The following is a 57,671-nucleotide window of genomic DNA, read 5'->3' as shown; positions in this document are numbered from 1 at the left end:
CCAATAAGCCCTACCACAACCACTTGCGCTGTTGTGCCACGAGTCATCATGCCAAGTGTCACCGATTTACCTACACCAGAGCCGGCAAATAGACCTATACGCTGCCCTTTGCCCACGGTGAGTAACCCATTGATCGCTTTAATGCCCACATCGAGGGGTTCGCTAATAGGTTTTCGTTGTAATGGATTAATCGGTATCGCATCGAGACTGGCTCGCTGCTGTGTATACAATTCGCCAAGGCCATCAAGTGGATTACCCACTCCATCTATTACTCGACCTAGCAGTTCCATCCCAACAGGTAAACCCGCATCGCGTACTACTGGCGTCACTCGCGCTCCTGGCAAGACACCAGCAATGGATTCACTAGGCATAAGCAGCAAACGATCGCCTTCAAAGCCAACCACTTCAGCTTCCATTTCTCCGCTGAGCGTTTCGACCATACATAAGCTACCAATCGGTGCTTTACAACCTGTTGCTTCTAAGGTGAGCCCTACCACTCGCACCAGTTTTCCTGACGCGATTGCGCGACTGGTGAGGTTGTCGGTTTGATAGTGAGCAAGACGCTGCGATAAATCGAGCATTACACTTGCCTTTGATGGCGATTGGCAGAGCAAAATCGTTGCAAGGTCGCTTTAATGCGGTCTTCCAACATAAAGTCCACGCGAGAATCGCCTGCATCTATTTGCAGATCGCCGCGGTTAAGGGCCGGTTCAGCAATGAGTGTCCAACGTCGCTCAGTCAATGACTCTTTGCCATAGGCTTGCTCGATAAGGTCGATATCTTCGGGGTGAAGTTTAAAGTTTATGTCAATAAAGGTCATCGGTAGTGACTCTACCGACTCTTTAACAGTATCGAGAATCACCTGAGGGTTAATGCTCACTTCAACATGCGTCACTTCTTTGGTGAGATGCAATACCATATCCACCAACTGTTTCTCGACTTGCGAGTTCATCAGTTCTAGCGGTTGAGTAAGTTGGTCTGCAAGCGCCACAAACTGGCCAGCTTGCTCGGCAACTTGCTCTTTCGCGGCTTCTAAACCTTGCTCAAGTCCCTGGGCATGGCCCTCTTTTTGACCTTCAGCAATACCTTGCTCTTTGCCTTTTTCGTAGCCTTGGTTAAAGCCGGCTTCTTTACCCGACATTAAGCCTTCTTGATAGGCGTCTTGGCGTATTTGTTCGACTTCTTCTAAGGTTAATGGCTTTGGCGCTTCTTCGCTGGTCTCTTCGAGATCGGGCATCCAACCTGGATCATAGTTGAGGGCCGTTTCGCGCACATCGCCACGAGCTTGCGAGGTGTAGTCCGGCAATCCCCAATCTTGTGGCTGCAGATTCGCCTCGTCATCGGGGCGCAAAAATCCACGTTTTCTAGGTTGGTTCATGTGTACACCTTAATTATAAGAACTCATCTGCGCCGCCGGACAGCATAATCTCGCCTGAATCAGCAAGGCGTCTAGCAACAGTGAGTACTTCTTTTTGAGCAGATTCTACGTCTGCCACGCGAACTGGAGGCATCGCCTCGATGTCGTCACGCATCAATTCTGCGGCGCGCTTGGACATGTTCTTAAAGACTTTCTCACGCAGGTCTTCATCGGCACCTTTAAGCGCACGCTGCAATACATCTTGAGGGACATCACGCAGCAATTTCTGAATACCTTGATCGTCCACTTCGATGAGGTTTTCGAACACAAACATCAAATCTTGGATCATGGTGGCCATATCTTCGTCTTGATCGCGAATTTGGTCCATCAAAATACCTTCGACGCTGTTGTCGAGGTAGTTCATGATTTCTGCCGCGGCTTTCAGGCCACCAATCTTCGCAGCTTGCGTGCCGGCTTGACCTGCAAATTGTTTTTCCATGATTTCGTTTAGCTCTGCCAATGCTGAAGGTTGAACTTCTTCTAGATTGGCAATACGCATCATCAAATCTAGGCGCACACGTTCTGGGAACTGAGCAATAATCTCTGCGGATTGATCAGACTCTAAGTAGGAAAGTACCAAGGTTTGAATCTGTGGGTGCTCATTTACAATGATTGCTGCAACTTGACGTGGATCCATCCATTTCAATGAATCCAACCCTTTCGAACCAGTGCCCAGTAAGATTTGTTCCACCAAGTTATTGGCTTTGTCTTCACCCAGCGCCGCGACCAACGTTTTGCGCATGAAATCTTCACTTCCCATGCCTATGTTGGTGTATTTCTGAATATCTTCTAAGAATGCGCGGTGAACAGCCGTAACCTTATCATTATTGAGGTCGGCAACCTTGGCCATCGCACCACCAACTCTTTGAACCTGCTTAGGCTCTAAGTGTCGAATAATGCCAGCGGCGTCATCTTCGTTGAGGCTCAGTAATAGAATGGCTGCGCGCTCTTCACCCGTCAGCTCAGTGACATCAAAATCTATTTTTGCTACTTCGCCATTAATTGGCACTAACTCATCAGCCATCGGTTACCCAACTCTTCACTACTTGTGCTGCCAACTCTGGCTCATTCGCTACCAAGGCTCGTACAGCTTTTAATACATCTTCATCTTTGTGCAGGTTCGGCAGTTCAATGCCGTTGCCAAACTCAAACGCGTCGGCGCCGTCTAAATCAGTACCAATCAATGTGGTCTCGTCGGTGCTTAGTGGCAGGCCATCTTCACCCAATATAGAATCTTCTTCCGCCGCTGGGTTAAGCAAGCGGTTCATCGCAGGACGGATTAGCGCAAATACCACCACGATAATCACCAGTGCACTAGCAAACCAACGAACCCAGTCGTTAAATCTTGGATGATCCCAAATGGCGACATCAGCCAACTCGGCAACTTGAGGCTCTGCAAACTTCACGCTCAATACATTAATAAGATCGCCACGAGCCTCACTAAAGCCCACAGTACCAATCAGTACTTGGCGAATAGCGTTCAGTTCACTGTCTGAAATCGGCTCATAGGTCACATCCCCTGTATCAGGGTTGGTCACAGGACGCTGCTTAACAGCAACCGAAACCGTTTGCCGATCAACGACGCCAGTTTGACGACGTTCGTGAGATATCGTGGTATCAAGCTCAAAGTTGCGAGTCGCTTCTTTATGCACTGAGCCTTGTCCAAGCAAGCTACCGTCTTTCATTTGCGCAACATCTTGTGGGATAGATGCGTCTGCTGGTGGCTGATTGCTAAGGGCACCTGGTACGCCTGCAACCACATTGCCATTATTGTAATCTTCGAGAGTGTATTCACTGCGGGTGGCTGGTGTGTTTGGATCGTATTGCTTACGGGTTTGCTCAACAGCGCTAAAGTCCAACTCGACCGCAACCTGAGCGGTATAGTTCCCTAGTCCAAGAATAGGAATAAGTACCGAGTCAATTTTTTCTCTTAAGTCTTGTTCGCGTTTAAGCTCGAGTTCTTGTTCTTTACGACGTGCGGTTGCTGCTGCATTTTGCGAACCCGAATTTAATAGACGACCCATTTGGTCTGTGACGGTAATTCGGTTGGGAGTCATCCCCGGGACCGCGCTAGACACCATATCAACCACCGAGTCGACTTCAGTTTGTTTAAGGGTGTTACCGGTAGCCAAGGTTAAAAATACCGAGGCAGACGCTTCTTGATTATGGCGAACAAACACACTTTGCTGAGGCAGTGCCAGTAGCACGCGCGCCTTGCGCACTTGACGCATCTGTTCGATAGCTTTGGCTAATTGGCGTTCCCGACTGAGCTTTAAGCGTTCTGTTTCTAGGCGCTGTGACACCCCAAAGCCCATGTCTTGCAATAAAATATCATCGCCTTCCCGACGAGCGCTATTCATACCAGCACGAACTAGCTCAAGTTTTAATGAGTCGTAATTATCGACTGGGACATGTACGACGTTTCCATCAAGGGTATAGGTATGTTTTTGCTGATCAAGGTAGTCGAGGACTGGAATCAGTTCTTCGGTTTCGTAACTACCTAATGGGCGCATTTCTGGCTCTTTAACCCAGAAGAAAACCATAACGATCAATGCAACACAAATGGAAATAGATAGCACCAACACGACCTGACGAAGCAGATCTAAGTCACCCAGCATATCTAGCTTACTGCTGACTTTTTCTCCAGAATCCAAGTCTTGTGAAAGCGATGTAGATGAATCGGACAGAGCAAGTTCGCTGCTATCCATTGTTGCCCCATCGGCCACTGCTATTTCGGTTGAGGGGTTTTGCACTGCCAAGTTGACGTCCCTTTAATCTTATAATAATGCTCAAAACTGTCGGTTTTACACCGGCATGTTCATTAGTTCTTTGTATGCGTCAACAAGCTTATTACGAACTTGGACTGTTGCCTCAAAAGCGACGCTAGACTTGTTTCTAGCAATCATAACGTCGGAAAGTGACACATTAGGATCGCCCAAATCAAAGCGAGTTTGAAGGTCGCTAGAGCTCTTTTGCAACTGATTGACATTATTCATGGCGTTATTGAGCAACTCTCCAAACTCCGAGCCTACTTGAGCACCAGTAGCGGGTACATTAGAGTTAGTTGCTTCCATTTTCATGGTTTGCATCTCGGTCATCACTGGATCGATTTTCATAGTCCCTCATTGGTCAATAGTTTGACTATCCTTTTACGCGTACCTTAAATAAAGCAAAGAGTATGCCAAGCGGAAAAGAATTGCCTATCTATCTACTAAAGGGCGCTTAGAACGCGATATAGCACAGGTTCAAACAAAAAAAGGGCGGCAATAATTGCCGCCCGAAGACTCATTTCACTGAGTTAGCAGGGAATATCTATACCAGCATCACGCATCTTGGCCAGTTTGTAGCGAAGAGTACGTGGGCTGATGCCGAGCTTCTCGGCGATTTCTTTACGTCGACCGTTGCACGCGACCAATGTCTCTAAAATAATCGCGTACTCTTGATCTCGCAGTTCGTGACCTAAGCTTTCAGCACCGGCAACAGCTTGGTGAATATTAGTGGGCGATTCTATAACAGGCACGCTTGGCTGCTCTATCGCTTGAGGTTTTACTGTGGGAGCTACGCCACTTTCGACCGCATTTTGCAGCGACGACGCGTCGCTCCAATCTACGCCCTCAAGCAACAAGCTGCTTGAATCTATCTGACCGTTTTCACTTAGGATCAGTGCACGCTGAACCACGTTATCCAACTCTCTCACGTTACCTGGCCATTGGTAGTGCGTCAGTTTATTAAGTGCATCTTGGGTAAACTCCGGCACAGCCTGGCCCATTTTTTGACAGTGTCGCGAAGTAAGATGTTTGGCAAGGGGAATAATGTCACCCTGACGCTCACACAATGGCGGCCAGCTGATTGGGAAAACGTTGAGGCGGTAATAGAGATCTTCTCTAAAGTTGCCTTCTGACACGTATTGCTTTAAGTCACGGTTACTGGTTGCCAAGACTCGCACATCAAGCTTAATGCTCTTACGTCCGCCCAATCGCTCTACTTCACGCTCTTGGAGCACACGCAACAATTTAGCTTGCAGCGATAAGTCCATCTCACTGATCTCATCCAGTAAAATGGTGCCACCTTGCGCCTGTTCAAACTTACCTGGGCACGCTTGTACAGCGCCGGTAAATGCGCCTTTTTCGTAACCAAACAGTGTGGCTTCAAGCATATTGTCTGGGATCGCTGCGCAGTTAATCGCAATGAAAGGGCCATCTTTACGTAATGATGCGTTATGAATATAGCGAGACATCACCTCTTTACCAGAACCACTTGGGCCTAACACCATTACATTAGCATCGGTCTTTGCCACTTTGTCGGCCAGCGACAACAGCTTCAAGCTTTTTTCATCCGCGACCACGGCATCGCCATTGTCATCTGACTTAACCGGTGCATAACGACTGACCAAGTTAAGTAAGACTTCTGGTGCAAAAGGTTTGGCCATATAGTCTATCGCGCCTTCCTTCATTGCCGTTACTGCATCTTCTATATTCGCGTACGCTGTCATGACTAACACCGGCAAGTTTGGCCAATGCTGTTTAATATTACGCAGTAATGCTAAGCCGCCCATTCCATCCATCTGCACGTCGGTGACGACCACATCGACACTATTTGCCTTTAGCTTTACCAGGGCATCTTCCGCACAATCGGCTTCAATCCACTCATAACCGGCCAAGGCTAATGTATCGACTAGAGCTTCACGTAGCCCTTCATCATCTTCTACAATCAATACTTTGCTTTGAGCCATATTAATCTCCTTGCTGCTCTTGGGTTGCCAGTTCTGCAACTGGCAGAGAGAGTGTGAAGCAAGCGCCTTCACCCTCTCTTGATTCGAGTTCTAATCGCCCGTTGTGGGCGCGCGCAACCATTTGTACAACCGCAAGACCGAGTCCGGTACCTTGTGAGCGGGTGGTATAAAATGGTTCCATAATTTTGCTTTGTAGCTCTATCGGAACACCCGGTCCGTTGTCTTGAACCGAGATGCGGATCTCTTCGCCTACTGCTCTTGCATAGACGTCGATTTGCGACTCTTTTCCAGCTATCTGAATGGCGTTTATCACTAAGTTACTTAGACCAGACGCAATCGCATTGATGTTACCCAGCAGCGCGCAATCGCCTTGTTCAACTTCGAGAAAATAATCGATGTGATTGCTCTTGATTGAGGTTTCAATCATGGGATTGAGCTCATCCATCAACGCTTGTAAGGTGAACGGTTTGATCACCTTATTGTCGCCACCTTTTGCGAACAGCAACATATCATTGACTTGCTTTTCAAGATCTTGAAGCCTATCGACTAACTTGCCTTGAAAACGCTCTCGCATTGGTGGCGTCAGATTAGGTGCACCTAAATTAGAGGCGTACAACATAGCACTAGAAAGCGGAGTTCTCACTTGATGGGCCAAAGATGCCACCATTCGACCCAGTGATGACAAACGTTGTAAATCACCGACTCTAGCCTGTAGCAGTCGAGTCTCGGTCAGATCGGTGACTAGAATTAACTGCCCAGCCGCAGACGCTGAAATCGCAAGTCTTACTTTTCGGCCGTTGCGAAGCGAGATTTCATGTCCATCATCATCTTGTGGAGCAAAAGCAACGTGTATGACGTCCCCCCATTTCACACCTTGCAACTCCATTTCAAGAAGTCGTTGAGCTTCAGGGTTGGCTTCTTGGATCACGCCGTGATTATCCAACAATATGACACCCGCAGGCATCACTTCGAGTACTTGTTGATACTGAGCGACCTGAGCATGTAAGTTAGCAAGTTGTGAAGCGTTATCATCGGATGTTGAGTGGTGTGCAAGGTCATCCACGCTGACCGCCTGATTCATGTCGTGTTTCCGTCTTTTAGACTATGAACGACTATAATGCATACAGTGTGCCAACATAATATCGTTAAATATCATATAGTTAAGATAAGGTGAGCGTATTAAAAAAGAGTCAATGAATTGACTCTTATGGAATGAATGACGGTTAACTAGCGTTGTAAGTTATATTTACGCATCTTTTCAACCAAGGTCGTGCGACGCATACCCAGCATATCTGCGGCACGTGCAACAACACCGTTATGCGCTTCTAGAGCCTGATTAATGAGGTTGACTTCTGCATCTGCCAGCAACTCTTTTAGGTTCACCCCTTCTGGAGGTAATGATGATGGCATGTCGAAGTCGTTCGGCTCTTGTTCGAGCATTTCATCTAAAGCTATGTTTCCTGAAAAAATGTCCGATAGCGCATCACGCTCTTGGTCTTCTATGATGGTAATGTCATCATTATATTCAGGTTGAAACTCTGGGATATCACTGTATCGATACTTCGTGGGAAGGTGATTCACATCCACCAGGCTACCAGGATACAAAATGATCATTCTTTCGACCAAGTTTGCTAACTCACGAACGTTGCCAGGCCAATGGTGCTCCATCAACGAATTCACCGCTCTTGGTGTGAAACACACTGGGTGCCCACCTTCGGCTTCCAATCGAGTGATCAACTCTTGAAGCAGCAGAGGAATGTCTTCTTTTCGCTCTTTAAGACTTGGCATTTCTATTGGAAATACATTTAGGCGATAGTAAAGGTCTTCTCTGAAGGTCTCTTTTTGAATCATGCTGTCGAGATCGCGGTGCGTTGCGGCCACGATACGCACATTCACCTTAATGGTTTGGTTGCCGCCGACACGTTCAAAAGAACGCTCTTGGATTACTCGCAGCAGTTTGACTTGCATCGGCATCGGCATGTCACCGATTTCATCCAAAAATAGGGTACCGCCTTCTGCCAGTTCAAAGCGCCCTTTACGAGAAGTGATCGCGCCAGTAAACGCACCTTTTTCGTGCCCAAATAACTCACTTTCTAAGAGATCGGGCGGTATCGCACCGCAGTTTACAGGGACAAATGGGCCCTTCTGGCGAGACGAGTGATAATGAACATTTCGTGCAACAACTTCTTTACCGGTTCCAGACTCACCTAATATTAAAACACTGGCATCACTGCCAGAAACCTGCTCTATAAGATGACGAACACTTTGAATGCCTTGACTCTGGCCGACTAAACTACGGAACAGCGTATTTTTGCGTGTCGCTGATGGGATTTGAATCCCTTTACGACCCAAAAACTCTTTACAATGACGGAGTGCATCACTGAGTTGCGGGTAGTTAAGTGGTAGCTCAAGATCGCCGACGTAGTGGGTCAGTGTGTCGACTTCATATTCCCCCCCCATGACAAGTAGAGGGATGTGGCTTTGTGATTGGATGGTGCCCACAACAGTGGCATAATCTGCAGACGTTGAGCAGTTACCCAATATACATCCGGTCCAAACAGTCGAAAAGTCTACTTGGTTTAGATCCTGCGACGCGACGACTTGGCACTCTTCCCCAACAAAATGGAGAATCGTTTGAATGTCACGTTGTAGCTGTCTATCGTCTTCGATCACTAAGACTTTAGTGGCTGTATGCATAATGGATGTTAAAACCTTACCTAGACCTTAATAGAGTACGTAGCAAAATAGCCACTTACAAAGAAGCGGCTATTTTATTTCATATTTCAATTAAGGCAACTCCCATCGGCATGGAAGTGAACCAAATTCTCAAATCTGAATGGTATTCGGTTAAATTCCGACCTCTGCAGCCGTTATATTATGGTATTCACTAGGGATCTGATCCCAAGCAGACTTGATCTCGCGGATGATATCAATCACATCATCAATCGGCTCTGGCTCGTTATTTTGATTGGCATGAATAATACGCGCAATCATAAAGTCGTAGAGTTGATCTAGGTTTTGAGCGATTTCTCCACCATCGTCCATAGAAAGACAACCACGTAAGCTAACGACAATATCCAACGCTTTACCTAAGCGCTCTCCCTTAACCGCGATGTTACCTTGCAGCATCGCTGCCTTGCCTTGTACTAGACGTTCGATAGCGCCCGCCATCAACATCTGAATGACTTTATGGGGCGACGCTGCCGACAGTTGACTATCAACTGAAACCTTCTTGTACGCCTGTAATGAACCTCGCATGTGTGTCCTCTTTATCTAAATCGTTGATACTGCTTTAGAGATTGATTGCCGTGCTGCACTTTCTGGGTCTGAAGACGCAGTATCGCAGTTTGGCTTTCCATCTTTTCAACAATGCCTTTCGTCCGTGCCAGCGCCTGCTCCCAAGCTGTAGATTGATACAGTTGCGGTAGCTGACGAAGAATCGTTGTAACTTTTTGCAATAACCGTTCCCGCTTGTTAATTAACGGTATAAGATCCGATTGTTGCGTCTCGCTTTCACTTAAAACGTGTTCGATCTTGTGATCCAGATCTTCGAGAATCTCGACTTTGTCGTGCCAGCTGTCTATCAATTGCTGTTGCTCTATCTGAATCATAACCTTATCTCTCCGTGAAGTGATGGGGTGGCAAAGCGTTACCGCTGTATGCGATTTGATGCTCTTTTAGCTCACCTTAGCTTCATAGTTCACTGTGATCGTTTGGCGGCTAAAATAAATTACTGCGCCTTGACCTAATGACTAGCCTGTCGTCTATTGCTTTTATAGCTAACCTTATCTGTTAACTAAGCTTATCTCTTGACTATGCTTATCTCTTGACTAAGCTTATCTCTTAACTAACCTAATGCATTCATCATGCCAGCTAATTGGCCTTGCATCTTAGACGTCGCATCTTGCATAGACGCAAACTTGTTATGAGTACGCTGTTGCAATGCACTCATGCGGCGGTCTAAGTTATCTTGCTGATCTCTTAGTCGATAATTCTGTTCCACCAAGCTCGACTCGCGAGTTCGAATCCCACCAGTGACCCCTGTCATGGTTGCTACCGCGTCTTCCAGCTTTCGTGCAAATCCATTTGAGCCAGTGAAAAACTCATTAAGTTGAGTGAAGTTACCCGCCACCTGCTTTTCTAGCATTTTGTAGTTAATCTCTAACGGGCCTTCGCGGGTACTTGTGATACCGAATTCGGTTAACGATTTTAAGTTTTCAGGTGCGCCTTCAATTGGGCTGCTGATCACCGCTTTTATTTTTGACGTCGCATTTCGTACCACAGAGTCGCCAGCTAACGCTCCTTTTTTGCCACTCACAGGATCAACGTTCGACAGTTCACGAACGGTCGCGTCAAACTGGTTATACGCTTGCACAAACTGCTCTATTCGGCTGACTACGCCCTGGACGTCGTATTCCACATTGATGTCTGACGGCATGGCGCCAGGCTCGCTCACCCCTTTTAGAGTCAACGAAATGCCGTCAACGGCGTCTTCAATGACGTTGGTTTCACTGCTCAGTTGAGCTATACCATCGAGAATGACTTTAGAGTCCTGTGCTTGCGAGACTTGCGCTAAGCCATCATAGTTTTCGACAGATTGCAGCGCATTTAACAGGCTCTCTTGCGTCTCTTTTATACTGTTGAGCTTTTGCTGCTCTTCTTCGGGTAGCGCGTCTACCCCCTCCAATTCGGCTTGCTGCTGGGTTACGATGCCATCATCGATGGCTTTAGCGAGGACGGAACGTTCGAGCTTTGCCAGTTCACCGCTGTCAGCACTGCTTTGCTCCAAAAATTGGTTGATCGCTTCCGCTTTGGCCTTTTGATGTTCAGTCCGCTCGAGGGTTTCTAAACGTTCACGCTCTTTCGCTTTCGCCTGACGTTCTTGCACCGATTCATAAGAGTGAGTCAATGTTCCAGACGCAGAATTGGTCCAGCCAGGCACATCATTTTTCTTTTTTATTGCTGCAGGATCGAGTTCAGGCTTTCGCATCTTATAGGAGTCGTTTAACACCCCTGCGGTCGATGCATTCCAACCAGGAATATCCTCTTTATCCAACCCAGTACCTGGTTTATACGCCGCATATTGCTGTGCTTCTTTACTTCCTGCGGCGTCACCATAGATGGTTGGATCGTTTGGGTTCACAGGGTTCGCTTCGGCGATGGCTTGCATTTTTTGCTGATGCTCAGCATCCATCTGCGCCAGTTGCTGCTTTAACTGGTCTATTTTTTCGAGATTACGCTGATGATAATTGCCGTACGAGGCAATTTCTTGCCCTAGAACGGTTTGATTAAGCGCTTCAACAGACTGAGTTTGAGCTTGCTCGAGCCGTTTCACACGTTGTTCAAGAGATTGAAAGTTAAATTGTTGCAGTGCACTGTCTGGGGACGCGTCCACGGCAACCGAAAGGCTGTTTTTTTCGCCAGACTTATCCGACGAAATAATCAGGCGCTGACCTTGGCTATCATTGATAACCGAGGCCCGCACGCCTGGATTAGTTTTCGCATGGTTGATGCTGCGTACCACATCCACCATTTTCGAGTTGGGTTTGACCTCAATGTCAAAATCTCGGTCTCCCAGTTCGATTTGCAGCTTGCCAGGCCCAAATCGGGTTTTGTCTTCCACCGGATGAGAAGCCAATTTGTGACTCTGTGCCAGCTGCAACACATCGACAGAGTATCTGCCCGCAATCGCTTCTGTACTTGCAGTCGCTGATACCACAGCTTCGTTATTAGATTCGACCGAGCGCAAAGCGAAGGCCTTATCCATACGAAAACTAGACATCATATAGCGCATGCTATCGAGAGATTCTCTGAGCTTGCCGTACGCACTGAGATCCGACTGGATTTCGGTTCGTTCATTGTCGATTCGTTGCTGCTTAGGTATACGCTCCGAATCCACAATTTTGGTGACCATGGAATTAATATCCATACCACCCGACATCCCTAAAGGGCTCAAACTCATTCAAATCACCTCAAAATACTACACACTCTCCGCAATTAAACCCGTAGAGTGCTCGGAGAGACGCTTCAACACTTCCAGCATGTCCTCACTCGGAAATTGTCGCAGGGTATCCCCTGTTTTGGCGTCATAGATCGTGACCACCTCTTTCCCAGTGTCTTCATCGATTCGAAAAGATAATCCAGTATTCATCGAGTCTACGAACTCATTGATTCGCTCAATAAGTGCGTCTCGCTCTTCATCAGAGATGGGCAAAGCAGGCTCTTTATTTAAAGATGCGTTGCTCTTCTCCAGCGCTGTTTCTCTTTCTTTCTCGACTTGCTGTATCGTTTGTAGCGTACTTTCCTTACTTGAAGCAATGTTCGTGCCACCAGATAAGCCGTAAGGCTGGACGTTCGATGTGTAAGATGAAATATCCATCACATTCTCCCTTCCAACTTATCAGTACTTGCGTAAGTATTTTCAACTTACCTTAGGCGTTAGCCCAGTAATGCAAGCGCTGAAGTCGGCGTCTGTTTTGCTTGGGCCAGGATCGAGGTACTAGCGTTCTGAAGAATCTGAGACTTCGCCAATTGCGTCGTTTCCTTCGCAAAGTCGGTGTCTTGGATTCGACTTCTTGATGCATTTACATTCTCGTTAATGCTATCCAAGTTATTGATCGCATGCCCAAATCGATTCTGAAACGCACCCAATTCAGCACGTTGACTGTCCACACTTTGTAGTGCCGCATCGATAACAGCAACCGCTTGTTGCGATCCTGCAATCGTTGTGACGTCAACATCATCCACAGTCACAGCTTGCTGAGCACCGAAATCAAAGGTACTTGCTAGGCTGCCACTTACGGTGACACCACTTTGAACATTACGGTTAGAGGCAAACAGCTGCATTGTGCCGTCTTCACCAACCGATGCTGAAATGTCGTCAACCTGACCATTTATGTACGTGGCTAGGTTCTCAATATCGTCACCTTCTTTGGCATTAACGGTGACGCTTTGTGCGTTACCTTCGGTGTCGGTGTAGTCAAACGTAATGTCTTCACCAGCGCCTACACGCCAATCTTTCGTGACGGAGTTTTGAGCAACATAAGCATTACCACCCATCTCGGATTCGTCAGAACGCATACTACGAATAGTCAGTGCGACCGCTTCACCACTGTTCGAACCGATTTGGAACGACTGAGTGCCATAATTACCGTTCAAAAGGCGTTTTCCGCCAAACGATGTTGTTTCTGCAATGCGATTCAGTTCACTGTTAAGCGCTGTGACTTCTTCATTCAGCGCTCGACGTTCATGGATACTGTTTGAACCATTCGCTGATTGCAGCGAAAGGTCACGCATGCGTTGCAAAATATTGGTGGTTTCTTTCATCCCGCCTTCGGCAGTTTGAGCAATCGAAATACCATCATTTGCGTTACGAACCGCTGTTTCCAAACCGCGACTTTGAGAGTTCAAGCGGTTAGTAATTTGCAGTCCCGCTGCGTCGTCCTTGGCACTGTTTATACGGTAACCAGACGACAAGCGTTCCATAGACTTCGTCGTATCGGCAGCAGCGTTATTTAGATGACGCTGCGCCGTCATTGCAGACACATTCGTGTTTACATTTATTGCCATAGTGATCTCCTTTTGGCTTTGGTCTAAACGCGCTAAACGGCTCTCACCCCGTCATCACACATTTATTTTTCTCTCGTCACTTATAACGGCCAAAAACCAACGAACTTTAGGTAAATCACTAAAATCAAAGAAAATAAACGACGTATTTTTACACAATCAGAATCGTATTCATGAGATTCATAGTGACGTAATGAGCATCCGTTACTGATTTATCTAACGATGTGTTTTGAGCTAAACACCAGCGAGTTGAGAGTCGCTACAGAGCGGCATTTAAGGGGGCAAAAAAGAGACGAAATTGCGGACATAAAAAAATCCGGTGCTTATGGCGGGCACCGGATTTGGGAGACTTTGTTTGCTTACGAGGAGCTTTGAGGACTCTCGATTATAGCAAGCTAAGTGCTTGGTTTGGCGCAGCTTTCGCTTGTGCCAAAATTGAAGTAGACGCTTGTTGCAAAATTTGAGACTTGGTCATAGCCGTAGTTTCTTTTGCAAAATCAGTGTCTTTGATGCGGCTCTTAGACGCATTAACGTTTTCGTTAATGTTATCTAAGTTGTTGATTGCATGGTCAAAACGGTTCTGGAATGCACCAAGTTCTGCACGATGGCTATCCACAGACTTCATCGCATTATCAATCACAGATACAGCTTGTTGCGCACCTGCAACACTGGTCACATCCAAAGATGCTACGCTTGAATCGGTACCCGCACCCATCGCTAAGTCAGTACCAAGCGTGCCGGAAAAAGAAACCGCTTGAGCTGTATCGATGTTGTTGCTACCAGCGAAAACTTGCAGTGTACCGTCCTCTCCAACGGATGCTTGCAAATCTTGCGTCTGACCATTGATGTATGTCGCCAGTTGTTCAATATCATCGCCTGCTTTGGCCGTGATACTGACGGTTTGAGCATTGCCAGCTTTATCGGTGTAGCCGATGTCCAACTGATCGGTACCTGCTTGCACAGACCAATCAGCGTCTTTTGCACTACCCGATACAAACGATTTACCGCTCATTTCTGCTGTATCTGAACGCATATTGTTCAGAGTCAGTTGTACTGCTTCACCGCTATTTGCGCCGATTTGGAACGATTTTGTCCCGTACGTGCCGTTAAGTAGACGATTACCACCAAATGACGTTGTTTCTGCAATTCGGTTTAATTCGTTGTTAAGTGCACCAATTTCTTCTTGAATCGCTACACGCTCAGTTTTTGAGTTTGAGCCGTTCGCAGATTGTAGAGAAAGGTCACGCATACGCTGCAGGATGTTGGTGCTTTCATTCATTGCACCTTCAGCCGTTTGTGCAATCGAGATACCGTCATTAGCATTACGTACTGCTACGTCTAGGCCACGGCTTTGCGAATTCAAGCGATTCGAAATTTGCAGACCTGCAGCGTCATCTTTTGCACTGTTGATGCGGAAGCCAGATGACAATCTCTCCATGGAGTTTTGCGTATCTGCCGAAGCACTGTTCAAATGACGTTGCGCGGTCATCGCGGCGACATTGGTATTTACTGATATAGACATAAGATTGTCTCCAATTGATTTTCCATTTAAATGCGGCTTCCGACGTCTCGGAAAACCAAATCGTTCTCTCAAAGTTATATCTATTAGCGACCCTCTTGAGAGAAGCTTTAAATAGAATTGGACTTTTTTGAGAAGCTCAATTGGGGAGTGCGACAAAGCGCCCAAAACGGACACGCAGATTTTAAAAAGGCTAAAGCTCGGTCATAACATGCCGATATAGAAAGATTTTTCTGTGGAAAAGTGCAGAGATATTGCTCACAACTGGCATTGCGCAATCAGTTGAGGTGTGAAAAAAGCCCCTATCTTTGAGAGAACCGGGGCTGTTTAATGGCTTGCTAACTGTGTTGGAGATCGAGAGAGATTGACCACACAGATAACGCACTAAACGTATTTATCTAATATCAAGCAAGAGTTGAGAGTGAGAGAGCTCTGCTCTCCATAAGATAAATACCGTTACCAAGTCGTTGATTCGCATAGCGCTTCCCGTCGGAAGCACCACTCAAAAGCGAAACAACTACTGCAATAGTGACATTGCAGAGTTTGGCAACTGTTTTGCTTGGGCTAGAATGGAAGTACCAGCCTGCTGCAAAATTTGGTTTTTGGTCATTTCCGTCGTTTCTTTTGCAAAGTCAGTGTCTTTGATACGACTGTTTGACGCTTCAACATTCTCTTGAACATTGGCTAAGTTATTGATGCTATGATCAAGACGGTTTTGTTTCGCACCAAGATCCGCACGCTGTGAGTCGATGTAACGTAGCGCTGAGTCGACAACCGACACAGCGTTTTGCGCGCCAGCTACAGTACGAACATCGATGTCTTGCGCTGTTGTTACAACCCCAGCACCCGAGGTTAAGCCTAGGTCGGTGGCCAAGGTGCCACCAAAGGTAACATTACCATCTAGCTTGTCTTCTGGTAGGAATACTTGCAAAAAACCGTCATCAGAAACAGACGTTTTAAGGTATGGAGCTTGACCATTAATATAGGTCGCTAGCTCTTCAATGTCATCACCCACCGGCGTGTTGAGAGATATATTGACCGTTTCACCGTCTTTGGTTGTAAAATCAATGGTTAAGTCATTTGCGCCTGCTGCAACTTCCCACTGCTTACCGACAACATTTGCACCTTCAAATGTCGACCCGCCCATACGGGTATCGTCGGCGCGGATAGAGGTCAGTTCCATCACCATAGCTTCACCAGCATTGGCACCGATTTGGAACGAAGCTTCGCCGAAGGTACCGTTGAGTAGACGACGTCCACCAAAGGCCGTAGTTTCTGCGATACGGTTCAATTCATCTTGCAAAGAAGACACTTCTTCTTGTATCGCAACACGCTCTTGATCCGAGTTTACACCGTTGGCAGATTGCAGTGACAAGTCACGGATACGTTGCAGTACCTGGGTAGACTCGTTCATCGCGCCTTCTGCTGTTTGCGCAATAGAGATGCCATCGTTAGCATTTCGCATTGCCACATCAAGACCACGTGATTGCGCAGTCAAACGGTTAGAAATTTGTAGGCCTGCCGCGTCATCGCGAGCACTGTTGATACGTTGACCAGAAGACAGACGCTCCATAGACGTATTAAGATCACCAGTGGCCTTGTTTAGATAACGCTGTGCAGTCATTGCAGAGACGTTAGTATTTACTGTTACAGACATGTATTGCTCTCCTTTCGAATTTGCCAGACCTTAACGGTCAGCTAGCAGCTTCCTTTGCGTTTGCTTGGCTAGCGGCAAACTCAGCTCTCATCAAGTTGAATGAAAAACATCGCGTTGTTTTCGCTTCTGATTTAAGTAATTCAACATGCGTGCCAACATTCTAAAAATAATTGTAAAAATTTACCCAATTTCTCTGACCCCTTTGTTTATAAGGGCTTCAGCGATACTGAAATTCTAGAAAAAAGTTAAGAATACGCGGTTACAGCCTATTCTTGAGTTTCACTTAACCGTTTACAAAATCGGCAATGTGAGGGCGGCAATTATTGCCACATGTTTCTGTTCAATCTCAACTGTATTACTGGGCACTTATGGCATAGCACATAAGGCAATCAGTACAGACTAGATATAGTTGAACAGAGTTAAATCTTTTACTTTACCAAATGCGGTTTGCGACGCTTTGAGCGCCATTTGATTTTCATTAAAGTCAATCACCGCTTTGGCATAGTCCAAATCTTCAAATCGACTTTTGGACTTGGCTAAACTGAGTTTAAAATCTTCATGTTGCGCTTCATGCACATCCAAACTGCTTAATCGAGTACCCACCGATGTACGCACTTTAGCTAGGTGGCCAAAGGCCGCCTGAAATTCATCCGTTGCTCGGTGAAGCTCTGCCGTGGCCGAGGCGTCTGAAACCGATTCTTCTGCTAACGCCACCGCATTTTGGAAAGTATCAAACACACTGAAGGTTTTTTGAGGACTTAAGTCGATGCTGTCACCAGCTTTAATAAGCCCTTTGACGCTTACGGAGAGATCGTTAAATTGGATCCCTTGGCTTGGTTCGTAAATATCTTGTTTTACCGCAACGCCGTTTTGCTCTAATTGATACCCAAAGTCACCATTTGGCATTGCCACAAAAGTGACTTTATAACTGGCGGTATCGGCAGCGTCCAAGTTTTGCGCGTAAGATAACTGCACTTCAGAGCCACTTTGCAAAGTATAACTAGGGCGGTAGTCTCCGTATGGGTTAACGACTTCCATAAACAGCTTATTTCCAGGCTCGTTCGTCGCGACCTCAGTGTTGGTTGAAATTTTCATTAGTCGCTGATAACTGTCCCCGGCATAACTTACCTTACCCGCTGCGTCCATAAAGAAAGGCTGGGATTTAGGCTTTGTTCCTGCAAACGTATAATTACCGGTTTCATCTTGGCTGTTGACCAATTGCAACAGATTACGAGACAGCTCTTGCAGATGAGTCGCATGCGCTTGCCTGTCTTCGGGTGACAGCGCACCATTCACCATTTCCATCGTGGTTCGTTTTGCTTGATCGGAATATTGTTCAGCTGAAGAAATAAGGACTTCTTTGTGCTCAAGACGGTTTCGGACCAGTACAATCGCATCGATAAACTGGTTCACTTGCTCGTCTTGTTGCTTCACCTGCTGTACATAGTGCGTCGCAATAGGGTCGTCTCCAGGCGAGATTAACTGTTTACCTGACGCCAACTGTTGTTGGTTGTAATTGACCTTACTTTCCAATCGGCGGTGCTCGTTTTGCACAGATTGATAGTTATGGAAGCTCGCAATTCGATTGATCATACTCTACCTCCCTACCTTAGCTGCAAAATCGTGTTAAAGGTGTCATTTGCCGCTTGCATGACTTTTGACGATGCCATGTATGCTTGCTGAAACTTCATCATGTTGGCCGCTTCTTCATCTAGGTTTACCCCAGATATTGAGGCAATTCTTGATTGCGCGGCTTCGTTTTCGAGCCTTGACACTTGAGTAGCTCGCGACGAAGTTGCATGCTGCAAACCCACATCAGTATTTAAGTTGTGGTAGAGCTGGATCACAGAGCTATTGCCGTCATTCATCAATTTATCTGTTTGCAAGCTTTGGATTTTTCTGAGGTTGCCGTTATCACCTTCTGCATGGTTGAGGTTAAACGCAAACGTGTCATTGGCGTGTGCACCATCGGTCAATGAAAAGCTGGTACCTTGCAGAGATATAGAAGCACCCGGCGGATACGCTTGGGGTGGCAATAGTACGTTGCCATTCATGTCGGTGACGGCAAATTGTGTCCCTGTTGGACTCACCACCACTTGAAATTCTTTTAGTGTACCTACGCTGTTTATCTCAACTTCACCTTTACCTGTGGTAAAGCTGTGAGAGGTGTCATAACTTTGCGCGGCAATGCTAGCGGCATCTCTCATCGCCACTTGAATATCTTGTGCACCACTTCGCGTTGGGCGTATTAGGATCCTTTCACCTACCTGAGGCGGCGCTTGGATATTTACGTTAACGCCATCAAAGCTAATGCTGCCGTCGCTGGCTGGATACAGAATTTGTTGATTGTCGAGGTCATCTGTGACGGTGTACTTAGAGCCATCGTATTGCAGTTTATATTCACCACCCGATAGCTGAGAAAGATCGGTGATTTTAACTGCCATCTGGGCACTGGATTGTGGATTTTGCACAACCCGAGCTTTCATCGAGTCTGGGTGGTTAATGTCGGTAAACATGTGTTGACCCACCTGGCCGTTTAAATCCAGTCCTGATTCTTGCAATGTATTGATGGAGTGTGAAAATGCTAACGCCAATCGACCTAATTCATCGGTTACTTGAGGAATATGTTTATCCCTCATATCCAATAATGCGCCCAGCTCACCATCGATGTCTTTTGGTGAGATCCGCTTAATGCCCTTGCCTTCAACAATGGCCAATTGTCTTTGCTGTGGATCAGGGTCGCCATTCACCAAAGCGAGCTGGCTTGCATCGACACCGGACACTATGCTGTGGCCATTGCCAATATGTACGTTAAAGGCTTCATTACCGGACTTAGGTGTAACCGTGACTTTGGTATACTGAGAAAGCTCTTTTATCAGCTTATCGTGCTGATCTAAAAGATCATTTTTAGGCCCATTGGTTTTCATCATTGCTCGATGCACATCACGAATTTCCAAGGCGATGCCATTGATTCTGTTAACCGTGGCATCTAACCGCTTATTGCTGTTTGCCGCTTCCACTCTGACGGTTTCATGAAAGTTATTGAGGTTTTTGGCGATCACTTTTGCCTGCTCCAGCACCACTTTTCGTGAGCCCATATCGTTTGGAGAATCAGACAAAGATTTCACCGCATCAAAAAAAGCATTCATATTTTCAGGCACTTTCTTTGATGCATTGGAGGCGAGTAAGCCACTGAGAATTTCGTAATTGGTTTCAACCGCTTGATTGCGATGTAGGTCGGTGGTCGATAAATTGAGTTCGTTAACGGCAAACTGATCCCAAGAGCGGCGAACATTTTCCACATGCACACCCATGCCATAGCTTTGCCCACCATATAAGCGAGGCGTATTGGCTTCTTGGATCACAGATTGGCGGTTAAACCCGTCCGTGTTTGCATTGGCAATGTTGTGGCTCGTGGTATTGAGCTGTTTCTGAGCGGTTAAGACACTCTGGGTGCCGACACTCAGAAGATCCGATGCCATAAGGGAAACTCCACCGATTCATACAAAAAATAGTTGTTGAATAGACTAAAGCAATACCTATGCCAATAATGATAACTTGCGGAAAAACAAAGAGGTGTGCAAGACTCGCTGGATTAAAAATGAAACAAGCAACCTTAGGAGGCTGCTTGTTATATGGCTGTTTTTATAGCGATGCTCGCAAGCACATCCGATTACATTCTATCAATGCGATTCTTAATCGATAGTACTTTGTCAGCGTAGGCAGGATCCGTCGCGTAGCCAGCTTTATGAATGCCTTGAATAAACTGTGTAGAGTCTTGTGAATCCGTCAATGCGGTTTTGTAACGAGGATTACGTTTTAAGAAAGAAACGTAATCGCTAAAGCTTTGTTCAAAGCTCTCGTAAGAACGAAATGCAGCGCGCTCAGTAACTGGGATTTGACCGTGATATTCCAGAGTCTGCTTACTGACCTTATCCCCTTTCCAACTGCGATCGGCTTTAATATTGAATAGGTTGTGCGTGCTTCCTTGTGAATTGCCAATGACTTTTTTGCCCCAGCCTGTTTCCAATGCCGCTTGCGCGATAAGCAGTGATGGGTCAACGCCCAATACTTGCGCTGCAGACTCCGCGTATGGGGTCAACTGTGCCACAAATTGTTTGGGTGTATCAAAGGTAGGCGTAGATTGTTTAGGAGCGGCAACGGATGATGCACTTGCCATGCTACTTGGGACAGTAAACGAACCACTGTTACGAGTTTGGTCGTAGATCGTTTTACCTTCTGGTGAAGGTAGAATGTCACGTATATCAGGCATGTCAGCATTTGAAGACGTTGAGCTTGCCGCGGCAACCGTTCCAAATCCACCTGTACGCGCTTGCAGCTCATGGTTTGGAGTATGCTCTTCGACGCTTGGGCTTTGTGCTGCTTGTAGCTGCTTAACTATCATGTCGGCTAACCCAAGCGATCCGTTGGCACTGAGTTCACTCGACATCTGCTCATCCAACATCTGACGATAAAAGGACTGGTTTTGGCTGTTCATTAAGTCGCTTTCAAAGCCTGAGTTTGCATCACGCATCGATTTGAACAACATGTTGGTAAAGATCGCTTCAAACTGCTTTGCGGCAGCGGTCAACGCTTCTTTGCTGTCTTCGTCGCCAGCAACAGCCTTTTGGCGAAGACTGTCTAAGCTTGCCAAGTCATGAATAAAACCAACGTCTTGAGTCGTTACCGTCATACTGCCTCCTGCTTAGATGATGATCAACTGGCCTTCAATCGCACCGGCGTTCTTCAACGCTTGCAATATCGCCATAAGATCCGATGGGGCAGCGCCAACTTCGTTAACCGCACGCACTAGGTCATCTAGCGTTAGCCCAGGTTCAAATTTAAACATTTTGCCATCGGCTTCAGTAACTTGAATATCGCTATCCGGCGTCACTACAGTTTGCCCATCGCCAAATGGCCCTGGTTGGCTTACATTGAGGTTTTCTTTAATCGCGACGGTCATTCCACCGTGAGTGACTGCAGCAGGTTTTAGGCGTACATGCTGGCCCACTACGATGGTGCCTGTACGAGAGTTCACAATGATTTTTGCTGAACCATCAGCGGGTTCAAATTCTAAATTTTCTATTGCCGATAAAAATGCAACGCGTTGGCTTACATCTCGTGGTGCGCGCACACGGACTGAGGTGGCATCAATGGCGTTAGCCATTTGTGGCCCAAGAAAGTCGTTAACGGCATCGGCCATGCGCTGTGCGGTAGTAAAATCAGACTCTGACAGATTAAAGGTAATATAATCACCACGACCAAAGGGGGATGGAATCTCTTGCTCTACCATCGCACCATTTGAAATGGTACCAGCGGTTGGGTTGTTGCCGACAATTTTCGATCCATCAGCGCCTTCAGCACTAAATCCACTGACCAAAAGGTTGCCTTGAGCTACCGCATAGACTTTTCCATCCAAACCTTTCAAAAAAGTTTGCAATAGGGTACCGCCGCGAAGGCTCTTTGCAGAGCCAATCGACGATACCGTCACATCAATTTGTTGCCCTTGTTTGGTAAACGCTGGCATTTCTGCTGTGACAATAACTGCGGCAACGTTTTTTGTCTTTGGTTTTGTGCCTGGCGGCAACTGAATGCCGAATTGGCTCAGCATGGCGTTAAAACTTTGATCGGTAAAAGGGGTTGATTCACCCGTGCCCGGTAGACCTGTCACTAGCCCGTAGCCAACCAATTGGTTACTACGAACGCCGGCAACCTGCGCAATGTCTTTGATGCGCGCCGCGTGGGCGGGTTGTGCCAGCAGCATTAAGCAGCTGCCTAGTACGATTAATAGTTGTTTCATCCGTCAAAGTTCCATCACATTCACTGTCCGTTATAAAGCGACATTAAAGAATCGTGCCAAGAATCCAGGTTCCTGCATATCTTGATTGGTACCCGTGCCCGCATAACGGATTCGAGCGTTAGAAATTCTAGTAGAATCAATGGTATTTTCGTAACTGATGTCATCAGGTCGAATTGTGCCACTGAGGCGAATATATTCGTCACCGGTATTTAGGGTTAACCATTTTTCACCACGGATCACTAAATTGCCGTTTGCCAGGACATCGGTAACTTCGACCGTTATTGAACCACTGATACTGTTACTTTGATTCGCCGAAGCATTGCCTTCAAAGTTGTTGTCGTTGTTAAGCTCATAAGAGAGGTCATAACTGCCGATGTTTATCGGCTGGCCACCCAAGATGATAGGATCCAACGTAGAGTTATTACTTTTCGATAAGTCCGCATCGGCACTTTTTGCCGCTTTGGTATTCTCATCAAGCATCACGGTAACGATATCGCCAATACCATGTGGCTTTGAATCGTTGTAGAGATCTTGAACTAAGGCATCATTAAATAATGACCCTGTTGCGGTCGCGTAATGCTCTGGTTTCTTCGGTGGATGTATAGGTGCCCATGCCGGATCATTCGCCACCGGATCGTTTCTGCCTCTAAGCGTATCCACCAAACCTGTAGACTCTGCAGCAGACTGATCGCCTTCAACTGCATCGACAACAGTTGTACCTGACTCCATATCAGTCTGAGGGCCAGTGTTTTCAAAAATCCAACCTTGCGCACAACCGGCCAAAGAGACAACACATAATCCAACAAAAATATGCTTAAACATGGTTTGCCTCCCCTTACAGCTGCTGATTCACAAAGCTCATCATCTTATCGACGGCCGAGATGACTTTAGAGTTCATTTCGTAAACGCGCTGAGCTTCGATCATGTTAACCAACTCCTCAGTCACGTTAACGTTAGAGGTTTCTAGCATCGACTGCCTTATCGAGCCTAGACCTTCAAAACCTGGAACGCCCTCTTGAGCTTCACCACTTGCCCCGGTAGGCAAGTACAAGTTTTGACCAATAGGCTCAAGACCGCCGGGGTTAATGAAATCGACAGTGGTGATTTGTCCCACAACCTGGTTGTCTTGTTGACCACGTAGGCGCACTGACACTTCGCCGTCGTTACCTACGGTGATCGAAATTGCGTCTTCCGGAATGGTAATCTCTGGCTCTAAGGCGTAACCTGCGCCAGTGGTGACCACAACACCTTCATCGTTTAACGTAAATTGACCATTGCGGCTGTAGCCAATATTGCCGTCCGGCATCATAACTTGGAAAAATCCGTCACCTTCAATCATCATATCCAATGAGTTACTGGTGGTTTGCGCATTACCATTGGTATGGATTTTCTGCGTGGCGACCACTTTCGAGCCCGCCCCCAACATTAACCCACTTGGCAACTCAGTGTTTTGCGACGATTGACCACCCGGCTGATTAATATTCTGATAAAACAGATCTTCAAACACCGCACGACTTTTTTTGTAGCCAATGGTCGAGGCGTTAGCCAAGTTGTTGGAGATCGTGGCAATGTTTGTCTGTTGTGCGTCTAGACCGGTCTTACTGACCCATAGTGCTGGTTGCATATTACCCTTTCCTTATTCCCTGTTGGCGTTAACTGCTACGAAGCAGAGAATCTGACGCCTTGTCCATATCTTCTGCGGTTTTCATCATTTTTACGTGCATTTCAAATTGGCGTTGTAAATCGATAAGATTGGTCATTTCTCCAACCGCATTGACGTTACTGCCTTCAATGGTTCCCGTCGCTAATTTGACTTGTGCATCAGCTTCGTAGAAAGCGTTAGGCTGCTTTGAACGAAATAGGCCATTGTTGTCTTTAAACAATGTCTGATTATCAGGTCGAGTCAGTTTAATGCGATCAATCTCTTCAACGGCATCTGCGGCAGCGCCCATTGGGATAACGGAAATGGTTCCGTCTCGACCTATTTCAACTTTGCTCAATGGAACTGGTAAGGTGATTGGCGCATCGTTGTTGCCCAACACCAAATGACCCGCGCCATTTTTTAGCAAACCGTTCTGATCGATGTGCAAATTGCCGTTTCGAGTTAAACCCTCTTTACCCGTCGCATCCATGACCGATATCCAGCCATCACCCTCAATGGTGACGTCTAAGTCACGACCTGTGGTGATCACGCTACCTTGTTGAAAGCTGTGTCCAGGGCGTTCTGTCATGGAAAATACGCGGGTGGGCAACCCTTGACCGTAAGCTTGCATGGAGCGAGCCTGCTCTAGATCTGCGCGAAAACCCGTAGTGCTTACGTTGGCTAAGTTGTTTGATCTTAGCTGCATCGCTTGCATGTTTTGTTTTGCGCCGCTCATGGCCAAAAAGAGTGCACGATCCATTTTGCCTTCCTCGATTACTGTGTACTAACCGATATATAGCAATTGATGTGCCAAGTTTAATTTATCTTGTTTTTCAATGATCTAAATGAAAATAAAGATCATTTTTAACAGCAGAGAGGAAAGAAAAGACAAGTTTGCCGCATGCCGCGGCAAAGCTTGTCTTATTCAAGGAGTCGCGGTTATCGAATCTGTAGAATGTTTTGTTGCAGTTGGTTATGAACATCGAGCGCACGAGAGTTCGCTTGGAAGTTACGCTGAGCACTGATCAAATCGACCAACTCTTGCGTCATGTCGATGTTTGACTGCTCTAGAACACCGCTGGAAATACTACCAAAAGCACCTTTGTTGGACTCACCCCAAATCTTATCACCGGAGTTTTGAGTGCTCGCCCATTGAGTACCGCCTTTTTTATCTAGCCCTTGCTCGTTGGTGACACGTGCCAAAGCAACACGACCAAGAGTGACACTTTTACCGTTAGAGTAGGTTCCGATCACGCTGCCATACTCGTCAAAGTCAACTTTGCTCAAGAAACCAGTGGTTGCGCCATCTTCATCAAATGCCGTCATTTCAAAGGGTGCCGCAAACTGAGTCGTGCTGCTCACGTTAAAGTTCATCACCTGATTAACATCGGCACCGTTGAGGTCGATTGGCGGAACATTGCTGCCAAGCGCCACGGTATTAACCGCTTGACCTGAGTTGACAGAAGCCAACGTACCGTCGTTGTTAAAGGTCATGGTATGGCCGGCGTGGCCACCTGGAGTGGACGCATCACCACCGTCAATGTTGAGCGCTTTCTCGCCTTCCCCATCTGTCATGGTGTAATACACTTGCCAGTTGTTCGGGGTATTTTGATCTTTAATATAATAGGTGGTGACTTTGTAAGATTGGCCCATAGAGTCATACACTGTCGCTGACGTAGAGCGGTTGAATGTATCTGGATCTTCAAAGTTAAATGCGGCTGGATCTTTAGCCTCACCCGTCGCTGGCAGGTTTACACCCAAAGTGATGTTTTCCGTCATCTTTGGTTTACCAAACTCTGCCGGGATCTTCAGTGGTTTAGGCTCGTATGACGTAACCTGACCGCTGTCAGGGTTAACATTGTAACCTAATAGGTACTCGTCGGCGCTCGACACCATGTAGTTGTCTTTGTTTAAGTGGAACGCACCGTTACGAGTTAACTCGTTCATATTCGGTGTGAGGCGATCTTTTGCCACCGCAAAAAAGCCCGTACCTTGGACACGAAGATCCATCGGGTTATTGGTGTAAACACTTGACCCTTCATGGAACTGCTGCGCCACAGAACTTGCTTGAACGCCCTGCCCTGGGGTGGTCTTGGCGTTGGTAAATAACGAATTTGAATACACATCAGCAAATTCAGCACGAGACTCTTTAAAGCCATAGGTGTTGGCGTTTGCAATGTTATTACTGGTTGTATTGAGGTCTAACTGCGCCGCAGATAAACCACTTAATGATACGTAAGACATACCCTTCTCCTAAGGCAATTAACCTTTGCCAACTTCCTTTACTTCAGCGAGTTTAACTGGGCTGTTATACCCTTCTAGGTTAAGCAGTACGTTGCCGTCCCCTTTACCAAGCAATACGCTGTTTACGTTGGCGTATGTTGATACATCGAACTCAGTGTTTTGACCATCGACTAAGCCGTTGGCTTTTACGTTATATCTTCCGGCCGGCATTGCATTGCCTGTGTCGTCCAAACCATCCCAATCTACGCGAGATTCACCAGCAGGATTTGCCCCTGCGGTAAAGGTGCGGACTAACTCACCAGCGGCATTCTCGATGCGCACCATTAAGTTATCGACTGAGGTTGGCAAGTTAACCATAGCGGCAAGGCCACCCATTTGATCTTTCATTCCCGCAGCACCTGGAACCAGTACGTCGCGCCCTACAAGAGACGACGCCTGCAGCGCTTGATTTGAGGTCATAGACGAATTCAAGCTATCAAACTGTGTATTCATCTTATTGATACCATCAACAGTTGCAAAAGAAGCCATCTGAGCGATCATTTGGTCATTTTCTACCGGCTTAAACGGGTCCTGGTGCGCAAGCTGCTTAGTCAACAATGACAAAAAGTCATCTTGCTTTAGCTCATTTTTGCCGCCCGTTTGTTGGGTTTTTGTCTGCTCTTGTGATTGTTTAAGTTGGTCTATATAAGACAAGCCACTTTGACCGACATTATCAATAGCCATCAGCTGTCCTCCTTACCTTATTGACCCATCTGCAGCGTACGCAGCAGCATTTGTTTGCTTGCATCAGCAACCTGTACATTTGTTTGGTATGAACGGGATGCGGAAATCATATTTGCCATCTCTTCCATGACATTTACGTTAGGCTTGTAAATATAGCCGTCGTCGTTTGCCATTGGATGATCTGGGTTGTACTCCGCATTCAGCGGTTTATCACTCTCTACAATGCCCATCACTTTTACGGGAACACTGTGGTCTCTGTTGTATTTAGCTTTACTCAATTCGGCACCAAAAACCGCATGACGGGCTTTATAGGTCTGCTCAGCGCTGCTGCTAATGCTATCTGCGTTGGCGAGGTTACTTGATGTTGTATTTAGACGGATAGATTCTGCACTCATTGCAGATCCCGTCACGTTAAAAACATTGAATAAACTCATCGATTAGCTCCCTTTGATCGCTTTCGTCATATTTTTAAACTTCGACCCTAAAAAATCGAGTGACGCTTGATGGCGCAGTTGGTTTTCCATGAACAGGTTTCGTTCTAGGTCAACATCAACAGTATTGCCGTCACCGGTATCGGGTTGAGTTGGCAAGCGATATTCAGTCCCAGAGGTAAAATTGGTCGAGGCGGCAATATGTCGCCCATTGGTTCGACTCAATCCCATGCTCTGACCCGACTTCGCCGCGGCCATTGCTTTATCAAAGTCCATACCCTTAGCCTTGTAGCCTGGGGTGTTAGCTTGTGCAATGTTGGTAGAAATCAGCTCTGCATTACTTTCACGCACACCGACCGTGTGCTGATGTACGCCTAATGCATTGTTAAAACTGATGGCCATTGTTTGCCCCTTTTCTACCGTTTTGGTGTGACTACTTAGTACTAAGCGATTATCGTGCCAACAATACTATGTAGAACTAGTTTTATAGTGACAACTCAATTATTCGTCTGAGCTTACCTGCTCGTGTCGAATGGCTCAAGATTTCATCCATTCATGCACGTGCTGTTCTAAGGTATATTGGTTTGATGCTTCACATAATGAATAACTTGCAATAATAAGGCCACTCTTTGAGAGTGGCCTTATTCATTCACAAGTGATTCGCGGCAAATCGCGACATGAGTACTTACAACGCAATACGTTGCCGATTTTTATCGACCGTAGCTGCGCCTATGCCACTGACATTGGTTAATTGATCAGCACTGGTGAATGGGCCATGTACCGTTCGGTATTCAATAATATTCTGTGCTTTTTTCAGACCAATCCCCTGTAAAAGGGTAGCAAGTTCTTCAGCATCCGCCTGATTGATGTTAACGACAATGTTAACGTTTTCGTTTTGAGACTCCGTTTCTTGCGCAGCGAAACAGCCGACACTAAACAGTGCCAGTAGAGTCAGCCAAATAGTCGATAGTGTTTTAGTCATGTTGTTCTCCTTTAAGTTGCAACACAACCCTACCGACAATTCATATAGAACAAACGTTACCGAAGATAAAAATAGAACGGGCTGCATAAAATGCAGCCCGTTATTACTTTAGCTTTCATTGTGCTGTGAAGTTACTCACCGATGAAGTATTCGATCTGTATCGTTTCTGCCAGTTGACTCACTAACCCTTGCTGCTCTTGCCCCTGGAAGGTTTGAAATAGCTGAGCTTCGATTTGCTGGTTAAAGTCGCTGCTGATCACGTCATTCACTTTCGACAACTCGACCACGATCACATTGCCAATGAGGCTTTGCGTCTGTGCAAAATGACTTTGCTCGGTTGGGCGCGGCATAGCAAACACCACATCCGCAAACTCAGAGCCACGATCAACAGTGCTGACTTCGTTAAAGCTCAGATTATTATCGGTAAGAACGGTCTCGTTCCCAACAGACAATGCGTCAATCACTTCAAGCGCTAGCGCATCTGCTTGCTCACGAGCAAGCGATAAAGTTAACTGTGACTCTACGTCTGCCTTAACGTCTTCTAATGGCAACACGGTCTGCTCACGAGCGTCCTCGATGCGAACTACAACGACATGCTCCGATCCGACTTCAATAACTTCTGAGTTAAGGCCGTCAAATTTTACTTCTTCGCTCATCAGCGCACTCGATACGCCTTGACTACGTAGAACGTCTGGCAGCTCGTAGGCCGACACAAAATCGGTCGTGGTTACGTCTGCACCAATTGCCGTCGCTGCATCGTCTAGTGAGTCGGGAAACTCAAATGCTACCGTTTCTAGCTCAGTGAGTAGACGATAAAACTCATCCACCGCTCTCTGACCTGAAAGCTCAGCAGTAAGTTCATCTTTAATCTCTGCGAGTGGCTTAGCCTGAGGCTCTTTGATCGCGTTCAGCTTGATGATGTGGTAACCAAAGTCACTCCTAACTAACCCTGTCATGTCGCCGACAGTAGTCAGTGCAAATGCAGCGTCTTCAAACGCTGGATCCATGACACCTTTTTCAATCCAGCCTAGGTCGCCACCTTCTTCCGCGCTGCCAAGATCTTGAGACTTGTCTTGAGCCAGTAAGCCAAAGTCGCCACCTGCGTTTAGCTCATCTAAAATAGCTTGAGCCGTTGCTTCGTCATCACCTTGAATCAAGATGTGTGCAACTTGGCGCTGCTCTTCAGTTGAAAATGAAGAGAGGTTGTCTTGGTAATAATCTTCAACTTCGTCGTCAGTAGGGGCAAACTCATTTTGCAGTTGCTGAGCCGAAAGCTCGACATAAGAAATACGGTACTGTTCAGGACGAGTAAAACGCTGTGCGTTGTCATCATAATACTGCTGAATTTGCTCGTCGTTGATTTCGATAGTTTCAGCCAGTTGATTCACATTGATTTCTAAAGTGCGAATATCACGCGTTTGGCTGATCAATCCGCTAGCGATAGCAATTTCTGAAGGTAATACAAAATCAGTGTTGGCTAACGCCCCTGCCAATTGTGTACGAATCATGTCACGTCGTAAGTATTCAGCGAAAGAATCTGGAGTAAAGCCAGCGCGACGCAAGAAAGATTGATACACCTCTTGGTCAAAACGACTATTATTCTGGAATTGTGGCATAGTGACAATGAGATCACGAACTTGTTGGTCACTGATGCGCAATCCGAGCTCATCGGCTTGTTGCTCTAGCAGCGCCTGGTTCACCATACGTTGCAACACAGAGCGACGCAGCTGCGCTACATAAGTTGGGTCACCAAGAAGCGCGTTGAAGTAATCACTGTTCTGCGCTTGTAAACGGTTACGCTCATTTTGATACGCTTGTTCAAACTCACCACGCGCGATATCGACGTTACCCACTGTCGCTGCAACATTCGCGTTTCCGCCAACAATGTAGCTACCTACACCAGCAAAAACGAAGGACAAGATAATCAAGCCCAAAATAATCTTTACCGCGATGCTATTCACGCCTTCGCGTAACCTTTCCATCATCTGTTTATATACTCCAAACTAGGCCAACTCGGCCAATTTTCGATTTATCGAATAATATCAGAAAAAGAAATGCGCACCAGTAACGATGCGCATTATTCTGTTGTTTGTGAACGATTACTTGATGTATTGCACTTTCAGAGAACTCTCCCAGGCCGCTAGCATGAGCAATCGTTCAAGCTTAAATCGATTTTTCGCTTAGTTGCACGCGTCTTTTAACGCTTTGCCAGGCTTAAACGCTGGTACTTTTGCTTCAGCGATTTGGATTTCTTCACCCGTTTTAGGGTTACGGCCAGTACGAGCAGCACGAGTACGTACGCTGAATGTACCAAATCCAACCAAGGCTACTTGGTCACCATCTTTTAGAGTATCGGATACAGATTCGATAACCGCTTCCAGTGCACGGCCAGCAGACGCTTTTGAAAGATCAGCGCTTTCTGCGATTTTTTCTACTAATTGAGTTTTGTTCACAGTGTATTCCCCTTGTGTTGCCCTAAAACACCACTGCCGGGCAACGTTGTCCATGTTATTTATTAGAGCTTAAGCAAGATGTAAACAAGCGTTCAAGCTGATGTTAACTTAACGTCACAAAAAAAAGCTGACAAGTTGTTTTAACTTGCCAGCTTATTTCATTTTAGTATTTTTGGTCTAGGTCACTGTTTTAAGAGGCTACAGTGAAACCTTGCGGTGATTTTTCAAGAGCAATCTCAAGCACATCGTCAATCCACTGCACGGGAATAACCTTAAGATCAGCAATCACATTATCTGGAATCTCTTCCAAATCACGCTCGTTGTCTTTTGGTATAACGACCGTCTTGATACCGCCACGGTGAGCAGCAAGCAATTTCTCTTTAAGTCCACCAATAGGTAATACTTCGCCACGAAGCGTAATTTCACCGGTCATAGCCACATCGGCTTTCACTGGGTTGCCAGTCAAGCTTGACACCAATGCTGTGCACATAGCGATACCAGCGCTAGGTCCATCTTTTGGCGTGGCCCCTTCAGGAACGTGAACGTGGATATCGCGTTTTTCATAAAAGTCGTTATTAATACCCAGTTTTTCAGCGCGAGCTCTTACAACCGTCATCGCCGCTTGAATAGACTCTTGCATCACATCACCCAACGAACCGGTCTGCGACAACTTACCCTTACCGATCATAGATTCCGTTTCAATGGTGAGCAGATCACCCCCCACTTCAGTCCACGCCAGTCCAGTCACCTGACCAACGCGGTTGTTGTCATCCGCTTTACCGAAGTCAAAGCGTTGAACGCCCAAGTACTCTTTAAGGTTATCTTGGTTGACTTCAACTTTCTTGAGGTCTGTATCGAGCAGAATGTTCTTCACCGCTTTTCGACAGATTTTTGAAATTTCACGCTCTAAACTACGTACACCGGCTTCACGAGTGTAGTAGCGGATAATGCCAACCAATGCAGAGTCCGCTATGTCAATTTCATGCGGCTTTAGTCCGTTACGCTTAATTTGCTTTGTGAGCAAGTGGCGCTTAGCAATGTTCAATTTCTCGTCTTCGGTATAACCCGAAAGACGGATCACTTCCATACGATCCAGCAGTGGGCCTGGGATGTTCATCGAGTTAGACGTTGCGACAAACATGACATCAGAAAGATCGTAATCGACCTCAAGATAATGGTCGTTAAACGCATTGTTTTGCTCTGGATCCAACACCTCTAACAATGCAGACGCTGGGTCACCGCGCATGTCTGATGACATCTTGTCTATCTCATCAAGTAAGAACAGTGGGTTCTTCACGCCCACTTTAGACATTTTCTGAATAAGCTTACCTGGCAACGAACCAATATAGGTTCTGCGGTGTCCGCGAATTTCTGCCTCATCACGCACGCCACCCAGTGCCATTCTCACGTATTGGCGACCTGTCGCCGCTGCGATAGATTGCCCTAGTGACGTTTTACCCACACCAGGAGGCCCAACCAAACACAAGATAGGCCCTTTCAGTTTATTGATACGGTTTTGCACCGCCAAATACTCGAGGATACGTTCTTTCACACGCTCAAGACCGTAATGGTCTTGGTTAAGCACTTCTTCTGCTTTGCCTAGGTTCTTCTTCACCTTTGAACGCTTTGACCAAGGTACCCCAATCATCCAATCAATATAGCTGCGCACCACGGTGGCTTCAGCAGACATTGGCGACATCATTTTCAGTTTTTGCAGCTCGGCTTCGGTCTTTTGACGCGCCTCAGTGGGCATTTTCGACTCTTCGATTTTTTTCTGTAGAGCTTCAAACTCGTCTGGAGCATTGTCCATGTCACCCAATTCTTTTTGAATCGCCTTCATCTGCTCGTTGAGATAGTACTCACGCTGAGATTTTTCCATCTGCTTTTTGACGCGACCACGGATACGCTTTTCAACTTGCAGCAGATCGATTTCAGATTCCATCATTCCCATCAGAAACTCTAGGCGCTCGTTGACGTCTAAAATCTCAAGTACCTGTTGCTTGTCGACAAGCTTCAGTGGCATATGCGCTGCAATGGTGTCGGCTAAGCGAGCAGCGTCGTCGATGCCGTTGAGTGAGGTCAACACTTCTGGTGGAATCTTCTTATTGAGTTTTACAAAGCCTTCAAATTGATTAATTGCGCTTCTTACAACGACTTCTTGCTCGCGTTCATCAATCTCTGGGGTCGTTAAAAACTCAGCATCAGCAATGAAAAATTCATCATCACGAATACTGTGCACTTTGGCACGCTGTTGTCCTTCAACCAATACCTTCACAGTGCCATCTGGAAGTTTCAATAATTGCAAAATCGTCGCAACGGTACCCAAGTCAAACAAATCGTCTTTGCTTGGTTCATCGTTGTCGGCTTCTTTTTGAGCCACCAGCAAGATCTGTTTGTTGTTCTCCATCGCTGCATCAAGGCAAGTGATCGATTTTTCACGACCAACAAACAGCGGGATCACCATGTGGGGATAAACCACCACATCACGTAACGGCAATACTGGTATCTCTGTGCGTTCAGAACGTTCCAAGTTCATAGTTGGTTCTCTATATTTGGCGGTATTAGTTGTTATATAGGGGTAATTTTAAGGTATTCAACGGCAAAGGGATAAGTTTATGTAGAAAAAGGTAACAATTGGCGAACATTCCTACAAAAATGATGCTTTAGTCCAGTTAATTCACTGAGTTATACAGGGGTTATTGCAAAAAAAAACCAGAGCCTAAACTCTGGTTTTATCTCAATTTGAAAAGCGATTACTCTGCAACTGCAGCGTCTTTTCCGTTGTAAATAAGCAGTGGCTCTGATTCACCGTTAATCACGGTCTCATCAATCACAACTTTACTTACATCAGTTTCAGAAGGTAGATCGTACATTGTGTTTAGCAACACACCTTCCAAAATTGAACGCAGTCCACGTGCACCGGTTTTGCGCTCCATCGCTTTTTTGGCGATGGCTTTAAGTGCATCTTCGCGGAACTCAAGCTCAACCTCTTCAAGGTCGAACAACGCACCATACTGTTTTGTTAGGGCGTTTTTAGGCTCGCTAAGGATCTGAACCAACGCCGTCTCGTCAAGCTCGGTCAGTGTCGTGGTAACTGGAAGACGGCCAATAAATTCAGGGATAAGCCCGTATTTAACCAAATCTTCTGGTTCAACTTTGCCAAATAACTCACCAACGGTACGAGTATCGTCTTTTGAGCGGATTTCAGCACCAAAGCCGATACCAGAGCCCGTCTCAACACGCTGCTCTATCACTTTATCTAGGCCAGCAAATGCACCACCACAAATAAAGAGGATCTTAGAGGTATCAACTTGCAAAAACTCTTGTTGAGGATGCTTACGGCCACCTTGTGGTGGTACAGAAGCGATGGTACCTTCAACCAGTTTTAGCAGAGCTTGCTGTACACCTTCACCAGACACATCACGCGTGATTGATGGGTTTTCTGCTTTGCGAGAAATTTTGTCAATTTCATCGATGTATACAATACCACGCTCTGCTTTCGCTACGTCGTAATCGCATTTTTGCAACAGTTTTTGGATGATGTTTTCAACATCTTCACCCACATAACCGGCTTCGGTTAGGGTCGTTGCATCTGCCATGGTAAATGGCACATCAAGAAAACGAGCCAACGTTTCCGCTAGTAAAGTCTTACCACTACCAGTAGGACCAATAAGCAGAATATTACTCTTGCCTAGCTCAACGCCCTCAGAATTGGTGTCACCGTTGCGCAATCGCTTGTAGTGATTGTAAACTGCAACAGCTAATACCTTTTTCGCGTGCTCTTGTCCGATGACGTAATCATCCAAGTGTTCGCGAATATCTCGTGGTGTCGGCAGTGCCTCTGCCTCTTTCTTAGGCAGTACATCTTTAACCTCTTCACGAATAATATCGTTGCAGAGATCCACACATTCATCACAAATGTATACTGACGGGCCTGCTATAAGCTTACGTACTTCATGCTGGCTTTTACCGCAGAAAGAGCAATAGAGTAATTTTCCACCCTCTTTGCTTTTGTCTGTCATTTGCTACCTCTTTACTTGGAGCATTTTAGTTTGGTGCTTTTCATCTATATCATTATAGATGAAAAGCTAAACCTATATTCTCTATTACGCACGTGCCAATACAGAATCTACAATTCCGTATTCTACTGCTTGATCCGCTGACATGAAATTGTCGCGGTCAGTATCACGCTCGATCACTTCTAGTGGCTGACCTGTATGTTCCGCCAAAAGAGTGTTCAATTTCTTCTTAATCGTAAGAATCTCTTGTGCATGGATCTGAATATCAGATGCCTGACCTTGGAATCCGCCTAATGGCTGATGGATCATTACACGAGAATTTGGCAATGCATAACGCTTACCTGGCGCACCGCCAGCAAGTAGGAAAGACCCCATTGAGCATGCCTGTCCCATACACACTGTACTTACGTCTGGCTTGATGTACTGCATAGTATCATAGATGGACATACCCGCAGTAACACTCCCACCTGGTGAGTTAATGTATAGGAAAATCTCTTTATCTGGGTTTTCTGATTCAAGGAACAACAGTTGAGCAACCACAAGATTTGCCATGTGGTCTTCGACTTGTCCAGTCAGAAAGATGATGCGCTCTTTAAGCAGGCGTGAGTAGATATCGTATGAACGCTCTCCACGGGAAGACTGCTCTACAACCATAGGTACAAGTGCGTCAATTATAGGCGACGCGGCGCTTTTTTCTTGGAAGCTCATAGTTTTAGATCCCTTAAAAATAAATGGCCCTAAGTATAGGGCCATTGTTAGCAGAATAGTAGACTGTAAGTCAACAACTTCCCGTCTTAACCCCTAAGAATTAAGCAGGTTGCTGGTTCATCAAGTCGTTAAAGCCTAGCTCTTTTTCAGACACTTTTGCTTTACCAACAATTGCGTCAATCGCTTGCTCTTCAAGTGCAACGTTGCGCATATTGTTCATCATTTCTTCGTTGCCTTCGTAGTAAGCAACAACTTCAGACGGGTCTTCGTACGCTGTAGCCATCTCTTGGATCAACGCTTTTACTTTTTCATCGTCAGCTTTTAGCTCTTCTGCTTTGATGACTTCACCAAGAAGAAGACCAACCACTACGCGACGCTTAGCTTGTTCTTCGAACATTTCGCGTGGTAGTGACTCTGCAGCTTCAGCGTTGCCGCCAAAACGTTGTGCAGCTTGTTGACGAAGTGCACCGATTTCTTGATCGATAAGTGCAGAAGGTACGTCGATGTCGTTCTCTTTAACAAGACCGTCAATCGCTTGCTCTTTGATGCGGTTTTTGATCGCGCCTTTAAGCTCACGTTCCATGTTCTTGCGAACTTCAGCTTTGAGACCTTCAACACCGCCTTCAGCAACACCAAATTTCTCAACGAACTCGTCGTTTAGCTCAGGAAGCTCTTGAACTTCTACAGAGTTTACTTTGATAGCAAACTTGGCCACTTTACCTTTCAGGTTTTCAGCGTGGTAATCTTCTGGGAAGGTTACGTCGATTTCAAATTCCATGCCTGCTTTCTTACCAGCAATGCCGTCTTCAAAACCTGGGATCATACGACCAGCGCCCATTTCTAGAGGGAAGTTTTCAGCTTTACCGCCTTCAAACTCTTCGCCGTCGATAGAACCGATGAAGTCGATGTTTGCACGAGTGCCTTCACCCGCTTCAACGTCTGACTCAGTCCAAGAAGCTTGTTGCTTACGTAGCGTTTCTAGCATTTCAGCAACGTCTTCGTCTTTCACTTCAACCAATGGCTTTTCGATTTCAACGTTTTCTAGACCTTTAAGCTCCACTTCTGGGAAGATTTCAAAGGTTGCAGTGAACACAAGATCTTTGCCTTCAGCGATTTCAACTGGTGCGAATGTTGGGCCGCCAGCTGGGTTGATCTTTTCTTTAACGATTGACTCGATGTAGTGACGTTGCATCACTTCGCCCATAACATCGTTACGTACAGATTGACCGTACATTTGCGCTACCATTTTCAAAGGCACTTTACCTTTGCGGAAGCCGTCAAAGCGACGGTTCTTAGCGATATTGCGTAGTTCCGCTGTTACTGCATCTTCGATGTTTGCAGCAGGAACAGTAATGGTTAGACGGCGCTCTAGGCCTTCCAAAGTTTCAACAGTAGCTTGCATTGTTTTCATAACCTCAAATCGTACTCTTTAAAAAGAGCGTTTACCTACTTGAGTAGGCTTTCCTAATTTTTGCGTATAGCGTTGACGTATAGCGCGTATTCGTGACTCAATCCAACAGCCCATCACGATCGAGTAGTAAAACCTAAGTTTTACCAGGGCTACTGGAGGACTAATAAGAGATAACTTCACTCAGCGGTTAGGCCTGAAAAGTTGTCTATGATTAGTCTCAGGGTGAAATAGACGCGACATTCTACCCACATGGGTATCGGCTGTCGAGTCACCCCCTAATAACAGGCACGCCGATGTAACAAAATCGGGGCTAGCGCGCACTTTTAGCCACTACACACTAAGCCTGCACTGAGAATGGGGTCTTGTGCCACGATTTCAAGGCTTCTGAACACAAAAAAAGTGCAATTGATTAAAAAGAGATCAATCCACCAGAATGTTCCCTAAAGATGGTCAACAATAGTCGTTAGAGTTTAAGCAGTTAGGTGGTTGAGTGACTAAGGATTCAATACGAACATTTTTTATGATCGGATGCACTTATATCCTCATCACAACCGCGCTGGGGCAGTGGTATTGGTACGAAGCTGCCAATAAGCAAAATCGAGACAATCAATCGACTCTCAGTCAATTTCAGACTCAACTGCAAGCGCAATTGGAGCAGTTTTCTTACTTACCGAGGCTGCTGTCAAAGGATCGTGAGCTTATAGACGCGCTTAATGCCCCCTTTAACAGCGCTCAGCTGGATATTACCAACCGCTACCTAGAAAACGTCAACCGCATCATCGGTGCCGCCGATACCTACCTGCTAGATAATAACGGCACCACAATTGCAAGCAGTAATTGGTTGTCGGAAACCTCGTTCATTGGACGTAATTTTGCTTTTCGTCCCTATTTTCAGCAGGCATTGCAAGGTACGACTGGACAATATTTTGCGCTTGGTTCCACCTCGACAAAGCGCGGCTATTACTATGCTTACCCCATACATTATGGCGCCTCTTTAATTGGGGTCATTGTGATTAAAATGGACCTTTCATTGATTGAGCAAGACTGGATAACCAAAGGTGCAACCTACATTGTGACTGACCGCGACAATATTGTGTTTATGAGCAGTCGTCAGCAGTGGTTGTTTCACTCGCTGCTTCCTCTGTCACCCGATCGCACGCGAGAAATCCAGCAAGAGCGTCGCTACTTGGACCTCACCATTCCCTCGTTAGGGTTTCTCGCTATTCCTAACTCTCAGCAAGGTCGCATAACCCAAAAGCGCACACCAATCAGTGCCGATACGTTTTACTATGCTCACCATCCTTTGCCTAACCACCAACTTAAGGTGTGGGTACTCTCTAAACAGCAGACTTTAGTGTGGGGGCTGCTTAGATTCTTGGTTTTCTTGCACCTGGTGTATGCGTTAATCATTAGCTTTTGGCTGTTCTCTGGGTATCGCAAACGAAAGTTACAACAACTCAATTTGCTGCAAGCGCAATCCCAACAAAAGCTCGAATTTGAAGTTATGGCGCGCACGGCGAAACTGCAGGTGGAGATAAAAGAGAGAACGCTTGCAGAGCAGCGCCTGTTGCAGGCTCAGCAAGACTTGATTCAAGCGGCGAAATTAGCCCTGTTGGGTAAACTCTCTGCCAGCATCAGTCATGAACTCAATAACCCACTGGCGGCGATTCGGAGCTTCTCAGATAACGGCGTGAAGTTTATCGAGCGTGGCGATTATGACCGCGCAAAACAAAACCTTGAAAAGATCGTCTCATTGACCCAAAGAATGGCTAAGATTTCTCAACAATTACGTGCGTTTGCACGTAAGTCGAGTGCCGATGACGCGCAGTGGGTAGAAGTCCTGCCGATATTGGAGCTAGCTTTAGAGCTCACGCGTCCTGAAGCGATGCGATGTGGGATAGTGATCAATCCGCCTACCCCCCCAAAATCACCGCTACCCTTAGTAAAAGTTCATGCGGTTCAGCTTGAACAGGTATTTATCAACCTCATCACCAATGCTATTCAGGCCACTGCCTCCTGCAAACTGAAGCAAATCGATATTGCTCTTACCGTTGATGGAGCGTGGCTAAACATCGCGTTTGACGATTCTGGTACAGGAATCGACCCTGAATTACACAGCATGCTGTTTGAGCCTTTTGTCACCAACAAAACCCAAGGTCTTGGGCTGGGGTTATCCATCTCTAAAGAGCTTATCGACAGCATGAAAGGCACATTGACTGCGGGTAATTCCGAATTGGGTGGTGCATGTTTTACGGTAATGCTGCCCTACTCGTACGACCCAACTGATCCAAGTGAGACGCGATGACACACATATTCTTAATTGATGATGAGGCCGATTTACGTGATGCAATCAGCCAAAGTCTCGAGTTAGCCGATTTGACCGTCACTCAGTTTGACAGTGCTGAGTCTGCGTTGCTAGCGCTTAAGCAAGACCCACATGTAGACGTTGTGGTCAGCGATATCTGTATGCCTGGCTTAAGCGGTCTCTCGCTGCACCGCTCGTTGCTCAAGCAGTCACCGGATATTCCGGTTATTTTAATTACCGGCCATGGCGATATCGCGATGGCGGTCGATGCAATGAGAGAAGGGGTTTATGACTTTATCGAGAAACCCTTTTCCAATGATTTCTTAATTAAGTCGGTCAAGAAAGCGGCCGAAAAGCGGGCTCTGCTGGTCGAAAATCGCCGATTAAAAAGTGCACTGAAGCATAATCAAACACTGGGTCCAAGAATTATTGGCCAATCAAACGGTATCGAACAAGTAAGATTGCTGATCGACAAAATTGCTGACACGCCAACGGAAGTACTGATATTTGGTGAGACTGGGTGCGGAAAAGAGATGGTTGCTCGGTCGTTACACGAACAAAGCTCGCGCAGAGATAATAATTTCGTCGCCATCAATTGCGGTGCACTGGCAGACAACTTAATCGAAAGCGAACTGTTTGGGCATGAGAAAGGTGCATTTACTGGGGCCGAGCAGCAACGCATCGGTAAACTAGAGTACGCCAACGGAGGAACTCTGTTTCTTGACGAGATTGAGTCCATGCCAATGGCGGCTCAAATTAAATTACTGCGCGCCTTACAAGAGCGTGAAATTGAGCGTCTCGGCTCCAATCAACTGATGCCCATCGACATTCGAGTGGTTGCTGCGACAAAAACCGATCTCAAACAGCTTTCGCAGCAAGGATCTTTTAGAGACGATCTCTACTATCGCCTTAACGTGGTACACATCGATATACCACCTCTGCGAGAACGTGCCGATGATGTACTGGCACTTTTCCACCATTTCCAATTAATTAGTGCGGCGCAACTGGCTCGGCCTGCACAAGCACTCTCGGCTGAACAAAAAGCAGCATTGGTCCGCCACGACTGGCCAGGAAACGTACGCGAATTGCGTAACTGTGCCGAACGGTTTGTGCTGCTTGGTTCCATTCCGATGGAAAGTGAGAATCCAGAATCCGCTTCTGCTTCAACCAGTTTGCCTCAACAAGTCAGTGCGTTCGAAAAAGCGCTAATCGAGCAGGCTTTAGCTCAATCTCATGGCAGTATTACCCAAACTCTAAAGCTTCTTGATTTGCCGAGAAAAACCCTCTACGACAAGATGAAAAAGCATCAAATAGACAAGCGCTGTTTCAAAAATGAGTAAACTATCACTACTATTAAGCGATAAACTTATAAACTCAATCACTACCATTGTCGTATAGCTCATTATAAGAGTTAGTGGTTTGGAGATTAGCGATGTCGAAGAGTTGCAAAAAGTTGGTCATAGAGTCCATCTACGAAACGGTGGAAGTGAAAGGCACTTTTATGATGGAGCGTCGCTACAAACACGACCGACGCTGCGCAAAAACAAAGGTAGCCTACGACCGCAGAACTCAGCGTGATAAGCGTATTCCAGAAACCAAAAATATTGATGAACATGTATAAAAAGAGCCAGTGAACACTGGCTCTTTTTTGTATTGCTAAAGCAATGCAGGCTAACAAATAGGATAATGACGCTACTTGGTAATAATTTCCGGCCCCATCAAAGTCGTTGGTAACCAGGTAGAGACCCAAGGTACATATGTCACAATAATTAAGAACAAGAACATCACCGCAACCCAAGGCAGCGCGGCCTTCACCACATGAAGCATCGACATTTTCGCCACCCCAGCGGTGACGAATAAATTGAGCCCTACAGGCGGCGTTATCATCCCTATTTCCATATTCACCACCATCATGATCCCTAAGTGAATTGGGTCTATCCCTAGGGCGATAGCAATTGGAAATACCAGCGGCGCAACAATAATCAACAGCCCCGAAGGTTCCATAAATTGACCACCGATGAGCAGCAGAACGTTCACCACTATCAAGAAGGTTATAGGTCCAAGGCCTGCAGAAAGCATCGACTCAGTGATCATTTGCGGGATGCGTTCTTCGGTCAACACATGCTTAAGAATTAGTGCATTCGCTATGATAAACAACAACATAATAGTCAGCTTACCCGCTTCGTATAACGTATGTTGAGTGTCTTTATGCACGAAAGTTTGTAAGGCTTTTAGCAGGGGGTTCGCTTTATTATTAGGATCAGCGAAAGGCCCCATATCTTTGTAGATAAAGTTTGCGATAAAGAATGCATACACAGCGGCCACCGCTGCAGCTTCTGTTGGAGTAAACACTCCGCCGTATATACCGCCCAAAATGATCACAATGAGCAATAGCCCCCAACTGGCGTCTTTCGCCGCTTGAATGGCTTCTCCCCACCCAACAAAGTCCTGTTTAGGGAGGTTTTTAACTCGGGCGGCAATATAAATGGCAATCATCAACATCAACCCAGCCAATAGGCCTGGAATGACACCGCCAAGGAACATTCGACCAACCGACACATCCGTTGCAGCGGCATAGACCACCATCACGATGGACGGCGGGATCAAAATCCCAAGCGTACCCGCATTACAGATTACCCCTGCAGCAAACTCTTTGGTGTAACCATTTTTCACCATACCAGCAATGACAATACTACCGATAGCAACAACCGTTGCGGGTGAGGAGCCAGAGAGCGCAGCAAACATCATACAGGCGACAACGGATGCCATGGCCAGCCCACCTCTAAACCACCCAACCATCGCGATAGCAAAACGGATTATGCGGCGTGCAACGCCACCAGTGGACATAAAGCTAGACGCTAAAATGAAGAACGGGATCGCAAGTAACGTATAGTGGCCTTCAAAGGCGTTAAATAACGTTTGTGCAACCGATGCGAGCGACCCATCGGAATGCACCATTAAGAACAAAACACTGGCAAGGCCAAGAGAAACGGCAATGGGCACGCCAACGAGCATAAAGCCAATCACCATGAGAAATAGTACGAGAATCGCCATTAGAGTTTCTCCTTATCCATGTTTTCTGGCTCTGCGGACAGCGCTTCAAGATCTTCTTCAGCTTCATGACTTGTGATCATTCGGTCCAACTGGTTGGTTGCGACTTTATAAAGGATTTCACAAAAACGGAGAGTCAGCAGTAATGTGCCAATTGGAAGGGCTGCGTAGGGAATGAAACGAGGAAGTTTTTCATAACGCTCGCCTTCATTAAGCCAGTCAGATAAAAACTGCAAAATTTCAGGCATGGGAATATCGTCGGTCTCGTACCAAGCGCGATCGGTCACAAATGGGTACCAATAGTTCCAAGAGCCAATAAGCAGCAAAACAGAAAACAGCAAACACAGGGAGGCTGCAATTAACGCAAAGATTTTTCGTGTTGCAGGTGAAGCCAAGTTGATCACCACATCGACACCAATGTGAAAATGGTGTTTCACACCGTAGGATGCGCCCACCAGCACCATCCAAGCAAACATAAATACGGTCAATTCCAGTGCCCATAAGATGTTATCGTTAAACACATAACGAAATACAACATTAGTAAATGTCAGCAATGTCATAGCACCGAGGAAAAAAGCGATCAGCGTTTCTTCCACAAAATCAGTCCAGCTACGATTGCTTAGGTTGTTAGAAGTCATAGGTCATCCATATACCAAGGTAACAACAGAGCGGGGCACGCGCACCCGCTCATTAAAGGGGTAATGAAGGGTTAGTTGTTTGATGCGATAGCGGCATCAATCAGATCAGAACCAATATCTTTTTCGAACTTTTTCCATACAGGTTGCAAAGCTTCAACCCACAATTGGCGCTGCTCGGGGGTCAAACTGCGTACTACCCCACCCGCTTCTATGATGTTGTTTTTGTTGGCTTGGTTAACTGCCGTGGATTCTGCATTTCGTAGAGTGGTGACTTCTTCCAATATGGTAGCCAACTGCTGACGTTGATCATCAGGCAATGAATCCCAAAAATCCGTAGAGGTTACGACCAAGTAATCCAAAATTCCGTGGTTTGTTTCGGTGATGCCATCTTGAACTTCAAAGAATTTCTTACCGTATATATTTGACCAAGTATTTTCCTGACCATCGATAACTTTTGTCTGTAGGCCGCCATACACTTCTTTAAACGACATTTTTTGTGGGTTAGCACCCAGCTGCTCAAATTGCGCCACCAGTACATCCGATGCCTGAACACGGAACTTTAATCCTTTTGCGTCTTCAGGAGTCAATAGCGGTTGGCTTGCAGACATTTGCTTCATCCCGTTATGCCAAAACGCCAGCCCTTTCACACCACGACGGTTCATTGCATTTTTTAGCTTTTCACCCGCCTCTGAGTTTTGGAATCGGTCTACTGCATCAACATCTTCAAACAAGAAAGGAAGATCGAAAATACGGTACTTTTTAGTGATTTTTTCAAACTTAGACAAAGAAGGTGCCGCCATGTGCACATCACCATTAAGCAGTGCTTCGAGAACTTTATCGTCATCATAAAGTGTCGAGTTTGGGTACACTTGCATGCACAACTTGCCGTTCATCTCGTCATTTACTCTCTGCTCTAAGAGTGAAGCTGCAATCCCTTTAGGGTGCTTGTCAGTATTAGTTACATGACTAAACTTAACAACGGTTTCGCCGTCATCACAGTTAGCGAAAGCATTGGCGCTTGATAAAGCGATCAGTGAGGTTGCTACAAGGGTAAGTGTGGTTTTCATGGAATCGTCCTTTTCTTATATGCCACATGGCTGTTTCACGTTTTTGTTCGCGGGGTACATCATCTTCCCTGCTGTCCCTTTATCTATATCAAGATACGCGCCATCCAAACTAAAGCTTTAATTATTAATAACTTACAATATTTTGCGAATTATCACGCTGCCATTTGGGTGATAATTCACCCTCACCTCTTATCCATAATGGGTGAATAGTCACCCATTTATTTACGCGGCTCAACTCGCTTGCGGCCTCCTAACTGTTAACAAAAAACAATAAAAAACGGGCGTGTTATAAACACGCCCGTTTTCAATTTTAAAGAGACTATCTATGTTCGTATTAATGCTAGGTGTTATGCACTGGCATAGATAACACTGCCACCTTTAATTAGGTCGATGATCTCTTTGGTCAGCTCTGGCGCAAGTGCCGGACATCCCCAACTGCGACCCAAATAACCGTTTTGCTCTATGAATGATTCCGACACGTAGTCAGCACCGTGCACAACAATATAACGTTCACGAGCAAGGTCGTTTTGACCCTCTGTCAGGCCATCTAAACGAAGTGAATATCCGTTGCTGCCGTAGTACGTATCGTCGGTCAAAAACGTACCAAGCGAGGTTTTTCTCGAACTCATTACATTTGAAAACTGAGTTGCGGTTTCCAACCCACTATTGACACCATGAGAGACGTAAGTGTGGTAAAGCAACTCTTTTTTATTGAGATCGATAACGTAGAAACGCTTTTCAGATGAAGGGCGTTCGTAATCGATGATGGTAAGTAAGGGCTTCTTTTTGCCTTCAGTGGTCGCGTATGCATGATACGCTTCGCTATAGAGTTTAAAATTTACAACGTCAGATAGACCAATATCGTGGTAAGACTGTCGAATATCGTACTCAATTTGATTTTTGGCTTTCACCGCATTGGTATTGATGTTTGCAGAGATGGTTAGCGGAAGGGCTAACATTACACAGGCAATAAAAATAGAATAAAGTTTCACGGTCATTAATACTAATCTTGCTCTAAAAAAATAGACTTATTGATACGTTCGTAATGGCTTAGATTCAGTCTCCTTACCGTTTGAACAATCCTAATTCCTCCAAGCATCACCGGTGTATCGGTAAAAGCTCTGTTAGGCATACCCACATAGGGCCTACTTGAGCGAAAACGGATACTACAAGACTCTCACAAAAGTTAAATCAGGGAAATGTCAATTAATTAACCTTTCAGTGTGTTTTTCGTTCAAGTTGAGGGTTTTTAGCACAATATAATTTTTAATATCAATGCACTAACGAAGTAGAAATGGTGCAAATTTATTTTTGTCAAAACGTGAAGAAGCAAGGGTTAATCCCTTGCTTCTATGTCACAGACCCAGTTTGGCTCTAGGTTTTGTGGTGTTCTAGACGTTACCTAGTTGTATGCGCTTCTCTGACTGCCCATCAAATAACACCACTTTTTGCAAATCAATACTCAAGGTGACGCTTTCACCCACTTTCACTTTGCTATCCGGTGACAATCGACACGCCACTTCCTGATTTAAAAAGCGCACCATGGCAATGGTGTCAGGCCCTGTGGGCTCTAACACCTCAATCAATCCCGTCACTTTAGTGTCTTGATGATTCATATCGCTGCCTTCAGAGAGATGTTCAGGTCGAATCCCCATAACCACCTCTTTTCCTTGCCATAATTCCATACCAGCAGGCAGCGGCAACATCGATCTTGCACCATCATCCCCAACCAGCGCTAACAGCGATTTCCCCTCCTGAACCTCAACAATACCTCTAACAAAATTCATCGACGGCGACCCCATAAATCCGGCCACAAACAAATTACTCGGGGTATTGTAAATATCTGCTGGAGTACCCAGTTGCTGCAGCTCTCCATCACGCATTACTGCAATGCGATCGGCCAGTGTCATCGCTTCTATTTGATCATGAGTAACGTAGACGATTGTTGTACCAAGTTGCTGATGTAGGCGCTTAATTTGATGACGCATATCAACACGCAATTTCGCATCTAAGTTGGATAATGGCTCATCAAACAGGTACAGCTTAGGTCGACGCGCCAACGCACGGCCCATTGCAACGCGCTGCCTTTGCCCCCCAGACAACTGCGACGGTTTACGATCCAGCAATTGCTCGATTTGAAGCATTTCGGCAACGCGCTGAACTTCTAAATCAATCTCTGGTTTAGGCATTTTTTTCATTTCCAAACCAAATGCGATGTTGCCTCTAACTGTCATGTTTGGGTACAGCGCGTAAGATTGGAAAACCATAGCAATATCGCGATCTTTAGGAGCAACTTGCTCCACATTTCGTCCGTCAATTTTGATTTCACCACCGGTAATGCTTTCCAGCCCGGCAATAGTATTCATTAAGGTGGATTTACCACATCCAGAAGGCCCGACTAGGATAAGAAATTCTCCTGAGTCGATTTCTATGTCGATCCCTTTTAAGGTTTCGATGTCAGCCTTAGGATAGGTTTTGCGAATAGATTTTAGTTGTAGAGTTGCCATGTCATTATCCTTTGACTGAGCCCGCGGTAAGACCGCGTACAAAATATTTGCCTGCTAGTACATAAACCAACAGCGTTGGAAGTGCGGCGATGATCGCTGCCGCCATGTCGACGTTGTATTCTTTCACCCCAGTAGAGGTATTCACCAGATTGTTCAATGCCACCGTGATTGGCTGCGTTTCAGAACCTGAGTACACCACTCCGAACAAAAAGTCGTTCCATATGGAGGTAAATTGCCATATCACCGTCACCATGATAATCGGGGTTGATATGGGCATCAGAATGCGGACGAACATGGTAAAGAAGCCCGCACCATCAAGCTTTGCTGCCTTAATCAATTCATCCGGTACTGCAATATAAAAGTTTCGGAAAAACAGAGTCGTAAAGGCCATACCGTAGACAACGTGTACAAAAACTAATCCAGCGGTAGTATTAGCAAGGCCGAGTTTACCAAGCAGCGCAGCCATTGGCAGCAATACCACTTGAAACGGGATAAAGCAGCCAAACAACAGCAAGCTAAAAAACAGATCGCTGCCTCTAAAACGCCACTTAGAAATCACATAACCGTTAAATGCGCCTAACAAGGTAGACAGAGCTACGGCAGGAACTGCCATCTGAAAAGAGTTCCAAAAATAGCCTTTCACACCGTCACATTTCACGCCAGTACATGCGCTAGACCAAGCTTTGGACCAAGCATCCCACACCCACTCTTGAGGAAGGCTCATCAAGTTACCGGCTTTAATGTCCGGTAAAGTCTTAAACGCCGTTGTGACCATCACAAACAGTGGCATTAGGTAAAATAGACAAAACAGTATTAATAAGCTGTATATCGCAAAGCGATGAAACGACATTGAACGTCCCATTATCGTCTCTCCCTAAGCTCTGAGTATAAGTAAGGTACAAGAATCGCCAGTACCCCCATTAGCATCATCATGGCACTGGCAGCACCAAGACCAATCTGACCTCGGGTAAAGGAGTGTGCGTACATAAATAGTGCTGGTAAATCCGATGAATACCCTGGTCCACCCGCAGTCATTGCGGTGACCAAGTCAAAACTCTTGATCGCTATATGCGAGGTGACGATAACCGCACTGAAGAAGACCGGTCGCAAACAAGGTAGCAAAATACGTCGGTACACGGTGGGTAGCGATGCACCATCGATGCGTGCTGCTTGAACAATGGATTCATCGATTCCACGCAGCCCCGCCAAAAAAAGCGCCATAACAAACCCAGACGATTGCCACACTGCAGCAATAACCAAGGTGTATACCACCATATCTGAGTTGACTAACCAGTCGAACTTGAATGACGTCCAGCCCCAATCCTGCATCATTTTTTCAAGGCCTAAGCCTGGGTTTAAGATCCACTTCCAAGCTGTACCTGTGACAATGAACGACAATGCCATTGGGTAGAGATAAATCGTGCGAATTGCGCCTTCATTACGAATTTTTTGATCCAACAAAATGGCTAAAAATACACCGAGACCAATGGCCACCAGCATAAACATCAGTCCAAAAATGCCTAAGTTTGTGATCGATGTAATCCAACGATCGTTCTCCATCAACTTTTGGTATTGTGTTAGACCCACTAAATCGTAGCTAGGTAAAAAACGCGAGTTAGTAACCGAAAGAAGCCCAGTCCAAAAGATGAATCCATAAATACATACTACTGTTAGCACCATACTCGGGGCTAACACCAGTTTAGGTAACACAGATTGTAATCTATCCATAATAGAGGGGCGTTGTTTCGAACTCGTCATAGGAACCACCGTATCCATATCAAGTCCTTGGGAAAGGTAAGGTAATGAGCTATCTCACCACTGCAATGGTGGTGAGATAGGCGTTTACATGTCGGGCGTTACGTGCCCATATTGAAAGGGTTTGATGCCAACTACATGGCCGCTTTAACAGCTTTAGCCAGTTTTGAGGCGGCTTCTTTAGGGTCGGCTGAAGAGTCGTTAAAGAAGTTAGTCACTACATCGTAGATAGCCCCTTGTGCATAACTGGTGGTCGACATGCCGTGAGCCATACTCGGGACAAGATCACCTGTTGTCGCAGACTCTTTAAAGGTAGCCATCGAATCCAGTGCACACTGGTCAAACTTACTCATATCCATATCCAAGCGAACTGGAATTGAGCCTTTATTAAGGTTAAAGACTTCTTGGAAATCTTTATCTAGGATAGTTGCTGCGAGTGCTTTTTGAGCCATTTGACTCTCTTTATCGTCAAGCTCGAAAAACGCAAAGCTGTCTACGTTATGGGTAAACTGCCCTGCTGTGCCTGGCGCTGGTACACACACATAATCTTTGCCTGGCATTTTTCCTGCTGCAGTAAATTCACCTTTCGCCCAGTCACCCATGATCTGCATCGCAGCTTCACCGTTGATTACCATAGACGTAGCGACGTTCCAGTCGCGACCTGGAGAATTGGAGTCGATGTAGCCATGAACTTTTTGGAACTTAGCGAAGACTTCCACCATTTTTTCGCCGCCTAACACATCCATGTCTAGGTCAACAAAGGCTTTCACATAATCTTCTGAGCCTAAAACATCTAATGCAATTGCTTCAAATACTGTTGCGTCTTGCCACGCTTGGCCACCATGCGCAAGTGGGATGAAGCCTGCTGCTTTGATTTTTTCTGCTGCAACAAAAAACTCATCTAAAGTTGTAGGAACTTGAGCGCCTGATTTTTCGAACACTTCTGGGTTTGCCCACAGCCAGTTTACACGGTGAACGTTGACAGGAACGGCCACATACTCGCCGTTAAACTTCATAATGTCCGTAACCATAGATGGCACGTTATCGTCCCATTTTTCTTTCGCTGCCACGTCATCTAGGGTGGTTAGGAAGCCAAGCCCACCCCATTCTTGAATGTCGTGACCTTTAATTTGAGCTGCCGAAGGAGGATTGCCAGATACTGCGCGCGTTTTGAGAACCGTCATCGCACTTTCGCCGCCGCCACCAGCAACCGCGAAATCTTTCCAAGAGTGACCTTGTTCTTCTAGCATACCTTTCAGTGCTGCAACCGATTTGGCTTCGCCACCCGAAGTCCACCAGTGCAATACTTCAACTTCGCCAGCGAAGGCAGGAGCTACCGTGGCAGCCATAACAGATAGTGTAAGTAGGGTTTGTTTCAGTTTCATTTTATTATTCTTCCATGTAGTTGTGGTTGGATTTCCAACACAATCAGTCTACGTGGTTTTATTCAATGTCACCGATACAAAGTGTAACCGCAATGTAACATGAGCGTTACATTTCGAGCGGCAGTAAAATCCACACGTTCAGACCGCCACAACGTCGGTTTTTCAGGAGTAACTCTCCACCATGCCCGTGTATAATATTCTGCGCGATGCCCAACCCAAGACCGTGGCCATCATCGTCATTTGCAATCCTGACATAAGGTTGGAACACACGCTTTACTTGCTTCTCAGCGATACCCGGGCCATCATCCTGCAATAAAATGAATAAGGTGCCGAACAAATTGGTGTGTCGAACAGTGACCCTAAAACCATACTTCACACCATTATCAATCAAATTTGTCAACGCACGTTTCAGTGCTAATGGCCGAGCGTAGAGTGCAGGCCATTCATCTTTAGGCAACACGACTTTCACCCCTTGATGGTTATGCACTTCTGCAACACTTTTTATCAGTCTTCCTATATGTACAGGTTCAACATTTTCATGCAAATCCGTCTCTTTGACGCACTGAAGGGCGCCTTTCACCATTAATTCCAGCTCATCAAGATCTTGAGTAAATTTCATCCGCTTTTCATCGCTAACCAGTAGCTCGGTGCGCAGACGTAAGCGGGTAATAGGTGTTTTTAAATCATGGGAGATAGCACTAAACAAGGTTTCTCTATCACGTATATAAGCTTGTATTCTCTGTTGCATGCGATTGAATGCTCTGGTGGCAATCAATACTTCAGTTACACCTTCCTCTTTAAGGGGCGGTTGCGAGCTGTCAAAACTCAAAGAGCGCGCTCGGCCTGCCAAACGTTTAAGAGGTTTAACTTGTCGCCTAAGCATTAAAAATGTGGTCAACAGAACGATCAACGTGGCAATACTGGTGACTTGCAATTGCTCCCACGGCATCAAGTTTCGCCCAAGCATAGTGTAGGGAGACGGCAGCAATGCCGCGATATATATCCATTGCCCCTTTGCAATTCGCAGCTGAACAACCATAATTGGTGAATCAACCAATGGAACCGTCAATGTATGATGCGCCCAAGATTTAGGCAAATCATCAAGATAGATATCGTCTTTTAAAATTTTGAGATCTTTTGCCAGCGCAAAGTTGACCACAATATCCTGCACTTGAGGTAGCGCTTTATTGACCTCACTTTTTACTGAGCTAATGGCAATCTCGGTGTACTCGGTGGCCGGCAAATACTGCATAGACAGTTCTTTTTGGTTGAACGACACAAAGTGCCGGGTTCCTCCCATATTTCGGATCTGATCCAGCACAATATGACGGTATTCAATGGGGAGAGAATCAAAGAATTGCACCGTCGAGGCGAACATATTCGCCATATTAGTCGCGGTCGCTTCAATTCCTGTAAGCGCTTGTTTTCTCTCATTTACGTACCAAATACTGGTGGTGATTGCCTGCGCAAAGATGATCGCAAACAGAGTAAGAGTGATGGTACGTGATACCAAAGTCCGTGGAATCAGAATCATGTCAGTCCTTACGAGTGTTGTGCATCGACAGACGCTGTAAAGAGATAACCGTTGCCACGAATTGTCTTAATGTATACCGGTGTCTCTTCACTTGACCCTAAGCGCTGCCTCAACCGACTCAGTTGCACATCTAATCCCCGCTCAAAAGGTAAACTTTCACGTCCTTTGGTCTGTCTTGTTATGGTGTCTTTATCGAGCACTTGGTTAGGATGCTGAAGAAAAAGCAACAATAAAGCAAAATCACTGCCCGACAAATCGACCATCGTTTGATCGACTTGGTGGATCAAACGATGCGACAAGGTTTCTAACTTCCAATCGCCAAAATAGTAAAAGCTTGGCGGCCCCTCATGCCCTGCGTCGCGGGAAGCTTTGGTTCGCCTGAGCAATGCTTTGACTCTTGCCATCAACTGGCGAGGATTAAACGGTTTGGCCACATAATCATCCGCACCAAGCTCAAGGCCGACTATCTGATCCATCTCGTCCGAAACGGCTGTCAGCATAATAATGGGGACGTTAGATCGAGCCCGTAATTTACGGCACAACTCAAAGCCATCATCACCCGGAAGCATAACATCCAAAAGAACTAAGTCCGGCTCAGAATGCGAAGCCCAGTACGCCTCCAATGCGTCACCGTCTTCCGCCACATCTAAGTGATAACCGGCTTGCTCAAAATACTCTTTGAGTAACACGCCAATTTCTTGGTCATCATCGACCACCAAAATCCTATTCGTCACCCACTGCCTCTCGATAAATTCTGTTGGTGTACTACCGTTGGGACTATGTTGAACTAATGTTAAGCGATGTGTAACTGCGGTGGTCACACTAAAAGAAATTGTTCTCGATCTTAATGACATTTCTCAAGCTGTGTCACGTAGGTGCGAAAGCACACCACACTACTTTGGTCTAGACTTCAAGATTGAACACAGATGTAGGGGCTCGATATTTGAACGACACGGTCACTTACTTCCGTTGGTTTATGCGCATGATGTTAATTTTGTTAATCGTTGTCGCTGTGATAATTATAGAACAGATGCAATATGCCGCGTATCAATCCAACAAACAGGACAAACTGAATGCGGCAACCATTACGTTGCAATCCGTCAGTGCTCGCTTTGAAACTCTTATAACCAACGAAATTCTTCGCGCCTCTCGACTCACCAACTACATCGTGGTTGCACAAAATACGTCACAACAGCATTGGCAAACGCTCGCTGAGTCAATGTTGAGGGATTCGCAAATACTAAGAACCGTGATCATCGCCCCTCACGATAGAGTTGCAACTGTCTACCCAATGGCAAACAGCCAACAATACGTTGGTATGCGGTTGCCGTTTTCGCCCAGCCACTGGCCTGGTGTTTTAACAGCACAAGTCAATCAAGCTCCGGTGCTCAATGGGCCGATGAGAACCAACATGAGTTCAGAGGTACTTATACTGCGTTTACCTGTCTATCTCGATCCCCCAGAAAACGACCTTTATTGGGGAGGGTTAAGTTTGGAGTTAGACTGGAGTGCTCTGCTAGAGCAAGCTGGAGTGCTAGCACTGACCGATGAATATCAGATTGCCATCTACTCTGACGATTACGGTATTGACCAGAAAAACCCCGTCTATGGCGAGTTAATCGATCACAGCGACGCGAGCCAAGAGATCTACTTTCCATTGAATCAGTGGCGGATTGAAAGTCGGAAAAATCAAACCAACCTGCATTGGGATATATGGAACAGTTACGCCAAAATTCGCTTAATTGGCTACGCAATTTTGGCGCTGTTGTGTATAGCCTTCATTATGATCTATCGCCTTTACAAAACCGCAAATCGTCAGTCACTGCAAGATGACCTTACACAATTACCCAATCGACGCTACCTGATGTATACGCTCAATCAACTTGCCGATCACGCGACACGAACCAACAGTGTGTTTACCGTGCTCAATATCGACTTAAACAAGTTTAAGGCCATTAACGACAGCTACGGTCACAGCGCCGGTGACAAAGTCTTACTTGCGGCAGCCAACCGACTCAAGTCGGGGCTACGAGGCACCGACGTCGTCGCGAGAGTAGGTGGCGATGAGTTTATCGCTCTTATACCTAGGGTGGGGCTTGAGTCGGATGTAGACATCATTATTAACAATCTAAAAGACCGCTTAGAAACAGAGCCTATTCATCTTGACGAGAACGTAAAATCAGAAAAACAGGTGACTATCAGCTGCAGCTTTGGGTATGCCATTTTTAACAAAGACAGTAAGGACATTGATGTATTGTTGAGAAAAGCCGATGAGAAGATGTACCAAGTAAAACATCAAGACCCACAATAACCCATCATTCGTTATTACGCGACTTTTGTCTGCAGGCCATGAACGATAACACACTGGTCGTCACTTTCTTTCTTTGCGGTATACATAGCGCGATCCGTCATCCGCAGGATATTTTCGAACGACCAATTCACGTGTTCATGAATATAAAGTCCCACGGAGACATCGATTTCAAGCGGTTTTGCCCCTTCAATCTCTACTCTGAACTTTTTAAGGGAGGTAATCAGTTCTACCAAGGGTTCTTTCGGTATCCGACAAACCACGACAAACTCATCACCACCAATGCGAAATGCTCGCCCTGGCAGCTGCATTTTCAGATGCCTTGAGTATTGTTGCAGTACTCGATCACCAAAATGGTGGCCATAGGTATCGTTGAGCTGCTTAAATTTGTTGACATCTAGGTAGCACAACGACTGTTTTGCCTTTAGCCCGCGGCCATAAAGTAGGTACATGGCACGACGATTGTAAAGACCGGTTAAAGTATCGGTTAGCGAGAGTCTAAACATGTACCACGCTGTCAATGCCGCTAGCACCAGGGCAAACCATAAAACCATTTGGAACTTGCTGGCGTACTCTTTTTCTCGAGCGAGCGTTTCTCTCCAGTCTGGGGTTAAATCGTAAAGCGCGTTGATCTGCTCAGTATCAATTAACCTAAACGCCATTGAAAACAAATGCGCCAGTTGCTCACCGTATGGATTTTTTTGGAATCCCATCGCGATTTCAGACACATGAAACGGTTCGATATTCAGCTCTTCTTCAATCCCAAGCTTATCGTCTTCCACTAGCCATTGATTTAGCTTGCTGCGATCTAGAGCGATGTAATCTATCTCCTGACGCAGTAGTGCTTTTAGTAATTCGTCCTGATTTTCATACTGATAGAGTTGCTTTTGCGGCAGCAACTCATTCATCAGCTCTTCAAAGAAGTCATTTTTCACAACGCCAATGCGTTCGATTAATAACTCAGATACATTGCCATAAACCTGATGTTTATATCCGCTGCGCTTAGCTAAAACAGCAACTGGGAAGTAATGAGGGCTGGTAAAATGGACAAATTCTTTACGCGAATCAGAAATCGTCAGAGGTGCAATTGCATCCACTTCCCCTTGCTTGAAAGCCGTGTAAATATCGTCCCAACTGTCGCCTGCCTGACTCACTATGTCGCACTCAACCCCAATCAAATCACAGGCATGCAAAACCGTATCAGCACTGATCCCTTCAATATTCCCGTTATCCAAATAGCGTGCAAATGGATATAGGTTCTCTATCACAATGCTTATCGGTGCAGAGTGACTCTCGGAAAGATCTTGAGACTGTTTTTGTAAGGCCTTTTGTCTAATTTCAAATTGATACGCTAGGATATTTTCTCGAAGCTTTCTTTGCACATCTGGCTGATGGATCACTTTAACCATAGCATCGAGCAACTCTTGGTGCTGGCCTTTAGGAGCAACAATAGAGACAGGCTTGATCGGCAATTGATCGTTAAGAAGTTGTGCCTCATACCCTTCTTCGAGCATCGGCTTTAAGTTATGAATCGCATCTATCATCGCGTCAACAAGAGACATAGACAACCACAACTGCCCTTGTTCTACGCCATCAAATTCTGCTACCCAAACATGTGGATAGCGCTCTTTGATGAGCTCAACAAAAATAGTATTTTTGGGAGCGGCCACTTTGGTGGCTTTATCCCAGTTAAACTCGGATTGGTACTGGGTGAACAGGTAGGTATATTCGATATTCGTCGGACTGGAAAAATTGTAATCTGCTGCTCGAGATTCGGTAAAGGTGATGTTTGCAGCAAAATCGCTTTCGCCACTTGCGACCCCTTTCAACAAAGCGTCAAAATTGGGGTACTCTAAATAGACGATGTCTAAGCCTAGTTGCTCAGACACTTCGTCGAAGAGTGTTTTGGTAATTACATCATCAGATTCTGTTGCAACGACGTATCTTCCTTCAATCGCAGCAAACGTCACTGGAGCACAGACAAGCAGTATCCATACTGCCAGTTGTCGTACCCAACCTAGCTTATTCATTATTATTCCTATACCATCCGCCGTTTAACCATACGACATGTTGAATCAATATTCAATCAGACAGGGTTCGCGATGTGAATAGGACAAAATTATTAGTTTGATAAGTACAAAAAAGCCCGTTCAAACTATGAACGGGCTCGATAGTGATTTTAGTTAAAGGATTAGGCGTTCGCTTCGCGCTGAGCGATGAATTCTAGCGCCAACTTAATACGTTGCACACAACGCTCCTTTCCGATGAGCTCCATTACTGCATCAACTGACGGCGATTGACCACCACCTGTGACTGCAACGCGAAGAGGCATACCAATCTTGCCCATTCCTATCTCTAGCTCTTCACAGACCGCGGCGATAACCTGTTGCTTGATTTCGTCCGTAGACCAATCTGATAGAGCTTCAACTTTAGCTAATGCCAGCTCTAGCGGGCCTTTTGCCACACCACGAAGATGCTTTTTCGCTGCCGCGGCGTCAAACTCTGAGAAATCCTCATAGAAATAACGAGACTGCTGAGCCAATTCAACCAAGGTGTTACAACGCTCACCTACGAGTGAAATGACAGCTTCAATGGCTGGACCATTGTCTGTGTTAATGCCTTGGTCATCTAAGTGCCACTGAAGGTGCTCAGCGACGTACGCTGGATCAGAGGTTTTGATGTAGTGGTTGTTTAGCCACAACAGTTTGTCGGTATTGAATGCAGACGCTGACTTACTAATCGCATCCAACGAGAACAATTCAATCATCTCTTGTTGAGAGAAGATCTCTTGATCACCATGAGACCACCCCAAACGAACCAAGTAGTTGTTCAGTGCGTTTGGCAAATAACCTTGATCGCGATATTGCATCACTGATACAGCACCATGTCGTTTTGACAGTTTAGCGCCGTCATCACCTAAGATCATTGCACAGTGTGCAAACGTAGGAACTGGTGCACCTAACGCTTCGTAAATGTTAATTTGACGCGGGGTATTATTGATATGGTCTTCACCACGTACCACGTGAGTGATACCCATATCCCAATCATCAACGACAACACAGAAGTTATAAGTAGGAGATCCATCTGTACGACGAATAATCAGGTCGTCTAACTGTTCGTTTCCAATCTCTATGCGGCCACGAATCTGGTCTTCAAAAACGACGCTGCCACTTTTAGGGTTGCGGAAACGAATCACGCAAGGATCGCCGTCTTTTGCCGCCTCGTTGACCGCTTTGATTTTAGGGTGATCAGCATCGTAGCGAGGCATCTCTTTCGCTGCTTCTTGCTCAGCGCGGATCTCATCTAGTAACTCTTTTGATGCGTAGCATTTATACGCTTTGTCATCGGCAAGTAACTGATCAACCATCTCGTTGTAACGATCGAAGCGCTTAGTCTGGTAGTAAGGGCCTTCGTCCCACTCCATACCCATCCAGCTCATGCCTTCTAAAATTGCGTCCACAGCTTCTTGCGTTGAACGCTCAATGTCTGTGTCTTCAATACGCAACACAAATTCCCCACCATTTTTCTTAGCGAAAAGCCAAGAGTATAGTGCTGTACGTGCACCACCAACGTGTAAATAGCCAGTTGGACTTGGAGCAAAACGTGTTTTTACCGTCATGAGTTAACCTTAGTTATGGGCCGGATGGCCGAAATCAATCAATTTGCGCGACATTTTAGCAAGATATAAGAGGGAGGCAAGTTGAGAGTGATGGAAGAGAGGTTCGAGGTTCGAGGTTCGAGGTTCGAGGTTCGAGGTTCGAGGTTCGAGTACAAGTTATTTCACCTCTCCAACTTGAACTCAAGTTTTAGAATCCAA

The 57,671-nt window shown here is 46.0% G+C and carries 49 protein-coding genes (1 of these 49 cut by a window edge); 4 read left to right on the top strand and 45 right to left on the bottom strand.

Features of this window, described 5'->3' with window-relative positions; translation table 11 throughout:
- From fliI to tig, 33 genes are all read right to left on the bottom strand, one after another.
- On the bottom strand, window positions 1-581 hold the beginning of the coding sequence (gene fliI / locus ST37_RS13195) for a flagellar protein export ATPase FliI (protein WP_084887121.1). The gene continues 784 nt to the left of window position 1, outside the view; the window shows 581 of its 1,365 coding nt (coding positions 1-581); the start codon lies at window positions 579-581; the stop codon falls past the left edge of the window.
- Entirely contained in the window at window positions 581-1,378 is a 798-nt protein-coding gene (fliH, locus tag ST37_RS13190) for a flagellar assembly protein FliH (protein ID WP_084887120.1), read from the bottom strand. Before fliH ends, fliI begins: the two co-directional genes overlap by 1 nt.
- A gap of 13 nt (window positions 1,379-1,391) precedes the next feature.
- Complete coding sequence (fliG, locus tag ST37_RS13185) at window positions 1,392-2,441, bottom strand: flagellar motor switch protein FliG (RefSeq protein WP_084887118.1); 1,050 nt, start codon at window positions 2,439-2,441, stop codon at window positions 1,392-1,394.
- The gene (fliF, locus tag ST37_RS13180) at window positions 2,434-4,125 is read right to left on the bottom strand and encodes a flagellar basal-body MS-ring/collar protein FliF (RefSeq protein ID WP_172401016.1); all 1,692 of its coding nucleotides are present in this window, start codon (window positions 4,123-4,125) and stop codon (window positions 2,434-2,436) included. The genes fliG and fliF overlap by 8 nt, the downstream gene beginning before the upstream one ends.
- Window positions 4,126-4,221: 96 nt before the next feature.
- Window positions 4,222-4,533, bottom strand: a complete 312-nt coding sequence (fliE, locus tag ST37_RS13175; protein WP_084887114.1) for a flagellar hook-basal body complex protein FliE — start codon at window positions 4,531-4,533, stop codon at window positions 4,222-4,224.
- A 182-nt stretch (window positions 4,534-4,715) separates the two neighbouring features.
- Window positions 4,716-6,149 (bottom strand): sigma-54 dependent transcriptional regulator, encoded by a 1,434-nt coding sequence (locus ST37_RS13170; RefSeq protein WP_084887112.1) that lies wholly within the window; start codon window positions 6,147-6,149, stop codon window positions 4,716-4,718.
- Between the two features lies 1 nt (window position 6,150).
- On the bottom strand, window positions 6,151-7,230 hold the full coding sequence (locus tag ST37_RS13165) for an ATP-binding protein (RefSeq protein ID WP_084887110.1): 1,080 nt from the start codon (window positions 7,228-7,230) through the stop codon (window positions 6,151-6,153).
- A gap of 146 nt (window positions 7,231-7,376) precedes the next feature.
- Window positions 7,377-8,846, bottom strand: coding sequence for a sigma-54 dependent transcriptional regulator (locus tag ST37_RS13160; protein WP_084887108.1), 1,470 nt, complete (start codon window positions 8,844-8,846; stop codon window positions 7,377-7,379).
- A gap of 150 nt (window positions 8,847-8,996) precedes the next feature.
- A complete protein-coding gene (fliS, locus tag ST37_RS13155) occupies window positions 8,997-9,407 on the bottom strand; it encodes a flagellar export chaperone FliS (RefSeq protein ID WP_084887106.1) in 411 nt (136 codons plus the stop codon).
- A gap of 11 nt (window positions 9,408-9,418) precedes the next feature.
- Complete coding sequence (locus ST37_RS13150) at window positions 9,419-9,760, bottom strand: hypothetical protein (RefSeq protein WP_084887104.1); 342 nt, start codon at window positions 9,758-9,760, stop codon at window positions 9,419-9,421.
- A gap of 236 nt (window positions 9,761-9,996) precedes the next feature.
- Window positions 9,997-12,111, bottom strand: a complete 2,115-nt coding sequence (gene fliD / locus ST37_RS13145; protein WP_084887102.1) for a flagellar filament capping protein FliD — start codon at window positions 12,109-12,111, stop codon at window positions 9,997-9,999.
- 18 nt (window positions 12,112-12,129) lie between these two features.
- Entirely contained in the window at window positions 12,130-12,528 is a 399-nt protein-coding gene (locus tag ST37_RS13140) for a flagellar protein FlaG (protein ID WP_084887100.1), read from the bottom strand.
- A 59-nt stretch (window positions 12,529-12,587) separates the two neighbouring features.
- Entirely contained in the window at window positions 12,588-13,718 is a 1,131-nt protein-coding gene (locus ST37_RS13135) for a flagellin (protein WP_084887098.1), read from the bottom strand.
- Between the two features lie 382 nt (window positions 13,719-14,100).
- Complete coding sequence (locus ST37_RS13130) at window positions 14,101-15,237, bottom strand: flagellin (protein ID WP_084887096.1); 1,137 nt, start codon at window positions 15,235-15,237, stop codon at window positions 14,101-14,103.
- A gap of 514 nt (window positions 15,238-15,751) precedes the next feature.
- Window positions 15,752-16,891: a flagellin gene (locus ST37_RS13125; protein ID WP_084887094.1), complete on the bottom strand. Its 1,140-nt coding sequence runs from the start codon at window positions 16,889-16,891 to the stop codon at window positions 15,752-15,754.
- Between the two features lie 399 nt (window positions 16,892-17,290).
- Window positions 17,291-18,484, bottom strand: coding sequence for a flagellar hook-associated protein FlgL (flgL, locus tag ST37_RS13120; protein ID WP_084887092.1), 1,194 nt, complete (start codon window positions 18,482-18,484; stop codon window positions 17,291-17,293).
- Between the two features lie 11 nt (window positions 18,485-18,495).
- Window positions 18,496-20,373 (bottom strand): flagellar hook-associated protein FlgK, encoded by a 1,878-nt coding sequence (gene flgK, locus ST37_RS13115; protein WP_084887090.1) that lies wholly within the window; start codon window positions 20,371-20,373, stop codon window positions 18,496-18,498.
- 191 nt (window positions 20,374-20,564) lie between these two features.
- A complete protein-coding gene (flgJ, locus tag ST37_RS13110; RefSeq protein ID WP_084887088.1) occupies window positions 20,565-21,584 on the bottom strand; it encodes a flagellar assembly peptidoglycan hydrolase FlgJ in 1,020 nt (339 codons plus the stop codon).
- Window positions 21,585-21,596: 12 nt separating this feature from the next.
- Complete coding sequence (locus ST37_RS13105) at window positions 21,597-22,691, bottom strand: flagellar basal body P-ring protein FlgI (protein ID WP_084887086.1); 1,095 nt, start codon at window positions 22,689-22,691, stop codon at window positions 21,597-21,599.
- A gap of 30 nt (window positions 22,692-22,721) precedes the next feature.
- Window positions 22,722-23,513 carry a flagellar basal body L-ring protein FlgH gene (gene flgH, locus ST37_RS13100; RefSeq protein ID WP_084887084.1) on the bottom strand — a complete coding sequence of 264 codons (792 nt, stop codon included), beginning with the start codon at window positions 23,511-23,513 and terminating at the stop codon, window positions 22,722-22,724.
- 13 nt (window positions 23,514-23,526) lie between these two features.
- On the bottom strand, window positions 23,527-24,315 hold the full coding sequence (flgG, locus tag ST37_RS13095) for a flagellar basal-body rod protein FlgG (RefSeq protein WP_084887082.1): 789 nt from the start codon (window positions 24,313-24,315) through the stop codon (window positions 23,527-23,529).
- Window positions 24,316-24,343: 28 nt separating this feature from the next.
- On the bottom strand, window positions 24,344-25,093 hold the full coding sequence (locus tag ST37_RS13090; RefSeq protein ID WP_084887080.1) for a flagellar basal body rod protein FlgF: 750 nt from the start codon (window positions 25,091-25,093) through the stop codon (window positions 24,344-24,346).
- A 179-nt stretch (window positions 25,094-25,272) separates the two neighbouring features.
- Window positions 25,273-26,577 carry a flagellar hook protein FlgE gene (gene flgE / locus ST37_RS13085; RefSeq protein ID WP_084887078.1) on the bottom strand — a complete coding sequence of 435 codons (1,305 nt, stop codon included), beginning with the start codon at window positions 26,575-26,577 and terminating at the stop codon, window positions 25,273-25,275.
- Window positions 26,578-26,595: 18 nt separating this feature from the next.
- Window positions 26,596-27,303: a flagellar hook assembly protein FlgD gene (gene flgD / locus ST37_RS13080; RefSeq protein ID WP_143698200.1), complete on the bottom strand. Its 708-nt coding sequence runs from the start codon at window positions 27,301-27,303 to the stop codon at window positions 26,596-26,598.
- A 14-nt stretch (window positions 27,304-27,317) separates the two neighbouring features.
- On the bottom strand, window positions 27,318-27,734 hold the full coding sequence (gene flgC, locus ST37_RS13075) for a flagellar basal body rod protein FlgC (RefSeq protein WP_084887074.1): 417 nt from the start codon (window positions 27,732-27,734) through the stop codon (window positions 27,318-27,320).
- Between the two features lie 3 nt (window positions 27,735-27,737).
- The gene (gene flgB / locus ST37_RS13070) at window positions 27,738-28,133 is read right to left on the bottom strand and encodes a flagellar basal body rod protein FlgB (RefSeq protein ID WP_084887072.1); all 396 of its coding nucleotides are present in this window, start codon (window positions 28,131-28,133) and stop codon (window positions 27,738-27,740) included.
- Window positions 28,134-28,416: 283 nt separating this feature from the next.
- Complete coding sequence (locus ST37_RS13065; RefSeq protein WP_084887069.1) at window positions 28,417-28,713, bottom strand: ComEA family DNA-binding protein; 297 nt, start codon at window positions 28,711-28,713, stop codon at window positions 28,417-28,419.
- Between the two features lie 131 nt (window positions 28,714-28,844).
- Complete coding sequence (ppiD, locus tag ST37_RS13060) at window positions 28,845-30,698, bottom strand: peptidylprolyl isomerase (RefSeq protein ID WP_084887067.1); 1,854 nt, start codon at window positions 30,696-30,698, stop codon at window positions 28,845-28,847.
- Window positions 30,699-30,893: 195 nt separating this feature from the next.
- Window positions 30,894-31,166: an HU family DNA-binding protein gene (locus tag ST37_RS13055; protein WP_084887066.1), complete on the bottom strand. Its 273-nt coding sequence runs from the start codon at window positions 31,164-31,166 to the stop codon at window positions 30,894-30,896.
- A 190-nt stretch (window positions 31,167-31,356) separates the two neighbouring features.
- On the bottom strand, window positions 31,357-33,702 hold the full coding sequence (gene lon, locus ST37_RS13050) for an endopeptidase La (RefSeq protein ID WP_084887064.1): 2,346 nt from the start codon (window positions 33,700-33,702) through the stop codon (window positions 31,357-31,359).
- A 217-nt stretch (window positions 33,703-33,919) separates the two neighbouring features.
- A complete protein-coding gene (gene clpX, locus ST37_RS13045; protein WP_084887062.1) occupies window positions 33,920-35,188 on the bottom strand; it encodes an ATP-dependent protease ATP-binding subunit ClpX in 1,269 nt (422 codons plus the stop codon).
- 84 nt (window positions 35,189-35,272) lie between these two features.
- Window positions 35,273-35,893 carry an ATP-dependent Clp endopeptidase proteolytic subunit ClpP gene (clpP, locus tag ST37_RS13040; RefSeq protein ID WP_084887061.1) on the bottom strand — a complete coding sequence of 207 codons (621 nt, stop codon included), beginning with the start codon at window positions 35,891-35,893 and terminating at the stop codon, window positions 35,273-35,275.
- 100 nt (window positions 35,894-35,993) lie between these two features.
- Window positions 35,994-37,295: a trigger factor gene (gene tig / locus ST37_RS13035; RefSeq protein ID WP_084888125.1), complete on the bottom strand. Its 1,302-nt coding sequence runs from the start codon at window positions 37,293-37,295 to the stop codon at window positions 35,994-35,996.
- Between the two features lie 529 nt (window positions 37,296-37,824).
- Between tig and ST37_RS13030 the strand changes: the two genes are divergently transcribed.
- From ST37_RS13030 to ST37_RS13020, 3 genes are all read left to right on the top strand, one after another.
- Complete coding sequence (locus tag ST37_RS13030) at window positions 37,825-39,609, top strand: ATP-binding protein (RefSeq protein WP_084887059.1); 1,785 nt, start codon at window positions 37,825-37,827, stop codon at window positions 39,607-39,609.
- Entirely contained in the window at window positions 39,606-40,949 is a 1,344-nt protein-coding gene (locus ST37_RS13025) for a sigma-54 dependent transcriptional regulator (protein WP_084887057.1), read from the top strand. The genes ST37_RS13030 and ST37_RS13025 overlap by 4 nt, the downstream gene beginning before the upstream one ends.
- Window positions 40,950-41,041: 92 nt before the next feature.
- A complete protein-coding gene (locus ST37_RS13020; protein WP_084887055.1) occupies window positions 41,042-41,230 on the top strand; it encodes a hypothetical protein in 189 nt (62 codons plus the stop codon).
- Between the two features lie 71 nt (window positions 41,231-41,301).
- Here the strand turns inward: ST37_RS13020 and ST37_RS13015 are convergent, their stop codons facing one another.
- The 10 genes from ST37_RS13015 to ST37_RS12970 all read right to left on the bottom strand — a co-directional run bounded on the left by ST37_RS13015 (window position 41,302) and on the right by ST37_RS12970 (window position 52,280).
- A complete protein-coding gene (locus ST37_RS13015) occupies window positions 41,302-42,663 on the bottom strand; it encodes a TRAP transporter large permease (RefSeq protein ID WP_084887053.1) in 1,362 nt (453 codons plus the stop codon).
- Window positions 42,663-43,298, bottom strand: coding sequence for a TRAP transporter small permease (locus ST37_RS13010; RefSeq protein WP_084887051.1), 636 nt, complete (start codon window positions 43,296-43,298; stop codon window positions 42,663-42,665). Before ST37_RS13010 ends, ST37_RS13015 begins: the two co-directional genes overlap by 1 nt.
- A gap of 71 nt (window positions 43,299-43,369) precedes the next feature.
- Window positions 43,370-44,365 carry a TRAP transporter substrate-binding protein gene (locus tag ST37_RS13005; protein ID WP_084887049.1) on the bottom strand — a complete coding sequence of 332 codons (996 nt, stop codon included), beginning with the start codon at window positions 44,363-44,365 and terminating at the stop codon, window positions 43,370-43,372.
- A gap of 347 nt (window positions 44,366-44,712) precedes the next feature.
- The gene (locus tag ST37_RS13000) at window positions 44,713-45,324 is read right to left on the bottom strand and encodes a murein L,D-transpeptidase catalytic domain family protein (RefSeq protein WP_084888124.1); all 612 of its coding nucleotides are present in this window, start codon (window positions 45,322-45,324) and stop codon (window positions 44,713-44,715) included.
- Between the two features lie 432 nt (window positions 45,325-45,756).
- Complete coding sequence (ugpC, locus tag ST37_RS12995; protein ID WP_084887047.1) at window positions 45,757-46,872, bottom strand: sn-glycerol-3-phosphate ABC transporter ATP-binding protein UgpC; 1,116 nt, start codon at window positions 46,870-46,872, stop codon at window positions 45,757-45,759.
- A 4-nt stretch (window positions 46,873-46,876) separates the two neighbouring features.
- Entirely contained in the window at window positions 46,877-47,734 is an 858-nt protein-coding gene (locus ST37_RS12990; RefSeq protein WP_084887045.1) for a carbohydrate ABC transporter permease, read from the bottom strand.
- Window positions 47,734-48,648, bottom strand: a complete 915-nt coding sequence (locus tag ST37_RS12985) for a sugar ABC transporter permease (RefSeq protein ID WP_084887043.1) — start codon at window positions 48,646-48,648, stop codon at window positions 47,734-47,736. Before ST37_RS12985 ends, ST37_RS12990 begins: the two co-directional genes overlap by 1 nt.
- A gap of 113 nt (window positions 48,649-48,761) precedes the next feature.
- Window positions 48,762-50,012: an ABC transporter substrate-binding protein gene (locus ST37_RS12980; RefSeq protein WP_084887041.1), complete on the bottom strand. Its 1,251-nt coding sequence runs from the start codon at window positions 50,010-50,012 to the stop codon at window positions 48,762-48,764.
- A gap of 106 nt (window positions 50,013-50,118) precedes the next feature.
- Complete coding sequence (locus ST37_RS12975; protein WP_084887039.1) at window positions 50,119-51,546, bottom strand: ATP-binding protein; 1,428 nt, start codon at window positions 51,544-51,546, stop codon at window positions 50,119-50,121.
- An 8-nt stretch (window positions 51,547-51,554) separates the two neighbouring features.
- Window positions 51,555-52,280, bottom strand: coding sequence for a response regulator transcription factor (locus ST37_RS12970; RefSeq protein WP_242426301.1), 726 nt, complete (start codon window positions 52,278-52,280; stop codon window positions 51,555-51,557).
- A 209-nt stretch (window positions 52,281-52,489) separates the two neighbouring features.
- Here ST37_RS12970 and ST37_RS12965 point away from each other — a divergent pair, with 209 nt between their 5' ends.
- A complete protein-coding gene (locus ST37_RS12965) occupies window positions 52,490-53,857 on the top strand; it encodes a diguanylate cyclase (protein ID WP_084887035.1) in 1,368 nt (455 codons plus the stop codon).
- A gap of 14 nt (window positions 53,858-53,871) precedes the next feature.
- Here ST37_RS12965 and ST37_RS12960 read toward each other — a convergent pair whose 3' ends face one another.
- The gene (locus tag ST37_RS12960) at window positions 53,872-55,884 is read right to left on the bottom strand and encodes a GGDEF domain-containing protein (protein WP_084887033.1); all 2,013 of its coding nucleotides are present in this window, start codon (window positions 55,882-55,884) and stop codon (window positions 53,872-53,874) included.
- 161 nt (window positions 55,885-56,045) lie between these two features.
- Window positions 56,046-57,473, bottom strand: a complete 1,428-nt coding sequence (gltX, locus tag ST37_RS12955; protein WP_084887030.1) for a glutamate--tRNA ligase — start codon at window positions 57,471-57,473, stop codon at window positions 56,046-56,048.
- Window positions 57,474-57,671 lie beyond the last annotated feature (198 nt).

Origin of the sequence: Vibrio sp. qd031 (assembly GCF_002100145.1) — a bacterium.
Taxonomy (GTDB): Bacteria; Pseudomonadota; Gammaproteobacteria; order Enterobacterales; family Vibrionaceae; genus Vibrio.
The sequence above is the reverse complement of the archived record's forward strand: the minus strand, read 5'-3'. Positions and strand labels throughout refer to the sequence as shown.

Excerpts from the sequence above, each read along its gene's own strand:
- fliH (WP_084887120.1), bottom strand. The coding sequence starts at position 1,378 with ATGAACCAACCTAGAAAACGTGGATTTTTGCGCCCCGATGACGAGGCG.
- fliG (WP_084887118.1), bottom strand. The coding sequence starts at position 2,441 with ATGGCTGATGAGTTAGTGCCAATTAATGGCGAAGTAGCAAAAATAGAT.
- fliF (WP_172401016.1), bottom strand. The coding sequence starts at position 4,125 with ATGGATAGCAGCGAACTTGCTCTGTCCGATTCATCTACATCGCTTTCA.
- fliE (WP_084887114.1), bottom strand. The coding sequence starts at position 4,533 with ATGAAAATCGATCCAGTGATGACCGAGATGCAAACCATGAAAATGGAA.
- ST37_RS13170 (WP_084887112.1), bottom strand. The coding sequence starts at position 6,149 with ATGGCTCAAAGCAAAGTATTGATTGTAGAAGATGATGAAGGGCTACGT.
- ST37_RS13165 (WP_084887110.1), bottom strand. The coding sequence starts at position 7,230 with ATGAATCAGGCGGTCAGCGTGGATGACCTTGCACACCACTCAACATCC.
- ST37_RS13160 (WP_084887108.1), bottom strand. The coding sequence starts at position 8,846 with ATGCATACAGCCACTAAAGTCTTAGTGATCGAAGACGATAGACAGCTA.
- fliS (WP_084887106.1), bottom strand. The coding sequence starts at position 9,407 with ATGCGAGGTTCATTACAGGCGTACAAGAAGGTTTCAGTTGATAGTCAA.
- ST37_RS13150 (WP_084887104.1), bottom strand. The coding sequence starts at position 9,760 with ATGATTCAGATAGAGCAACAGCAATTGATAGACAGCTGGCACGACAAA.
- fliD (WP_084887102.1), bottom strand. The coding sequence starts at position 12,111 with ATGAGTTTGAGCCCTTTAGGGATGTCGGGTGGTATGGATATTAATTCC.
- ST37_RS13140 (WP_084887100.1), bottom strand. The coding sequence starts at position 12,528 with ATGGATATTTCATCTTACACATCGAACGTCCAGCCTTACGGCTTATCT.
- ST37_RS13135 (WP_084887098.1), bottom strand. The coding sequence starts at position 13,718 with ATGGCAATAAATGTAAACACGAATGTGTCTGCAATGACGGCGCAGCGT.
- ST37_RS13130 (WP_084887096.1), bottom strand. The coding sequence starts at position 15,237 with ATGTCTATATCAGTAAATACCAATGTCGCCGCGATGACCGCGCAACGT.
- ST37_RS13125 (WP_084887094.1), bottom strand. The coding sequence starts at position 16,891 with ATGTCTGTAACAGTAAATACTAACGTCTCTGCAATGACTGCACAGCGT.
- flgL (WP_084887092.1), bottom strand. The coding sequence starts at position 18,484 with ATGATCAATCGAATTGCGAGCTTCCATAACTATCAATCTGTGCAAAAC.
- flgK (WP_084887090.1), bottom strand. The coding sequence starts at position 20,373 with ATGGCATCGGATCTTCTGAGTGTCGGCACCCAGAGTGTCTTAACCGCT.
- flgJ (WP_084887088.1), bottom strand. The coding sequence starts at position 21,584 with ATGACGGTAACGACTCAAGACGTTGGTTTTATTCATGACTTGGCAAGC.
- ST37_RS13105 (WP_084887086.1), bottom strand. The coding sequence starts at position 22,691 with ATGAAACAACTATTAATCGTACTAGGCAGCTGCTTAATGCTGCTGGCA.
- flgH (WP_084887084.1), bottom strand. The coding sequence starts at position 23,513 with ATGTTTAAGCATATTTTTGTTGGATTATGTGTTGTCTCTTTGGCCGGT.
- flgG (WP_084887082.1), bottom strand. The coding sequence starts at position 24,315 with ATGCAACCAGCACTATGGGTCAGTAAGACCGGTCTAGACGCACAACAG.
- ST37_RS13090 (WP_084887080.1), bottom strand. The coding sequence starts at position 25,093 with ATGGATCGTGCACTCTTTTTGGCCATGAGCGGCGCAAAACAAAACATG.
- flgE (WP_084887078.1), bottom strand. The coding sequence starts at position 26,577 with ATGTCTTACGTATCATTAAGTGGTTTATCTGCGGCGCAGTTAGACCTC.
- flgC (WP_084887074.1), bottom strand. The coding sequence starts at position 27,734 with ATGAGTTTATTCAATGTTTTTAACGTGACGGGATCTGCAATGAGTGCA.
- flgB (WP_084887072.1), bottom strand. The coding sequence starts at position 28,133 with ATGGCCATCAGTTTTAACAATGCATTAGGCGTACATCAGCACACGGTC.
- ST37_RS13065 (WP_084887069.1), bottom strand. The coding sequence starts at position 28,713 with ATGACTAAAACACTATCGACTATTTGGCTGACTCTACTGGCACTGTTT.
- ppiD (WP_084887067.1), bottom strand. The coding sequence starts at position 30,698 with ATGATGGAAAGGTTACGCGAAGGCGTGAATAGCATCGCGGTAAAGATT.
- lon (WP_084887064.1), bottom strand. The coding sequence starts at position 33,702 with ATGAACTTGGAACGTTCTGAACGCACAGAGATACCAGTATTGCCGTTA.
- clpX (WP_084887062.1), bottom strand. The coding sequence starts at position 35,188 with ATGACAGACAAAAGCAAAGAGGGTGGAAAATTACTCTATTGCTCTTTC.
- clpP (WP_084887061.1), bottom strand. The coding sequence starts at position 35,893 with ATGAGCTTCCAAGAAAAAAGCGCCGCGTCGCCTATAATTGACGCACTT.
- tig (WP_084888125.1), bottom strand. The coding sequence starts at position 37,295 with ATGCAAGCTACTGTTGAAACTTTGGAAGGCCTAGAGCGCCGTCTAACC.
- ST37_RS13030 (WP_084887059.1), top strand. The coding sequence starts at position 37,825 with ATGATCGGATGCACTTATATCCTCATCACAACCGCGCTGGGGCAGTGG.
- ST37_RS13025 (WP_084887057.1), top strand. The coding sequence starts at position 39,606 with ATGACACACATATTCTTAATTGATGATGAGGCCGATTTACGTGATGCA.
- ST37_RS13020 (WP_084887055.1), top strand. The coding sequence starts at position 41,042 with ATGTCGAAGAGTTGCAAAAAGTTGGTCATAGAGTCCATCTACGAAACG.
- ST37_RS13015 (WP_084887053.1), bottom strand. The coding sequence starts at position 42,663 with ATGGCGATTCTCGTACTATTTCTCATGGTGATTGGCTTTATGCTCGTT.
- ST37_RS13010 (WP_084887051.1), bottom strand. The coding sequence starts at position 43,298 with ATGACTTCTAACAACCTAAGCAATCGTAGCTGGACTGATTTTGTGGAA.
- ST37_RS13005 (WP_084887049.1), bottom strand. The coding sequence starts at position 44,365 with ATGAAAACCACACTTACCCTTGTAGCAACCTCACTGATCGCTTTATCA.
- ST37_RS13000 (WP_084888124.1), bottom strand. The coding sequence starts at position 45,324 with ATGTTAGCCCTTCCGCTAACCATCTCTGCAAACATCAATACCAATGCG.
- ugpC (WP_084887047.1), bottom strand. The coding sequence starts at position 46,872 with ATGGCAACTCTACAACTAAAATCTATTCGCAAAACCTATCCTAAGGCT.
- ST37_RS12990 (WP_084887045.1), bottom strand. The coding sequence starts at position 47,734 with ATGGGACGTTCAATGTCGTTTCATCGCTTTGCGATATACAGCTTATTA.
- ST37_RS12985 (WP_084887043.1), bottom strand. The coding sequence starts at position 48,648 with ATGGATACGGTGGTTCCTATGACGAGTTCGAAACAACGCCCCTCTATT.
- ST37_RS12980 (WP_084887041.1), bottom strand. The coding sequence starts at position 50,012 with ATGAAACTGAAACAAACCCTACTTACACTATCTGTTATGGCTGCCACG.
- ST37_RS12975 (WP_084887039.1), bottom strand. The coding sequence starts at position 51,546 with ATGATTCTGATTCCACGGACTTTGGTATCACGTACCATCACTCTTACT.
- ST37_RS12960 (WP_084887033.1), bottom strand. The coding sequence starts at position 55,884 with ATGAATAAGCTAGGTTGGGTACGACAACTGGCAGTATGGATACTGCTT.
- gltX (WP_084887030.1), bottom strand. The coding sequence starts at position 57,473 with ATGACGGTAAAAACACGTTTTGCTCCAAGTCCAACTGGCTATTTACAC.